General features: G+C 69.9%; 53 protein-coding genes, 1 other RNA gene and 1 pseudogene (1 of these 55 cut by a window edge). 43 read left to right on the plus strand and 12 right to left on the minus strand.

The window, feature by feature from the left end:
- Nucleotides 1–150: 150 nt before the first annotated feature.
- A pseudogene (locus SOM11_RS11920) lies at nt 151–2,361 on the plus strand (AAA family ATPase); the annotation flags it as partial.
- A gap of 143 nt (nt 2,362–2,504) precedes the next feature.
- On the opposite strand, the gene SOM11_RS11925 reads toward SOM11_RS11920, so the two are convergent.
- Entirely contained in the window at nt 2,505–3,086 is a 582-nt protein-coding gene (locus SOM11_RS11925) for a histidine phosphatase family protein (RefSeq protein ID WP_192058340.1), read from the minus strand.
- A 66-nt stretch (nt 3,087–3,152) separates the two neighbouring features.
- Complete coding sequence (locus SOM11_RS11930; protein WP_192058338.1) at nt 3,153–4,181, minus strand: TerC family protein; 1,029 nt, start codon at nt 4,179–4,181, stop codon at nt 3,153–3,155.
- Between the two features lie 208 nt (nt 4,182–4,389).
- Between SOM11_RS11930 and ftsY the strand changes: the two genes are divergently transcribed.
- Together ftsY and ffh are read left to right on the plus strand one after the other, a co-directional pair.
- Entirely contained in the window at nt 4,390–5,259 is an 870-nt protein-coding gene (ftsY, locus tag SOM11_RS11935; RefSeq protein ID WP_055796393.1) for a signal recognition particle-docking protein FtsY, read from the plus strand.
- Between the two features lie 71 nt (nt 5,260–5,330).
- Nucleotides 5,331–6,893, plus strand: coding sequence for a signal recognition particle protein (gene ffh, locus SOM11_RS11940; protein WP_192058336.1), 1,563 nt, complete (start codon nt 5,331–5,333; stop codon nt 6,891–6,893).
- Nucleotides 6,894–7,020: 127 nt separating this feature from the next.
- Here the strand turns inward: ffh and SOM11_RS11945 are convergent, their stop codons facing one another.
- Nucleotides 7,021–8,166 (minus strand): glutamate--cysteine ligase, encoded by a 1,146-nt coding sequence (locus SOM11_RS11945; RefSeq protein WP_243214622.1) that lies wholly within the window; start codon nt 8,164–8,166, stop codon nt 7,021–7,023.
- Nucleotides 8,167–8,467: 301 nt separating this feature from the next.
- On the opposite strand from SOM11_RS11945, the gene rpsP reads away from it, so the two are divergent.
- The 13 genes from rpsP (at nt 8,468) to SOM11_RS12010 (ending at nt 17,682) form a co-directional block, all read left to right on the plus strand.
- Nucleotides 8,468–8,884: a 30S ribosomal protein S16 gene (rpsP, locus tag SOM11_RS11950; RefSeq protein WP_192058332.1), complete on the plus strand. Its 417-nt coding sequence runs from the start codon at nt 8,468–8,470 to the stop codon at nt 8,882–8,884.
- Between the two features lie 3 nt (nt 8,885–8,887).
- Nucleotides 8,888–9,124: an RNA-binding protein gene (locus SOM11_RS11955; RefSeq protein WP_192058329.1), complete on the plus strand. Its 237-nt coding sequence runs from the start codon at nt 8,888–8,890 to the stop codon at nt 9,122–9,124.
- A 3-nt stretch (nt 9,125–9,127) separates the two neighbouring features.
- Nucleotides 9,128–9,706, plus strand: coding sequence for a ribosome maturation factor RimM (gene rimM, locus SOM11_RS11960; RefSeq protein ID WP_192058327.1), 579 nt, complete (start codon nt 9,128–9,130; stop codon nt 9,704–9,706).
- Nucleotides 9,707–9,708: 2 nt separating this feature from the next.
- A complete protein-coding gene (gene trmD / locus SOM11_RS11965; protein ID WP_320478152.1) occupies nt 9,709–10,401 on the plus strand; it encodes a tRNA (guanosine(37)-N1)-methyltransferase TrmD in 693 nt (230 codons plus the stop codon).
- 80 nt (nt 10,402–10,481) lie between these two features.
- Nucleotides 10,482–11,105 (plus strand): hypothetical protein, encoded by a 624-nt coding sequence (locus SOM11_RS11970; RefSeq protein WP_320478153.1) that lies wholly within the window; start codon nt 10,482–10,484, stop codon nt 11,103–11,105.
- 171 nt (nt 11,106–11,276) lie between these two features.
- A complete protein-coding gene (gene rplS / locus SOM11_RS11975) occupies nt 11,277–11,624 on the plus strand; it encodes a 50S ribosomal protein L19 (RefSeq protein ID WP_192058321.1) in 348 nt (115 codons plus the stop codon).
- Nucleotides 11,625–11,687: 63 nt separating this feature from the next.
- Nucleotides 11,688–12,449 (plus strand): signal peptidase I, encoded by a 762-nt coding sequence (lepB, locus tag SOM11_RS11980; RefSeq protein ID WP_192058318.1) that lies wholly within the window; start codon nt 11,688–11,690, stop codon nt 12,447–12,449.
- On the plus strand, nt 12,449–13,084 hold the full coding sequence (locus SOM11_RS11985) for a ribonuclease HII (RefSeq protein ID WP_320478154.1): 636 nt from the start codon (nt 12,449–12,451) through the stop codon (nt 13,082–13,084). The genes lepB and SOM11_RS11985 overlap by 1 nt, the downstream gene beginning before the upstream one ends.
- A gap of 58 nt (nt 13,085–13,142) precedes the next feature.
- Nucleotides 13,143–13,466 carry a DUF2469 family protein gene (locus tag SOM11_RS11990; RefSeq protein ID WP_055796429.1) on the plus strand — a complete coding sequence of 108 codons (324 nt, stop codon included), beginning with the start codon at nt 13,143–13,145 and terminating at the stop codon, nt 13,464–13,466.
- A gap of 115 nt (nt 13,467–13,581) precedes the next feature.
- Entirely contained in the window at nt 13,582–13,944 is a 363-nt protein-coding gene (locus SOM11_RS11995; protein ID WP_192058314.1) for a YraN family protein, read from the plus strand.
- Nucleotides 13,941–15,482 carry a YifB family Mg chelatase-like AAA ATPase gene (locus SOM11_RS12000; RefSeq protein ID WP_320478155.1) on the plus strand — a complete coding sequence of 514 codons (1,542 nt, stop codon included), beginning with the start codon at nt 13,941–13,943 and terminating at the stop codon, nt 15,480–15,482. Before SOM11_RS11995 ends, SOM11_RS12000 begins: the two co-directional genes overlap by 4 nt.
- On the plus strand, nt 15,479–16,717 hold the full coding sequence (gene dprA, locus SOM11_RS12005; RefSeq protein ID WP_320478156.1) for a DNA-processing protein DprA: 1,239 nt from the start codon (nt 15,479–15,481) through the stop codon (nt 16,715–16,717). The genes SOM11_RS12000 and dprA overlap by 4 nt, the downstream gene beginning before the upstream one ends.
- 53 nt (nt 16,718–16,770) lie before the next feature.
- Entirely contained in the window at nt 16,771–17,682 is a 912-nt protein-coding gene (locus SOM11_RS12010) for a tyrosine recombinase XerC (protein WP_243214614.1), read from the plus strand.
- Between the two features lie 14 nt (nt 17,683–17,696).
- Here the strand turns inward: SOM11_RS12010 and SOM11_RS12015 are convergent, their stop codons facing one another.
- Complete coding sequence (locus tag SOM11_RS12015; protein WP_320478157.1) at nt 17,697–18,323, minus strand: M23 family metallopeptidase; 627 nt, start codon at nt 18,321–18,323, stop codon at nt 17,697–17,699.
- Nucleotides 18,324–18,451: 128 nt separating this feature from the next.
- Here SOM11_RS12015 and SOM11_RS12020 point away from each other — a divergent pair, with 128 nt between their 5' ends.
- From SOM11_RS12020 to SOM11_RS12065, 10 genes are all read left to right on the plus strand, one after another.
- Complete coding sequence (locus SOM11_RS12020; protein ID WP_192058308.1) at nt 18,452–19,912, plus strand: sugar porter family MFS transporter; 1,461 nt, start codon at nt 18,452–18,454, stop codon at nt 19,910–19,912.
- 308 nt (nt 19,913–20,220) lie between these two features.
- The gene (gene rpsB / locus SOM11_RS12025; RefSeq protein ID WP_192058306.1) at nt 20,221–21,168 is read left to right on the plus strand and encodes a 30S ribosomal protein S2; all 948 of its coding nucleotides are present in this window, start codon (nt 20,221–20,223) and stop codon (nt 21,166–21,168) included.
- 39 nt (nt 21,169–21,207) lie between these two features.
- Entirely contained in the window at nt 21,208–22,035 is an 828-nt protein-coding gene (gene tsf / locus SOM11_RS12030; RefSeq protein ID WP_192058304.1) for a translation elongation factor Ts, read from the plus strand.
- 137 nt (nt 22,036–22,172) lie between these two features.
- The gene (gene pyrH / locus SOM11_RS12035) at nt 22,173–22,892 is read left to right on the plus strand and encodes a UMP kinase (RefSeq protein WP_192058301.1); all 720 of its coding nucleotides are present in this window, start codon (nt 22,173–22,175) and stop codon (nt 22,890–22,892) included.
- Between the two features lie 72 nt (nt 22,893–22,964).
- Nucleotides 22,965–23,483, plus strand: coding sequence for a ribosome recycling factor (gene frr, locus SOM11_RS12040; RefSeq protein ID WP_197981716.1), 519 nt, complete (start codon nt 22,965–22,967; stop codon nt 23,481–23,483).
- The gene (locus SOM11_RS12045; protein WP_192058297.1) at nt 23,484–24,482 is read left to right on the plus strand and encodes a phosphatidate cytidylyltransferase; all 999 of its coding nucleotides are present in this window, start codon (nt 23,484–23,486) and stop codon (nt 24,480–24,482) included.
- A 55-nt stretch (nt 24,483–24,537) separates the two neighbouring features.
- Nucleotides 24,538–25,101, plus strand: coding sequence for a DivIVA domain-containing protein (locus SOM11_RS12050; RefSeq protein ID WP_243214611.1), 564 nt, complete (start codon nt 24,538–24,540; stop codon nt 25,099–25,101).
- 255 nt (nt 25,102–25,356) lie between these two features.
- Nucleotides 25,357–26,034, plus strand: coding sequence for a lytic transglycosylase domain-containing protein (locus SOM11_RS12055; RefSeq protein WP_320478158.1), 678 nt, complete (start codon nt 25,357–25,359; stop codon nt 26,032–26,034).
- A 125-nt stretch (nt 26,035–26,159) separates the two neighbouring features.
- The gene (locus tag SOM11_RS12060) at nt 26,160–26,462 is read left to right on the plus strand and encodes a hypothetical protein (protein ID WP_320478159.1); all 303 of its coding nucleotides are present in this window, start codon (nt 26,160–26,162) and stop codon (nt 26,460–26,462) included.
- The gene (locus SOM11_RS12065; RefSeq protein WP_192058293.1) at nt 26,459–27,214 is read left to right on the plus strand and encodes an alpha/beta family hydrolase; all 756 of its coding nucleotides are present in this window, start codon (nt 26,459–26,461) and stop codon (nt 27,212–27,214) included. The genes SOM11_RS12060 and SOM11_RS12065 overlap by 4 nt, the downstream gene beginning before the upstream one ends.
- Nucleotides 27,215–27,290: 76 nt before the next feature.
- On the opposite strand, the gene SOM11_RS12070 is transcribed toward SOM11_RS12065, so the two are convergent.
- Nucleotides 27,291–28,349 carry an AI-2E family transporter gene (locus SOM11_RS12070; RefSeq protein ID WP_243214606.1) on the minus strand — a complete coding sequence of 353 codons (1,059 nt, stop codon included), beginning with the start codon at nt 28,347–28,349 and terminating at the stop codon, nt 27,291–27,293.
- A gap of 54 nt (nt 28,350–28,403) precedes the next feature.
- Complete coding sequence (locus SOM11_RS12075) at nt 28,404–30,254, minus strand: DivIVA domain-containing protein (RefSeq protein WP_320478160.1); 1,851 nt, start codon at nt 30,252–30,254, stop codon at nt 28,404–28,406.
- A 256-nt stretch (nt 30,255–30,510) separates the two neighbouring features.
- Between SOM11_RS12075 and SOM11_RS12080 the strand changes: the two genes are divergently transcribed.
- Entirely contained in the window at nt 30,511–32,286 is a 1,776-nt protein-coding gene (locus tag SOM11_RS12080; RefSeq protein ID WP_192058288.1) for a hypothetical protein, read from the plus strand.
- Nucleotides 32,283–33,278: a tetratricopeptide repeat protein gene (locus tag SOM11_RS12085; protein WP_320478161.1), complete on the plus strand. Its 996-nt coding sequence runs from the start codon at nt 32,283–32,285 to the stop codon at nt 33,276–33,278. Before SOM11_RS12080 ends, SOM11_RS12085 begins: the two co-directional genes overlap by 4 nt.
- Nucleotides 33,279–33,429: 151 nt before the next feature.
- Here the strand turns inward: SOM11_RS12085 and glgB are convergent, their stop codons facing one another.
- Nucleotides 33,430–35,625 carry a 1,4-alpha-glucan branching protein GlgB gene (gene glgB, locus SOM11_RS12090; protein ID WP_320478226.1) on the minus strand — a complete coding sequence of 732 codons (2,196 nt, stop codon included), beginning with the start codon at nt 35,623–35,625 and terminating at the stop codon, nt 33,430–33,432.
- Between the two features lie 104 nt (nt 35,626–35,729).
- A complete protein-coding gene (locus tag SOM11_RS12095) occupies nt 35,730–37,730 on the minus strand; it encodes a maltotransferase domain-containing protein (RefSeq protein ID WP_192058282.1) in 2,001 nt (666 codons plus the stop codon).
- Between the two features lie 378 nt (nt 37,731–38,108).
- Here SOM11_RS12095 and SOM11_RS12100 point away from each other — a divergent pair, with 378 nt between their 5' ends.
- Genes SOM11_RS12100 through SOM11_RS12120 form a run of 5 tightly spaced genes read left to right on the plus strand, consistent with a single transcriptional unit; the run spans nt 38,109 to nt 42,085 of the window.
- Nucleotides 38,109–38,684, plus strand: coding sequence for an alternate-type signal peptide domain-containing protein (locus SOM11_RS12100; RefSeq protein WP_320478162.1), 576 nt, complete (start codon nt 38,109–38,111; stop codon nt 38,682–38,684).
- 41 nt (nt 38,685–38,725) lie between these two features.
- Nucleotides 38,726–39,331 carry a TasA family protein gene (locus SOM11_RS12105; protein WP_320478163.1) on the plus strand — a complete coding sequence of 202 codons (606 nt, stop codon included), beginning with the start codon at nt 38,726–38,728 and terminating at the stop codon, nt 39,329–39,331.
- Complete coding sequence (locus SOM11_RS12110; RefSeq protein WP_320478164.1) at nt 39,328–40,263, plus strand: hypothetical protein; 936 nt, start codon at nt 39,328–39,330, stop codon at nt 40,261–40,263. Before SOM11_RS12105 ends, SOM11_RS12110 begins: the two co-directional genes overlap by 4 nt.
- Nucleotides 40,254–41,429, plus strand: coding sequence for a hypothetical protein (locus tag SOM11_RS12115; protein WP_320478165.1), 1,176 nt, complete (start codon nt 40,254–40,256; stop codon nt 41,427–41,429). Before SOM11_RS12110 ends, SOM11_RS12115 begins: the two co-directional genes overlap by 10 nt.
- Entirely contained in the window at nt 41,426–42,085 is a 660-nt protein-coding gene (locus SOM11_RS12120; RefSeq protein ID WP_320478166.1) for a signal peptidase I, read from the plus strand. Before SOM11_RS12115 ends, SOM11_RS12120 begins: the two co-directional genes overlap by 4 nt.
- Before the next feature lie 371 nt (nt 42,086–42,456).
- On the opposite strand, the gene SOM11_RS12125 is transcribed toward SOM11_RS12120, so the two are convergent.
- Together SOM11_RS12125 and glgX are read right to left on the minus strand one after the other, a co-directional pair.
- Entirely contained in the window at nt 42,457–43,143 is a 687-nt protein-coding gene (locus SOM11_RS12125) for a DUF1294 domain-containing protein (RefSeq protein ID WP_320478167.1), read from the minus strand.
- 10 nt (nt 43,144–43,153) lie between these two features.
- Entirely contained in the window at nt 43,154–45,181 is a 2,028-nt protein-coding gene (glgX, locus tag SOM11_RS12130; protein ID WP_320478168.1) for a glycogen debranching protein GlgX, read from the minus strand.
- A gap of 103 nt (nt 45,182–45,284) precedes the next feature.
- On the opposite strand from glgX, the gene SOM11_RS12135 reads away from it, so the two are divergent.
- From SOM11_RS12135 to SOM11_RS12180, 10 genes are all read left to right on the plus strand, one after another.
- The gene (locus SOM11_RS12135) at nt 45,285–46,451 is read left to right on the plus strand and encodes a cysteine desulfurase family protein (protein WP_320478169.1); all 1,167 of its coding nucleotides are present in this window, start codon (nt 45,285–45,287) and stop codon (nt 46,449–46,451) included.
- A 738-nt stretch (nt 46,452–47,189) separates the two neighbouring features.
- Nucleotides 47,190–48,098 carry a hypothetical protein gene (locus SOM11_RS12140; RefSeq protein ID WP_320478170.1) on the plus strand — a complete coding sequence of 303 codons (909 nt, stop codon included), beginning with the start codon at nt 47,190–47,192 and terminating at the stop codon, nt 48,096–48,098.
- 250 nt (nt 48,099–48,348) lie between these two features.
- Nucleotides 48,349–48,954, plus strand: coding sequence for a hypothetical protein (locus SOM11_RS12145; RefSeq protein WP_320478171.1), 606 nt, complete (start codon nt 48,349–48,351; stop codon nt 48,952–48,954).
- Between the two features lie 11 nt (nt 48,955–48,965).
- Complete coding sequence (gene prfB, locus SOM11_RS12150) at nt 48,966–50,072, plus strand: peptide chain release factor 2 (protein ID WP_320478172.1); 1,107 nt, start codon at nt 48,966–48,968, stop codon at nt 50,070–50,072.
- Nucleotides 50,073–50,206: 134 nt separating this feature from the next.
- On the plus strand, nt 50,207–50,950 hold the full coding sequence (gene ftsE / locus SOM11_RS12155; protein WP_192058259.1) for a cell division ATP-binding protein FtsE: 744 nt from the start codon (nt 50,207–50,209) through the stop codon (nt 50,948–50,950).
- A complete protein-coding gene (gene ftsX, locus SOM11_RS12160; RefSeq protein ID WP_320478173.1) occupies nt 50,947–51,861 on the plus strand; it encodes a permease-like cell division protein FtsX in 915 nt (304 codons plus the stop codon). Before ftsE ends, ftsX begins: the two co-directional genes overlap by 4 nt.
- A 148-nt stretch (nt 51,862–52,009) precedes the next feature.
- The gene (smpB, locus tag SOM11_RS12165) at nt 52,010–52,486 is read left to right on the plus strand and encodes an SsrA-binding protein SmpB (RefSeq protein WP_192058255.1); all 477 of its coding nucleotides are present in this window, start codon (nt 52,010–52,012) and stop codon (nt 52,484–52,486) included.
- A 96-nt stretch (nt 52,487–52,582) separates the two neighbouring features.
- Nucleotides 52,583–52,960: a transfer-messenger RNA gene (gene ssrA / locus SOM11_RS12170) on the plus strand.
- Nucleotides 52,961–53,112: 152 nt separating this feature from the next.
- Nucleotides 53,113–54,159, plus strand: a complete 1,047-nt coding sequence (locus SOM11_RS12175) for an LCP family protein (RefSeq protein ID WP_320478174.1) — start codon at nt 53,113–53,115, stop codon at nt 54,157–54,159.
- An 88-nt stretch (nt 54,160–54,247) separates the two neighbouring features.
- Nucleotides 54,248–55,501: a nucleotide sugar dehydrogenase gene (locus tag SOM11_RS12180; protein WP_320478175.1), complete on the plus strand. Its 1,254-nt coding sequence runs from the start codon at nt 54,248–54,250 to the stop codon at nt 55,499–55,501.
- Between the two features lie 56 nt (nt 55,502–55,557).
- Here the strand turns inward: SOM11_RS12180 and SOM11_RS12185 are convergent, their stop codons facing one another.
- Both SOM11_RS12185 and SOM11_RS12190 read right to left on the minus strand, forming a co-directional pair.
- Nucleotides 55,558–56,694 carry a glycosyltransferase family 4 protein gene (locus SOM11_RS12185; protein ID WP_320478176.1) on the minus strand — a complete coding sequence of 379 codons (1,137 nt, stop codon included), beginning with the start codon at nt 56,692–56,694 and terminating at the stop codon, nt 55,558–55,560.
- Nucleotides 56,695–56,720: 26 nt separating this feature from the next.
- Nucleotides 56,721–57,352, minus strand: the 3' portion of a protein-coding gene (locus SOM11_RS12190; RefSeq protein ID WP_320478177.1) for a hypothetical protein. Its footprint extends 427 nt past the window's final position; only the last 632 of its 1,059 coding nucleotides appear in the window; the start codon falls outside the window, past its right edge; its stop codon occupies nt 56,721–56,723.

Genomic DNA, 57,352 nt, shown 5'->3' on the forward strand with positions numbered 1-57,352 from the left:
CAAGCGCGTCATCGGGCTGCCGGGCGACACCGTCGCCTGCTGCAACGACTTCGGCCAGATGACCGTCAACGGCGTACCGCTCACCGAGCCGTACGTCCTCCTCCCGCCCGGCGGCCCGCCCAGGGGGAGGGGGCGGCCCTGGGCGAGCGCGTCGACGAGCTCCGCGACCGCCTGCACGCGGCCGAGCGCGAGCGCGACGCCCTGGCCGCCCGGCGCGGGGCCCTGTCGTTGGCGCTCGACCGCGCCGACGGGTCGAGCGCGCTCCTGGCGGCCGGGCGACCGGGCGTGCGTGGCCGGGTGGCCGATCACGTGCAGGTGCGCCCCGGGTTCGAGGCGGCCGTCGCCGCGGCCCTCGGCAGCGTGGTCGACTCCGTCCTGGCCGACGACTCGGCGTCGGCCTTCGACGCCATCGAGCACGCGACCGTCGGCGAGCTCGGCCGGGTCGAGGTCGTCGTCGCCGAGCCCGAACGCCGTCTGACCACGCTCGAGGTGGACCTGCCGCCGGGGGCCGTGAGCGCCGTCTCGGTCGTCACCGCGCCTCCTGGTGTCCTCGGTCTGCTGGCGAGCACCGTCGTCGCCGACGACCTCGACGTCGCCCGGGCGACCCGAGCGGCCCTCGCCGCGCACCCCGTGCCGGCGACCGTCATCACGCGGTCGGGCGAGGTGCTCACCGACTACGTGCTGCGGGGCGGTTCGGGCGCCGAGCGATCCCGGCTCGAACTGGTCGCCGAGCGCGACGCCGCGGCCGAGCGGCTCACCGCCGTCGAGGCGACGCTCGCCGACCTCGCGCCCGAGCACGACGAGGCGAGGCGCCGACTCGTCGAGGCGCGCGCGCTGGCCGCCGCGTCGGCTGCGCAGGCGAAGGCGCAGGAGGCGCGGGTCGTCGACCACGAGCAGCGTCTCGGTCGTCTGCGCGCCAGGGTCGACGCCGCCGAGGCCGAGGTCGAGCGCCTGCGGTCGGCACTGGTCGTCGCGAGCCGGTCCGCCGACGAGGCGGCCGTGATCGTCGACGAGGCGGCCGCCGCCGACGAGGTGCACCGCGCGAGGCCCCGACCGCTGCTCGACGTCTCGGCCCGCCAGGGTCTCCTCGACGAGGTCGAGGCCGCCCGTGCCGCCGAGCTCGAACGACGCGTCGTGCTCGAGACGGTGCGCGAGCGCGTGCGGGCCGAGGCCGCTCGCGCGGTCACGCTGCAGCGGCAGCTCGACGAGCAGCGCGAGGCGGCCGAACGGCAGGCGCGCCGCACGGTGATCCGTCAGCGTCAGATGGCGTCGACCTCGTCGGTGCTCACCGCGCTGCCGCCGACCGTCGACGCCGTGGCCCGGTCGCTCGACGAGGCGCGTCGCGAGCTGGCCGAGGCCGAACGCGCCCGCGCCGGCCGCAACGACGAGCTCGCCGCCCTCCGTCGCGACGCCCGGTCGGTCCGAGAGCGTCTCGATGCCGTCACCGAGAGCGTGCACGGCCTCGAGATGGAGCTGCACGAGAAGCGCCTGCACCTGTCGGGGCTGCTCGACCGAGCAGCCTCGGGGCTCGGCCTCGTCGAGGACGTCCTGATCGCCGAGTACGGCCCCGACGTGCCCGTGCCGGCCGAGGCGGCTCGCGCCGACGAGGCGCCCGCCGACGCGGCTCCCGGCGACGCTGCGCCCTCGGGCGGCGGCGTCGACGACGGGCCCGGGTTCGAGGGCAGCCCGTTCGACCGTGCCGAGCAGGAGGCGCGGCTGGCGAAGGCCGAGAAGAAGCTCGCCCGACTCGGTCGCGTCAACCCCCTGGCCCTCGAGGAGTTCGCGGCGCTCGAGCAGCGGCACGCGTTCCTGTCCGAGCAGCTGACCGATCTCACCCGCACCCGCGCCGATCTCCTCACGATCATCGACGACATCGACTCGACGATGCAGACGATCTTCGGCAGCGCCTTCGCCGACACGCAGGCGGCCTTCGACCGGGTGTTCCCGATCCTGTTCCCGGGAGGCACGGGGTCGCTGCAGCTCACCGACCCCGAGGACCTCCTCGCGACGGGCATCGAGGTGACGGTGCGACCCGCCGGCAAGAAGATCGAGCGTCTGTCGCTGCTCTCGGGCGGCGAGCGGTCGCTGGCCGCGGTCGCCCTGCTGATCGCCATCTTCAAGGCCCGACCGAGCCCGTTCTACATCATGGACGAGGTCGAGGCGGCCCTCGACGACGCGAACCTAGGCCGTCTGCTCGCCATCTTCGAGGACCTCCGCGAGAACAGCCAGCTCATCGTCATCACTCACCAGAAGCGCACGATGGAGATCGCGGACGCCCTCTACGGCGTCTCGATGCGGCAGGACGGCGTCAGCGCCGTCGTCGGTCAGCGCGTCGTGGCGGAGCGCTCGGCCGGCTCGTGACGGTCCGGTGGCTGCCCGCATCGACATGACGCATCCGGGGCGCTCCGGGCCTCAGGCGGCCTCCGACGGGTCGCATCGACCAGCCGAGGAGGCGCGACCGACCTGATCGCGCCTCCTCGGCTCGTGCTCTCGACTCGGCGTCGTCAGTCGATGTCGGTGTCGACGACCCCGCCGTTGATGCTCAGCACGTGCCAGGCGGTGCCATCCCACTCGACCGTGTTCGCGGCCGCGTTCTCGATGTGCCCGACCTCGCGGCCGAGGATCTCGGACAGCACGAAGCGGATGATCGTCCCGTGGCAGACGACGACGATGTGGGCGTCGTCGCCGTCGAGCGGGAGGCGCGTGTCGCGGATCGTCTCGAGGGCGCCGATGCCGCGGCGGGCGACCGACTCGCGGGGCTCGATGTCGGGGTAGTCGGCGTTGGGCTCGTCGGGGATGGGCGACTCGGGGGTGCGGCCCTCGTGAGACGCGTAGTCGCGTTCGATCAGCTCGTCGTACGCGTCGCCGAGCTCGATGCCCAGCTCGGAGGCGATGATGCGGGCGGTCTCTCGAGCACGACCGAGCGGCGACGACACGATGGCGCTCCACTCGACGCCGGCGAGCAGCCGCGCCGCCTCGTGCGCCTGCCCTCGTCCGGTCTCGTTCAGCGGGATGTCCGACGAACCCTGCAGCTTGTCGTTGAGGTTCCAGTCGGTCTGACCGTGGCGGATGAGTTCGAGGCGCATGGGGGAGTTCCGTTCCTGTGGATCCGTGTCGTGCGGTCGCGGGGCGCGACCGCACGACGGGTGGGGCTAGTGGTCGTCGTCGGTGCTGCTCGCGACGCCGGGACGGTCGGCCGAGGCCGCCGCCGTGCGGGCGTCACGTCGCGTCTTCGCGAGGCTCAGCACCGTGGCGACGGCGATCGTCAGCAGGATGAAGCCGAGCGAGAACCAGATGGGGATCTCGGGGATCCAGTCGATCGGCTCGCCGCCGTTGATGAACGGCACCTCGTTGACGTGCAGGGCGTGGAACAGCAGCTTGACGCCGATGAACGCGAGGATGACCGCGAGCCCCTGAGCGAGGTAGACGAGGCGCTCGAGCAGACCCGAGATCAGGAAGTACAGCTGACGGAGCCCCAGCAGCGAGAAGGCGTTCGCCGTGAAGACGATGTACGCCTCTTGTGTCAGACCGAAGATGGCCGGGATGGAGTCGAGCGCGAAGAGCACGTCGGTCAGGCCGATGGCGACCATCACCAGGAAGAGCGGGGTGAAGAGACGCTTGCCGTCGACCTTCGTGGTCAGCTTCTGACCGTCGTAGTCCTTCGAGGTGGGGATGATGCGGCGGAGCGTGCGGATCAGCTTGCTGTCGGCCTCGTCCTTGTCGTCGTGACCGCCGCGCACCTGGCTGTAGGCGAGCCAGAAGAGCAGCAGACCGAACAGGTAGAAGACCCACGAGAAGTTCTCGATGATGACGACGCCGGCGGCGATGAAGAGACCTCGCGAGAGCAGGGCGATCGCGATGCCGACGAGCAGGACCTTCTGCTGGTAGATCCGCGGCACGGCGAAGCTCGTCATGATGATCAGGAAGACGAAGAGGTTGTCGACCGAGAGGGCCTTCTCGGTGACGTAGCCGGCGAAGTACTCGCCGCCGAAGGTCCAGTTCGAGAAGACGCCGACGCCGACGCCGAACAGGATCGCGATGCCGATGTAGACACCCGACCAGATGGCCGACTCCTTGATGGTCGGCTCGTGGGGGGTCCGCACGTGACTGAAGAAGTCGAAGAAGAGCAGGCCGATGATGCCGGCGATGGTGATCGCCCAGGTGATGAAATGGACGTCCATGTTCGTACCTCCAGTACGCAGCGGGTACCGAAGGTCTCCTCCACTCGCGGGGCGTCCTCTCGAACGCTTGCGAACCGGTGCACCGGGTCGAGATCGGTCTCTTCCGTATTGACGACGCCACCGCGCGGGAGTACTCCCCTTCAACTCGCCGAGCTTACAGCCTCTGCACGGTCTGCACGTCCGCCGATGGCCGAATAAGCTGGCGCACATGGCTTCCCCCTGGTCCCTCTCCGGTGCACTCCGTGGCATGTTCGCGAAGAAGACGATCGACGAGACCACCTGGGACGACCTCGAGGAGGCCCTGATCGGGGCCGACTTCGGCCCCGACGTCACCGAGCAGGTCGTCGACGACCTCCGCGCGAAGGTGCAGCGCTACAGCACGACCGATCCGGCCGACCTGAAGCGCATGCTCCGCGAGGTGCTCGAAGAGCGTCTGTCGAAGCTCGACTCCACCCTCAAGCTGAGCAACCGACCGGCGGTCGTGCTGATGGTCGGGGTGAACGGGGTCGGCAAGACGACGACGATCGGCAAGTTCGCGAAGTTCCTCCGCAACTACGACCGGTCGGTGGTCGTCGGGGCGGCCGACACCTTCCGTGCGGCGGCCGTCGAGCAGGTCGCGACCTGGGCCGACCGGGCCGGGGCGCGCATCGTGCGCCCGCAGCAGCCCGGCCAGGACCCTGCCTCGGTGGCCTACCAGACGGTCGAGCTGGCCATGCGCGAGGGCATCGAGATCGTGCTGATCGACACCGCGGGGCGACTGCAGACGAAGTCCGGCCTGATGGACGAGCTCGGCAAGATCAAGCGCGTCGTCGAGAAGCAGACCGAGATCGCCGAGGTGCTGCTCGTGCTCGACGCGACGACCGGCCAGAACGGTCTCGCGCAGGCTCAGGCGTTCATCGAGCACGCGGGGGTGACCGGTCTCGTGCTGACGAAGCTCGACGGCTCGGCCCGCGGCGGGTTCGTCCTGGCCGTGCAGGAGCAGACCGGCATCCCCATCAAGCTGGTCGGTCAGGGCGAGGGCATCGGCGATCTGACCGGCTTCACCCCGCACGTCTTCGTCCAGAACCTCATCGCGTAGTCGCGGCCCGCCCCGCCCGGGCGGGGCGACTCGATCGCAGGAGGCGCGGCGTCGGTTAAGCTGTCGTCACCATGGCCACATTTGGAACGCTCTCCGACCGCCTCGCGGACACCTTCAAGAACCTCCGCAACAAGGGCAAGCTCAGCCCTGCCGACGTCGACAGCACCGTCCGGGAGATCCGGCGCGCACTGCTCGACGCCGACGTCGCCTTCGAGGTCGTCAAGGCGTTCACGACGACGGTGCGCGAGCGCGCCCTGGGCGACGAGGTCAGCAAGGCGCTGAACCCCGCCCAGCAGGTCGTGCAGATCGTCAACGAAGAGCTGGTCGAGATCCTCGGCGGCAAGCAGCGTCGTCTCGAGTTCGCGAAGAACCCGCCCACCGTGATCATGCTCGCCGGTCTCCAGGGCGCGGGCAAGACGACCCTCGCCGGCAAGCTGGCGAAGTGGCTCGCCAAAGACGGTCACACGCCGCTGCTCGTCGCGGCCGACCTCCAGCGACCCAACGCGGTGCAGCAGCTGCAGGTGGTCGGCGAGCAGGCCGGCGCCGCCGTCTTCGCCCCCGAGCCGGGCAACGGCGTGGGCGACCCCGTGAAGGTCGCCAAGCAGGCCATCAAGTTCGCGCGCGACAAGGTCTACGACACGGTCATCGTCGACACCGCCGGTCGACTCGGCGTCGACGCCGACATGATGAAGCAGGCCGCGAACATCCGGAAGGCCGTCGACCCCGACGAGGTGCTCTTCGTCATCGACGCGATGATCGGTCAAGACGCCGTGGCGACGGCGAAGGCCTTCCAGGAGGGGGTCGACTTCACCGGCGTCGTGCTGTCGAAGCTCGACGGCGACGCGCGCGGCGGTGCGGCGCTGAGCGTCGCGTCCGTCACCGGTCGGCCTATCATGTTCGCCTCGACCGGCGAGTCGCTCGACGACTTCGAGCCGTTCCACCCCGACCGCATGGCCAGCCGCATCCTCGACCTCGGCGACATCCTCTCGCTCATCGAGCAGGCTCAGCAGGCGTTCGACGAAGACGAGGCGATGGCGGTCGCGCAGAAGATCGCGACCGACTCGTTCACCCTCGACGACTTCCTCAAGCAGATGCAGCAGCTGCGCAAGATGGGGTCGATCAAGGGCATGCTCGGCATGCTGCCGGGTGCCAAGGGCATGCGCGAGCAGCTCGAGAACTTCGACGAGCGCGAGATCGTCCGCACCGAGGCGATCATCCAGTCGATGACCCCTCAAGAGCGTCAGCTGCCGAAGCTGCTGAACGGTTCGCGTCGTCTGCGCATCGCCAAGGGCTGCGGCATGACCGTGACCGACGTCAACCAGCTCGTGCAGCGCTTCGAGCAGGCGTCGAAGATGATGAAGACCGTGGCCAAGGGCGGAGTGCCCCAGGTCCCCGGCATGGGTCCGATCCCCGGCGCCTCGTACGCCGGCAAGCGGCCGGCGGCGAAGAAGAAGGGCTCGAAGGCGGGCAACCCGGCCAAGCGCGCCGCTCAGAACGCCGCTCTGGCCACCGGCAAGCCCGCGGCCTCGCCCGGTGCGGCCGGCTCGGGCTTCGGGCTCGGCGGCGGCAAGGGCGACAAGGCGCCGACCCCCGAAGAGCTCGCGTCGCTGCAGAAGATGCTCGGCCGCAGCTAGCCCGGCTGCAGCCAGCCCGATCGCAGCCGGCTCGGTCGCAGCCGGCTCGGTCGACCGTGTGCGATCGCACCGGGGGAGTCGCGTGCTGGAGCGACGTCCTCGGCGACCGGCACCGCGCCTCCTCGGCTCAGACCCGCGGGGTGACGCCCTCACGGAGCTCGCGCACCAACGACGACACGACCGGGCGGAGGTCGCCGCCGTGGCGGGCCGACACCGACAGCTGGCGCTGGTAGCTCGCACCGTGCTCGACGATCGTGTCGAGCGACCGCAGCTCGGCCAGGCAGCCGAGCCGTTCGGCCGTGGGCTCGAGCCGCACGACGAGGTCGCGGAGGTCGTCTGTGACGAGCCGCTCGTCGCCGTCCGAGTTCTGGATGACGATGGCGTCCATCCCGTACCGGGCCGCCCGCCACTTGTTCTCACGGACGAACCACGGCTGCATCTGCGGCGGTTCGTCGCCGTCGTCGAGCGACTGCGACATGTCGTCGACGAGGCACTGGACGAGCGCCGCGACCGCGCCGACCTCCTCGAAGGTGGCGATGCCGTCGAAGACCCGCGTCTCGAGGGTGCCCCACTTCGGTGACGGCCGGATGTCCCAGCGGAGCTCGCTGTGGTGGTCGATGACGCCGGTGTGCGTCATGTCGGCGACCATCTCCTCGTAGTTCGCCCAGGCGCCGAACTGCGGGGGCAGCCCGGCGGTCGGCAGCTGCTGGAACATGAGGGCGCGGTTCGAGGCGTACCCGGTCTCCTCGCCGACCCAGAACGGGCTCGACGCCGTCAGCGCCTGGAAGTGCGGGAGATACGTCAGGAGGCCGTTCAGGATCGGCAGGGCCTTGTCGCGGGAGTCGATGCCGACGTGGACGTGCACCCCCCAGATCATCATCTGGCGTCCCCACCAGCGGGTCCGGTCGATGAGGGTCGCGTAGCGCTCGTTGCCGGGCGTGACCTCCTGGTCGGAGTAGCGGCCGAAGGGGTGCGTCCCGGCGCACAGCAGGTCGGCGCCCAGGGTCTCGGCGGGGCGGTGGACGGCGTCGATGGTGGACCGGAGGTCGTCGACCGCGTCGGGCACCCGGTGGTGGACCCCGCTCACGACCTCGACGGTGTTGGTCAGCAGCTCGTGGGTCAATCGCACGGGGCCGCCGTCGTTCAGGTGCTCGAGGTCGGCGAGGATCGCGGGCGCGTGCGGGGCCAGATCGCCGGTCTCGCGGTCGACGAGGGCGAGCTCCCATTCGATGCCGAGCGTCGACCGCTCCGAGGTCGTGAAGTCGATCCGCATGCTCGAGGCCCTCCGTCGGTCCGCCGCGGGCGTCCGGTGTCGCGCGCGGCGTCCATCCTGCCAGCCGAGCCGGTCGGGAGACCGCAGGAGGCGCTCCGCCGTCACGCAGGGACTCGCCGTGAAACCCGATCACCGAGAATTGGTGGATCGCGTCGTTCTTCTGCAACAATGGTGGGTCGAGTCTCCGTCCGCCCGACCCTCTAATCAGGCGGCCGATCAGACCCCATCAGAGCTTTCGAGCCGAGTGTGCCCCCACGCTCACGGCTAGCAACTCGCCCACATCACATCACACAGGAGAATTGTGGCTGTCAAGATCCGTCTCAAGCGTATGGGCAAGATCCGTGCCCCCTACTACCGCATCGTCGTCGCCGACTCGCGCACCAAGCGCGACGGTCGCGTGATCGAGGAGATCGGCAAGTACCACCCCACCGAAGAGCCCTCGTTCATCGAGGTCGAGTCGGACCGCGCGCAGTACTGGCTCGGTGTCGGCGCACAGCCGACCGAGCAGGTCGCCGCGCTGCTGAAGCTCACGGGCGACTGGGGCAAGTTCCAGGGCGACGCCGACGCCGTCAGCACCGTCAAGACCAAGGCTCCGAAAGAGGCCTTCGTCGCCGACGAGAAGAAGAAGCCGGTCCTCGTCCCCAAGTCGGAGAAGCCCGCCAAGGCCGAGGCTCCGGCCGAGGCCCCTGCCGACGACGCCGAGACCACCGAGGCGTAGTAAGTGCTCGCACCTGCACTCGAACACCTCGTCCGGGGGATCGTCGATCACCCGGGCGAGGTGCAGGTCGTGGCCTCGACCTCGCCTCGCGGCGAGGTGCTCGAGGTGCACGTGCATCCCGACGACCTCGGTCGCGTGATCGGTCGCGCCGGTCGCACCGCGAAGGCTCTGCGCACGCTCGTCACGGCTCTGGCCGACGGCAAGCGCGTCCGGGTGGACGTCGTCGACGGTGACGTCTGAGCCGTGAGCACCGAAGAGACCACCCAGCTGAGGGTCGGGCGACTGACCAAGCCGCACGGCTTGAAGGGCGCCCTCAAGCTCGAGCTGTTCACCGACACCCCTGAGACGCGATTCGTGCCGGGTGCCGAGTTCACCCTCCAGGTCCCCGAGACCAGCGAATGGCACGGCAAGACCCTGACCCTCGCCGAACTGCGCTGGTACAACGGCCACCCTGTCGGGTTCTTCGAGGGTGTCGCCGACCGCACCGGCGCCGAGTCGCTGGTCAAGGCCATCCTCTGGGTCGACCAGGATCTCGCCCAGCTCCCCGAAGAAGACGACGCCTGGTACCACCACCAGCTGATCGGTCTCCGGGTCGAGCGCGACGGCGTCCAGGTCGGCACCGTGGCCCGCATCGACCACCTCCCCGCCCAAGACCTCCTGGCCGTCGCCACCCCGACGGGCGAGGTGCTCGTGCCGTTCGTCTCCGCTCTGGTGCCGTCGGTCGACATCGACGCCGGGGTGGTCGTCGTGACGCCTCCTGCGGGGCTCTTCGAAGAACTCGTCGACACCGACGGCGACACGCAGCCGACCGACGAGGTCTGACCGTGCGCATCGACATCGTGTCGATCTTCCCCGAGTTCTTCGGGGTGCTCGACATCTCGTTGCTCGGCAAGGCCCGTCAGCAGAAGCTGCTCGACGTGTCGGTGCACGATCTGCGCGATTTCGCGCACGATCGGCACCGCACCGTCGACGACACCCCCTACGGCGGGGGCGCCGGGATGGTCATGCGTCCCGAGCCCTGGGGCGAGGCGCTCGACCACGTCTTCGGCGACGACTCCACTCCCGAGACGACGACCATGATCGTCCCCTCCCCGGCGGGCACCCCGTTCACGCAGGCGGTGGCGAGAGAGCTGGCGCTCGAGCAGCACCTCGTCTTCACGTGCGGTCGCTACGAGGGCATCGACCAGCGGGTCGTCGACCACGCGGCGACCCGCGTCACCGTCCGCGAGATCAGTCTCGGCGACTACGTGCTGAACGGCGGCGAGGTCGCCGTCGTCGCGATGATCGAGGCCATCGGCCGTCTCGTCCCGGGCATGGTCGGCAACCCCGCCAGCCTGACGGAGGAGAGCCACGAGAACGGACTCCTCGAGTACCCCAGCTACACGAAGCCGTCGTCGTGGCGGGGTCTCGACGTGCCTCCGGTGCTCCTCAGCGGCAACCACGGGGCGATCGCCTCCTGGCGGCATGAGCAGCAGATCGAGCGGACCCGACGGGTCCGCCCCGATCTGATCGACTGACGCACGTCGGAGCGACTCGCGGGCGTCCGTCCGCCGACGCGATGCAGGAGTTCCCCACCCTGCTTCCGTACTCTGTCTGCATGACGGCACGCCGCGTCCTCTTCCGCCTCCTCTGGCCTCTGGTGTTCGCCCTGCCCCTCTGGGTCATGTTCGGTCGCGCCTTCTTCGGCGTGCCTCTCGGGCTCCAGTTCGTCGGCCAGGTCTTCCTGGTGCCCCTGCTCTTCGTGGGTCAGGTGGTCGCCGCTGGTCTCGTCGTGGCCCGGCGCAGCGTGCGGACCGGCCGTGCCGTCTCGTGGCTCGACGCCGGTCTGCTCGGCACCGCCTGGGTCGCACAGCTCGCGCTGGGGTTCTTCCTGGTCGACAGCTCGGCAGGGTCGCGGGCCGCGTCGGCGTTCACCGCGGTGGCGGGCGGCGGTCTCGATCTGTCGACCGCGCTCTTCGCTCTCTCGGCCGTCGTCACGATCGCGTCGGTGATCGCTCTCATCGCCTCCGGGGTCTGGCAGCTGCTGCGCGAGACCGGTGAGCGGGTGGCCGCGTCGATGGCCGACCTCGACCGCGTCGCCGGTCTCGGGGTCGCGCAGGCCGGGGCGGCCGGTGGACGCCCGTCGGACGCCGGCGGGATGAGCGGTCCGGCCCGCGGCGACGGCCCGGTGATCCGCATCGAACCCCGGGGCGAGGGCGACGCTCGCCGCTCCGACGCATGACCCGGCGGTAGCGGCTGGGCTCCGGCCTGTGGCACACTTGATGTTTGTGCCTGCGCACGACTCTGCCACAGGGGAGTCTGCCATCTCAGCGCACATCCTCTTCATCACGAATCGGTGGTCTCCCACCACGAACGGCAGTCGACCTGTGGCGGTTGCAGAGAGCGAACGACTATGCACATCCTCGACGCGGTTGACTCCGCCAGCCTCCGTACGGACGTCCCCGACTTCCGTGCCGGCGACACCGTCAAGGTGCACGTGAACATCATCGAAGGCACGCGCTCGCGTGTCCAGGTCTTCCAGGGTGTCGTCATCGGCAAGCAGAACGAGGGCGTCCGCGAGACCTTCACGGTCCGCAAGGTCAGCTTCCAGGTCGGTGTCGAGCGCACGTTCCCCGTCCACTCGCCGGTCATCGACCACATCGAGATCGTCAGCCGTGGCGATGTCCGTCGCGCCAAGCTCTACTACCTGCGTGAGCTGCGCGGCAAGAAGGCCAAGATCAAGGAGAAGCGCGACCGCTGATCGCCTCCTAGATCCCTCCCGAGCTCCCCGCCGTATACGATGGCGGGGAGCTCGGGCGGTTAAATGACAAACAAGACATCTTCACATCGGCACCGTCTGCGACCCACGCGAGACGACGACCGCCCTCGGGGCTTCGGCGTGTTCCTCCGCGACATCCTCGTGATCTTCCTCGCGGCGCTGCTGATCTCGTTCCTGGTCAAGACGTTCCTGATCCGCTCGTTCTACATCCCCTCCGGGTCGATGGAGAACACGCTGCAGATCGACGATCGCATCATCGTCAACGAGCTCGTCCCCGACGTCGTCGACGTCCAGCGCGGCGACGTCGTGGTGTTCACCGATCCGGGTGGCTGGCTCGACGGCACCGCCCCGGTCACGACGGGTTCGGGCAATCCGGTCGCCGACGGTCTCGCGTGGTTCCTCACCCAGGTCGGTCTGGGCACGCGAGACAGCAACGACCACCTCATCAAGCGCGTCATCGGGCTGCCGGGCGACACCGTCGCCTGCTGCAACGACTTCGGCCAGATGACCGTCAACGGCGTCCCGCTCACCGAGCCGTACGTCCTCCTCCCGCCCGGCGAGACGCGGGTATCGGGCGACGACTTCTCGGTGACGGTGCCGGCCGACTCGCTCTGGGTGATGGGCGACAACCGCTACAACTCGAAAGACAGCCGCTACAACGGTTCGACGCCGAGCGAGGGCTTCGTCCCGATGAGCGACGTCGTGGGGCGGGCCTTCGTCGTCAGCTGGCCGTACACCCGCTGGCAGTGGCTCGACGACCACCCCGAGGTGTTCCGCGGCATCGAGCGCGAGGGCGAGGGCGACTGATGGTCGTCGTCGATCCGACCCTCGACGTCGAGCGCGAGCTGCACGCCGCCGGCGCGGAGTGGGTCATCGGCTGCGACGAGGTGGGTCGGGGCGCGATCGCTGGGCCGGTGGCCGTCGGCCTGGGCGCCGTGCCCGTCGGGTGCATCGAGATGCCGACCGGCCTCCGCGACTCGAAGCTGCTCTCCGAGAAGCGCCGCGAAGCGCTCTACCCCGTGGCGACGGCCTGGGTGTCGCATCACGCGGTCGGGTTCGCCGAGGCCCACGAGGTCGACGAGATCGGCATCGTCGCCGCACTCGGCCTGGCGGGCCGGCGTGCCCTCACGGCGCTGCATCACCAGGGGGTGGGCATCATGCGCTCCGTGGTCGTCCTCGACGGCAACCACGACTACCTCTCGCCGCAGCTGGCGACCCCGCCGCGCATCACCACGCGCATCAAGGCCGATCGGGACTGCGCTTCCGTGGCCGCCGCGTCGGTCATCGCGAAGGTCGAACGCGACCGCCTGATGATCGAGGCCGACGTCCAGCACCCCGGTTACGGCTGGTCGGGCAACAAGGGGTACGGGTCGTCTTCGCACTTCGGCGCGCTGGCCGAGCTGGGGCCGTCGCCCCTGCATCGCCTGACCTGGCTGCACTGACGCTCGGGCGTCCGTCGTGCCCGACACCTTCTCGCGCTCCGCGTAGGATGTCTTCTCGATGGACGAAGACGAGTTCGAAGACTACGACCGCGAGGTCGAGCTCGCGCTGTACCGCGAGTACCGCGACGTGGTGTCGCAGTTCCGCTACGTCGTCGAGACGGAGCGACGGTTCTACCTGGCGAACGAGGTCGAACTCGTCCGCCGCGACACCGAGCACGACTTCTACTTCGAGCTGAGCATGACCGACGTCTGGGTATGGGACGTCTACCGGTCCGACCGCTTCGTGAAGTCGGTGCGTGTGCTGACCTTCAAAGACGTCAACGTCGAAGAGCTGACGGCCCGCGATCTCGAGCTGCCGAAAGAGCTCGCGCTCGACGAGTGAGACCCGTCCGCTGATCCCTCCACGGTCAGCCGGGGCACGCATCGCTCCACAGTCTGGTCCGCACGGCGCCTGAGCCGAGCTGTCCTCCGCGACGCTTCTCGTCGAGGAGGCCGACATGGCGAAGAAGGATGATCTGGGGCGGCGCGGCGAAGACGTGGCCGCCGAGTGGGTCGAGGCGCAGGGCATGCGCGTCGTCGACAAGAACTGGCGGTGCCGCGAGGGCGAGATCGATCTCGTGGCCCTCGACGGCGACGACGTGGTGGTGATCGAGGTGAAGACCCGGTCGGGCACGGGCTACGGCCACGCCCTCGAGTCGGTCACGGCGTCGAAGCTGGCACGGCTCCGGCGGTTGGCCGCGGCGTGGACGCGAGCGAATCCCGGGCGGGGCCGCGGCCTGCGGATCGACGTCGTCGGCATCACGATCGAGAGGTGCCAGGGCCACGAGCGCATCGACCACGTGCGTGGGGCGGGCGCATGAGCATCGGTCGCACGCGGGCGGTCTCGCTGCTGGGGCTCGAGGGCGCTCTGGTCGAGGTCGAGGCGGACATGGGGCAGGGGCTGCCGGCCTTCATGATCATCGGGTTGCCCGACACGTCGCTCGGCGAGGCGCGCGACCGGGTGCGGGCCGCCGCCACGAACACGGGCTGCGCTCTGCCGACCCGCAAGCTGACGGTCAACCTCTCGCCGGCGTCGCTGCCCAAACAGGGCTCGTCGTTCGATCTGGCGATCGCGATGGCGGCCCTCGCTGCGGCCGACCTCGTCTCGGCGGTGTCGGTCGGTCGCATCGTCCATCTCGGTGAGCTCGGTCTCGACGGCAGACTCCGACCCGTCGACGGCGTCCTGCCGGCGGTGCTGGCGGCGCGTCGGGCAGGGGCCGAGACGGTCATGGTGCCGAGCGACAACGCCGCGGAGGCCGGGCTCGTCCCGGGGATCCGCATCGTGCCGGCGGCGAGTCTCCGCGAGGCGGCCATCTGGCACGGCGCCGATCTGACCCCCGAGCCGGTGGAGGCGATCGTGCGACCGCGTCCGATCGGACTCGCGTCGGCCGTCGACGGCCCGCGACCCGACCTCGCCGACGTCGTCGGCAACTCCGACGCGGTGCAGGCGCTGATCGTGGCGGCGGCCGGTGGGCACCACCTCCTGATGGTGGGTCCGCCGGGGGCGGGCAAGACGATGCTGGCGGCGCGGCTGCCCGGCATCCTGCCCGATCTCGACCTCGACGCCGCGCTCGAGGTCGGCAGTGTGCGGTCGCTGGCCGGACGGCCCGTCGACGGCGCGCTCGACCGTCGTCCCCCCTTCGAGAGCCCGCACCACACCTGCAGCGCGGCGTCCCTCATCGGGGGCGGCAGCGGCATCATCCGCCCAGGCGCCGCCTCCCGTGCGACACGGGGCGTGCTGTTCCTCGACGAGGCACCCGAATTCTCGCGGACGGTGCTCGACTGCCTGCGTCAACCGCTCGAGTCGGGCGAGGCGGTGATCCACCGTGCTCGAGCCGTCGCGCGGTTCCCCGCGCGGTTCCAGCTGGTCGCGGCGGCCAATCCCTGCCCGTGCGGGCAGTACGGAGCACGAGACGGCCGCTGCGAGTGCTCGCCGCATCACCGTCGCAGGTATCTGGCGAAGCTGTCCGGTCCTCTCGTGGATCGCATCGATCTCCAGCTGAGGGTCGCCCGGATCGGCTCGGCGGCCTTCCGACTGTCCGAGCAGTCCGTCCGACCGTCGACGGCCGACGCGAGGCGACGAGTCGAGGAGGCGCGGGCGCGGACGGCCGACCGTCTCGCGTCGACCCCGTGGCGGCTGAACTCCGAGGTGCCCGGCGTCTGGCTGCGCGAGCGCGACAACCGCCTGCCGGTCGCCGTGAGTCTGCCCGCCGACCACGCCCTCGAGACCGGGGCGCTCACCATGCGCGGCTACGACCGGGTGCTCCGCGTGTCGTGGACCCTCGCCGACCTCGACGGCGTCGACCGGCCCGAACGGTCGCACGTGCTGGGCGCCCTCGCGCTCCGGAGATCGTCGTGAACGAGCTGCTGACGGCCTCGAGCTCGGATCTCGCCGCCGTCGTGGGGCCTCTCCGCCGTGACGGCGCACGGGCGGTGGAGGCCTTCGCCCTCGGCGCATGGTCGGCAGTCGTCGAGCCGGGCGATGCCGTGGGAGGTCTCGCTCGCCGCGTCCTCGGGGCGGCCGTCGCCCTGCGTGTCGTCCTCGAGTCGGTCGACCGACGCGTCTCCGAAGGCGATCCGTCCTTGCTCGGGCAGGCGCTTCGGCAGGCCGGAGTCGACCCGGAGGAGATCTCCGATCGGCGGATCGCCCGGGCGCTGTCGCGGTGGGAACCGCGCACCGACGACGTCCGCATCCGGTCGTCGTTCCGGGCGGCGACGGCCATCGGGCTGCGACTCGTCGTCCCCGGCGACGACGAATGGCCCGTGGTGCTCGACGATCTGGGCGACCATGCGCCGGCCGCGCTCTGGCTCCGAGGCTCGGCCGACCTGCCGACCGTGGCGTCGACGATCGCCGTCGTGGGGTGTCGGGCGTCGACCGCCTACGGCGAGCAGGTCGCGGCCGATCTCAGCAGCGCGCTCTGCGACCGGGGCTTCACGATCGTCTCCGGTGGCGCGTACGGCATCGACGGGATGGCGCACCGCGCGGCGCTGGTGTCGGAGGGGCCCACCGTCGCCGTCATGGCCGGGGGAGTGGACCGCTTCTATCCGAGCGGCCACGACACGCTGCTGAGGTCGGTGGTCGAGAAGGGGCTCCTCGTCTCCGAGTCGCCCTGCGGCAGCACGCCGAGCAAATGGCGGTTCCTGCAGCGGAACAGGCTGATCGCGACGCTGTCGGCCGTGTCCGTCGTGGTCGAGGCCGGTCGGCGGTCTGGGGCGCTGAACACCGCCGCACACGCCCAGGCCATCGGACGGCCGGTGGGGGCCGTGCCCGGTCCGATCACCTCGCCGTCGTCGGTGGGGTGCCACGCGCTGATCCGCTCGGGGCTCGGCGCCTGCATCACCTCCGTCGACGACGTCCTCGAGCTCGTGCCCGGGCGCGCCGTTCCGACGGGTGCCGCCCCCGATCCACGCGAGCACCCCGAGCGACTCCGCGTCCGTGACGCCTTGAGCACCCGCGTCGATCGCGGCACCGACGAGGTCGCGGTCGCGAGCGGCTTGTCGACGTATCGCGCACGCGAGGTCCTCGCCGAGCTCGAGCTCGACGGTCTCGTGGAGCGTGAGGCGGGAGGGTGGCGGCGACGGCGCCCGGGGTGAGCGAGGGCTGGGCGCGGGGCCGCCGCTGGCGACCGGGTGACTACTCTGGCGTGATGATCGACGTCGAGGCCTTCGTGGAGCACCTGCGGCACGGCCGCGGGCTCAGCGAGCACACGATCAGGTCGTATCGCTCCGATCTCGCCGACCTCGTGTCATTCGCCGCCGTCCACCTCGGTCGCGACCCGCGCGTCGCCGATCTCGACCTCGATCTGCTCCGGGAGTGGCTCTATCGGGCGACCCGCTCCGGTCTGGCACGGGCGACGCTCGCCCGTCGATCGGCCAGCGCCCGCGCCTTCACCCGCTGGTTGGAGGAGACCGGCCGCACGGCCGTCGACGTGGGGGTCCGGCTCCGGGCGCCGAAGGCCGAGAGCCGCCTGCCTCGGGTGCTCACCGAGCCCCAGATCGACGGCGTCCTGCGCTCGCTCGAGCTCCGCGCCGACACCGACGACCCCGGTGCCCGCCGCGACCTCGCGGTCGTCGAGCTGCTCTACGGGTCGGGTCTCCGGGTCTCCGAGCTCGTCGGCGCCGACCTCGCCGACGTCGACCTCGGTCGGCTCATGGTGCGGGTGACGGGCAAGGGGGCGAAGCAGCGCGTGGTGCCCTTCGGGGTGCCAGCGGCCGAGGCGCTCGGTCGGTACCTCGATCGGGCACGGCCCTCGCTCGTCGCGGCCGGCGGCGAGCCGGGCACGACCGCGTTCTTCGTCGGAGCGGAGGGGGGCCGCCTCGGCACGCGAGCCGTCCACCGACTGGTCGCGCGCCTCCTCGGCGACATCCCGGGTGCCGGCCCCGCCGGGCCGCACGCGCTGCGGCACACGGCGGCGACGCATCTGCTCGACGGGGGCGCCGACCTCCGGGCCGTGCAGGAGCTGCTCGGCCACGCCAGTCTCGGCACGACCCAGATCTACACGCACGTCTCGACGGAACGGCTCCGCGAGAGCTACCGCTCGGCGCACCCCCGGGCCTGACCGCCGGGCGCGCCTCACCCCACGGGGCGGGTCGGCAGCAGCACCGACGGGCGTCCGCCGCCGAGCAGCAGCAGCGGGGAGACGTACTCGCCGTCGCGACGGGCGCCGAGGTGCACGGCGTCGACGTCGGGGGAGTGGCCGGCGACGACGAGACCGACGACGTCGCCGCGGGTGACGGCGTCGCCGGCGGTCAGCTCCGTCGTGACCGGCTCGAAGCTGCTCAGCAGACCGTCGGAGTGCGTGATGGAGAGGACCGGCCGGTCGACCACCGTGCCCGCGAAGCGCACGACGCCGTCGTCGGGTGCCAGCACGGGTTCGCCGACGGCGGCCCCGATGTCGATGCCGCGGTGACCGGGTGACCACGCGTGCTCGGGTGCGACGAACGGGCGGACGACCGGGTGCGGTGGCGCCACCGGCCACGACCAGAGCACCGACCCGACGGTCACGACGGGTGCGCCGCCCACCGGGTCGCCCGCCGCGCCCGCCGTCCCGTCCGCACCCCCGGCCATCACGACGAGCAGCACCAGCAGCGACGCGCCCCCGAGCCTCGGACGCCACCCGACGACCAGGGACCCGACCCCGGCCCCCATCGAGGAGGCGCGGGCACGGTGGCGAGACGAGGCACGGTCGACGAGGCGCATCCGGAAATTCTGCCGAGCGTGCACCTCGCTCCGCCGAGGCGTATCGTTCATCGGTGCACGGACACCCGGTGCACGACGTTGTGGAGGAGTCGAGGCGCGCCCTCCTCCTCCGAGCAAGAAGGAGAACCGTGTCGAACTCGGCAGCAGATCCAGCGGAAGCCAAGAAGCTGAACAGGCGGGTGACGGCGCTCGCGGTGGCCGCGGCCGTCGGAGGCTTCCTCTTCGGATTCGACTCGTCCGTCATCAACGGCGCGGTGTCGTCGATCACCGACGAGTTCGGTCTGACCGAGTTCGCGTCAGGCTTCGCCGTCGCCTCGGCCCTGATCGGCTGCGCGATCGGCGCCTACGTCGCCGGTCGTCTCGCCGACAAGATGGGCCGCATCAAGGTCATGCTGATCGGCGCCGCGCTGTTCCTCGTCAGCTCGATCGGCGCGGCTGCCGCCTTCGCCGTCTGGGATCTCGTTCTCTGGCGCGTCATCGGCGGACTCGGCATCGGCATCGCCTCCGTCATCGCACCGGCCTACATCAGCGAGGTCTCGCCCAAGGCCATCCGCGGGCGACTCGCGTCGTTCCAGCAGCTGGCCATCACGCTCGGCATCTTCGTCGCCCTCCTCTCCGACCAGCTGTTCGCGGTCACCGCGGGCGGCGCGTCCGAGCCGTCGCTCTTCGGTCTCGCCGCCTGGCGCTGGATGTTCCTCGTCGGCGTCGTGCCGTCGGTCGTCTACGGCGTGCTGGCATGGCGTCTGCCCGAGTCGCCCCGTTACCTCGCGGGCGAAGGCCGGGAGGGCGAGGCCCGCAAGGTGCTCGAGAGCATCGTCCCGACCGAGACGGTCGACACGAGCCTGAAGGAGATCACCGACTCGATCAAGACCGAGGCGGACCTCGACACGAAGTCGTCCATCCGGGGCAAGCGCTTCGGCCTGCAGCCGATCGTCTGGGTCGGCATCATCCTCGCCGTCCTGCAGCAGTTCGTCGGCATCAACGTGATCTTCTACTACTCGACCACCCTCTGGCAGGCCGTCGGATTCCAGGAGGAGGACTCCTTCCTCATCTCCACGATCACCGCCGTCGTCAACGTGGCCGTGACCTTCGTGGCCATCGGCCTGGTCGACAAGGTCGGTCGTCGCCCGCTGCTGCTCACCGGCTCCGTCGGGATGTTCCTGAGCCTCGCCGTCACCGCGCTCGCATTCAGCCAGGCGACGACCACCGCCTCCGGCGACCCGTCGCTGCCGGGTGCCTGGGGCCCTGTCGCGCTCGTCGCGGCGAACCTCTTCGTGGTCTCGTTCGGTGCGACCTGGGGTCCGCTGATGTGGGTCCTCCTCGGCGAGATGTTCCCCAACAGCATCCGTGCCACAGCGCTCGGCGTCGGCAGCATGGCGAACTGGATCGCCAACTTCATCGTCACGGTGTCGTTCCCGAGCCTCGCCGCCCTCAGCCTCACGCTGTCGTACGGCATCTTCGCCTTCTTCGCCCTCGTCTCGTTCTTCTTCGTCTTCGCGAAGATCCCCGAGACCAAGGGCCGTTCCCTGGAGGAGATGGGCGTCTCGGCGCTCGACGGATCCATCGACGCCAAGCGCTCCAGGGCCTGACGTCCGACACGCCCCAGAACGCCCCGACCGGCTGCCGGTCGGGGCGTTCTCGCGTGGTGCTAACATGATCGATGCAGCCTGCTCAGCAGGCTGACTTCGCGTGCCCAGTGCGTCTTCGGACGCACCGATCGCGAGCCGGTCCGTCCGGTTCCGTTCGTCACCGGCCTCCATCTCCATTCGGTCCGACCGCATCCCAGGGTGCGAGCGGCGGAGGTGCGCCCGGGCACCAGGCAGCGACGACCGACCGGTCGTCCGACAACCGACAATCCGGTGCACCAGCGTGTGCGCCCAGAAACAGGAGAACGACCATGGCCGTCGTCACCATCCGCCAGCTGCTCGACAGCGGCGTCCACTTCGGACACCAGACCCGCCGCTGGAACCCGAAGGTGAAGCGATTCATCCTCGCCGAGCGCTCCGGCATCCACATCATCGACCTGCAGCAGTCGCTCGGCTACATCGACAGCGCGTACGACTTCGTCAAGGAGACCGTCGCCCACGGCGGCACCATCCTCTTCGTCGGCACCAAGAAGCAGGCTCAGGGTTCCATCGCCGAGCAGGCCAACCGTGTCGGCCAGCCCTTCGTGAACCAGCGCTGGCTGGGTGGTCTGCTGACCAACTTCCAGACCGTGTCGAAGCGCCTCGCCCGCATGAAGGAGCTCGAGGACATCGACTTCGACGACACCACCCAGGGCTTCACCAAGAAAGAGCTCCTGATCAAGAAGCGCGAGCTCGACAAGCTGCACAAGACGCTCGGTGGTATCCGCAACCTCACCAAGACGCCGTCGGCGCTCTGGATCGTCGACACCAAGAAAGAGCACCTCGCGATCGACGAGGCCAAGAAGCTCGGCATCCCGGTCATCGGCATCCTCGACACCAACTGCGACCCCGACGAGATCAACTTCCCGATCCCCGGCAACGACGACGCGATCCGCTCCGTCGGTCTGCTGACGCGCATCGTCGCCGACGCCGCCGCCGAGGGCCTCGTCCAGCGTCACCAGAAGCCCGAAGACGCCGACCAGCCCGTCGAGCCCCTCGCCGAGTGGGAGGCCGAGCTGCTCGCCCAGGGCGAGGCCAAGGCCGCCGACGCCGCGACCGAGGCGCCCGCCGCCGAGCCGCTCCCCACGGAGGAGAACGACGCCGACGCTCAGGTCGCCGCGAAGCCCCTGGGCGAGCCGGTCGCCGAGCCCGTCGCCGAGGCGACCGTCGAGACCGCTGCGGAGCCGGCCGACGCCGACGCCGCGGCCGACTCGAAGTAACGCACCTCCTCACTCCGACTCCACGAAAGGAAGTCAGACATGGCAAACTTCACCGCCGCTGACGTCAAGACCCTCCGTGACCGCCTCGGTGCGGGCATGATGGACAGCAAGAACGCTCTCGTCGAGGCCGACGGCGACATCGAGAAGGCCGTCGAGATCCTCCGCGTCAAGGGACTGAAGGGCGTCGCCAAGCGCGAGGGCCGTCAGACCACCGCGGGTCTCGTGGCCGCCAAGGCCTCCGCCGGCTACGCCACGATCATCGAGCTCGCCAGCGAGACCGACTTCGTCGCGAAGAACGAGAAGTTCATCGCCCTGGCCGACTCCGTGCTCGAGGCCGTCTCGGCCGCGGGTGCGGCGACCGCCGCAGAGGGCAACGCGGCCGCCATCGGCGGCCAGACCGTCGAGGCGTTCGTCAACGACGAGGCGGCTCTCATGGGCGAGAAGGTCGAGCTCCGCTCGGTCGCTCGCGTCGAGGGCTCCGAGTTCGCGATCTACCTGCACAAGACCTCCAAGGACCTGCCCCCGCAGGTCGGCGTGGTCGTGGGCTACACCGGTTCGGATGCTGAGACCGCCCGCTCGATCGCCCAGCACGTCGCCTTCGCTGCGCCGACGTACCTGTCGCGCGACGAGGTCCCCGCCGACGACGTCGCGAAAGAGCGCGCCATCGTCGAAGAGACCGCGAAGAACGAGGGCAAGCCCGAGGCAGCCCTGCCGAAGATCATCGAGGGTCGCCTGACCGGCTTCTTCAAGGAGATCGCACTGCTCGACCAGGCCTACGCGAAGGACAGCAAGCTGTCGGTCGCCAAGGTCGTCGAGCAGGCCGGCATCGAGATCCAGGGCTTCTCCCGGATCAAGGTCGGCGCCTAGCCACATACGCGATGGGGTCTGAGACGGTCATACGTCTCAGGCCCCATTTCCGTGTCCGCCGCCGATCCCGGTCCGGCGGACAGCGTCCAGCGCCGAGTCGCTAACCTGGCTACGGCCATGAACGAAGGAGACCCCACATGACATCAGACATCACCGGACGCCGACGGGTCCTCCTCAAACTCTCCGGCGAGGCCTTCGGCGGCGGCCAGCTGGGCGTCAACCCCGACGTGGTGGGCGCCATCGCCCGAGAGATCGCCGACGCCGCCCAGGACGTCGAGATCGCCGTGGTGGTCGGCGGCGGCAACTTCTTCCGTGGCGCCGAGCTGAGCCAGCGGGGCATGGACCGCGGCCGGGCCGACTACATGGGCATGCTGGGCACCGTGATGAACGCCCTCGCCCTGCAGGACTTCCTCGAGCAGGCGGGCGCGGCGACGCGCGTGCAGTCCGCCATCTCGATGACCCAGGTAGCCGAGCCGTACATCCCGCGTCGCGCCGAGCGCCACCTCGAGAAGGGCCGGGTCGTCATCTTCGGCGCCGGTGCGGGTCTGCCCTACTTCTCGACCGACACCGTCTCGGCCCAACGCGCCCTCGAGATCGGCGCCGACGAGGTGCTCGTCGCCAAGAACGGGGTCGACGGCGTCTACTCGGCCGACCCCCGCCACGACCCCTCGGCGGTCAAGCTCGAGACGCTGACCTACCAGGAGGCGCTGGTCAAGGGGCTCAAGGTCGTCGACTCGACCGCCTTCAGCCTCTGCATGGACAACGGCATGCCCATGCACGTGTTCGGCATGGAGGGCGGCGGCAACATCGCCCGGGCCATCCGTGGCGAGCGCATCGGAACCCTCGTCAGCAACTGACGACTAAGCTCGACAACGAATCAAGGGAGCATTGTGGCGATCAACGACGTACAGAACGAGACGCGCGAGAAGATGGAGCGGGCACTCGAGTCCGCCAAGACCGACTTCGGTCAGGTCCGCACCGGGCGCATCAACCCGGCGCTCTTCCAGAAGATCCCCGTCGACTACTACGGCACCCCGACCCCTCTGGCGCAGCTGGCATCCCTCCAGGTGCCGGAGGCGCGGACGATGATCGTGACCCCGTACGACAAGACGGCGCTCAAGGAGATCGAGAAGGCGATCGCGACCTTCCCGAACCTCGGCGCGAGCCCGACCAACGACGGCACGCTCGTCCGCGTCACGATCCCCGAGCTGACGCAGGAGCGCCGCAAGGAGTTCGTCAAGATCGTGCGCAGCAAGGGCGAGGACGCCAAGGTGCAGATCCGCAACATCCGACGCAAGTCGAAGGACGACCTCGACGCCCTCAAGTCCGAGGTCGGCGACGACGAGGTCGCTCGTGCCGAGAAAGACCTCGAGGCTCTGACCAAGGGGTACATCGACTCGATCGACGAGGCGTTGAAGAAGAAGGAAGCCGAGCTGCTCGAGGTCTAGATGAGCGACGCTCCTGACGGCCCTCGTCCTGACGATTCGGGGCCGACCCCCAAGACCACCCTCGGTAGCCGTCGGGCCGACTTCGACGCCAGGGCGCAGGCCGCTCGTCACGACCTCGAGAACCAGCTCCGCACGCGCCGCGCCGCGCTCGGTGCCCGCAACGAGAAGCTGACCGCCCGCACGGGGCGCAACCTCCCCGCGGCCATCGGCGTCGGCGTCGGTCTCGGCGGCGCCGTGCTCGTCAGCCTGATCTTCGAGCCGGCGTTCTTCATGATCGTGGCGGCGGCCCTCATCGGCTCGCTGTGCTTCGAGCTCGCGAGCGCACTCCGCTTCGCGGGTCGCGACGTACCGCGACTGCCGAGCGTCCTCGCCGGTGTCGCCATCGTCCCCGCCGCCTTCTACTTCGGTGCACAGGGGCAGTGGCTGGCTCTGGTGGGCGGCATCCTCGTGGTGTCGGCGTGGCGGCTCGTCGAACTGGTGCGTCCTTCACACCGGACCACCGCCTCCTCGGTGGCCCGCGACATCGGCGCCGGCGCGTTCGTGCAGATCTACTGCGCGTTCCTGGGCAGCTTCATGGCGCTGATGGCCGCTCAGCCGAACGGCGCCAACTGGACTCTCGCCGCGCTGATCATCGTGATCGCCGTCGACACGGGGGCCTACGCGACGGGCCTGTCGTTCGGCAAGCACCCGATGGCTCCGCGGATCAGCCCGAAGAAGACCTGGGAGGGCTTCGCCGGGTCGGTCGCCGCGAGTCTCATCGCGGCGGTCCTGCTGTCGTGGCTGATGCTCGACGAGGCCTGGTGGTTCGGTCTCATCCTCGGTGGCGTGATCATCGTGACGGCGACCATCGGCGATCTCTCCGAGTCGCTCATCAAGCGCGACCTGGGGATCAAGGACATCTCGACCTGGCTGCCGGGCCACGGCGGATTCCTCGACAGGCTCGACAGCACGCTGCCCTCGGCGGCCGCGGCTTACGCCCTGTACCTCATCGTCACCTGACGCACGGGGCATCCGCTCAGGCGGCCCCAGGGCGCCGGTGCGGCATGATGGTCTGGTGAAGACGACATTCCCGATGGCTCAGCACGGTCGACTCGGCTACGACGTGACCGAGGTCGAGTCGTTCCTGGAGAAGGCCCGCGCGGCGTACTCGGGCGCGGCGCCCACGCGCGCCACGCGGTCCACGTCGATCGACTCCGAGCAGATCCGTCGCACGGCCTTCACGATGGCCAAGGGCGGCTACTCCACGTCGCACGTCGATGCGGCCCTCGAACGCCTGGAAGACGCCTTCGCGAGTCGCGAGCGCGAACGATCGCTCGCCGGCGAGGGCGACGCCGCCTGGTTCGCGGGTGCGCGTTCGGCGGCGGAGGAGATCGTGGCGCGTCTCGATCGGCCGACGGGCCACCGGTTCGACCGGGTCGGCATCGTCACGCAGGGCTACCACCCCGCCGACGTCGACCGCTTCGTCCGCAGGCTGAAGGGGTACTTCGGCGACGGCGAGGCCCTGAGCATCGACGACGTCCGCGCCGTGGTCTTCCGTGCGAAGCGGGGCGGGTACCGAGAGGTCCAGGTCGACGTGCTGCTCGACGCCGTCGTCGACGTGATGCTCGCCGTCCGCTGAATCCACCCGTCGAACCTCCCTGTGCGCAGGCCTGCGCACGACGATCCGTCTTCCCCGTGCCCGCCGAGGGGATCGCCTCCCGCTGAGACACGCACGACGTCGTCCTGGCCAGTTCCCGGGACTTCGGTTATTCTTAGTCCACTTATGGGTAGGCACGCTGCAACTCCGACGACCGGCATCACTCCTCGAGAGCACCCGGCGCTCGTCGCGAGACCCATCGCGGCACGCCGTATGGTCCCCGCGTCGAGTCTGGCCGTGGCCGCTCCGACCCCTGCGCCTCGGCGCCGTCGGGGGCGGTACATCCTCCCGGCATGCGGCTTCGTCGCGTCGTTCGCATTCGTCTCGGCTTCGCTCGTGAACCCGATCTCCGGTGCCGAGGCGACCACCCGCGTCGTCGGCGGCGCCAGCGTGCTGGTCGCGCCCGGGCAGTCGTACTCCGTCATCGGCGCGTCGGCCTCCACGGCCGATCGAGACGGCTACGACGTCACCCTGCCGCCCCCTCCGCCCCCGCCCGAGCCCGAGCCGGTCGTGACCGAAGAGGCTGACGACTCCGTCGCCGCCGACGCCTCCACCGCGTCGACGTCGAAGTCCGCGAGTCCGGCTCCGGCCCCCGCTGCCGGTACCCCCGATCCCGGCAGCGCGAAGGCCATCGCCGCCGGCATGGTGTCCGCCCGTGGTTGGGGCACCGGCGAGTACGACTGCCTCGTCTCGTTGTGGAACAAAGAGTCGGGCTGGAACGTCTACGCCTCCAACGGCTCCAGCGGCGCCTACGGCATCCCGCAGTCGCTGCCCGGCAGCAAGATGGCGACGGCCGGCGCCGACTGGCAGACGAACCCCGCGACGCAGATCACCTGGGGTCTCAACTACATCTCGGGCGTCTACGGATCGCCCTGCGGCGCCTGGTCGCACTCGCAGGCCGTCAACTGGTACTGATCCCGTCCCCGTGCACCGGACGGGTCGTCCGGGGCACCAGGGCGGCACCGGCAGCGGCTCAGCCGCCGGAACCCGCAGCCGGACTCTGACGATGTCGACGGCGCCGCCGCGATACGGTGGTGGTCATGCCCCGAAGCAATCGACCGCGACGCCCTCGCGACACACGTCGACCTGACGAGCCCGCGAACGACATCACCAGGGCGATCCGGGGCGGCGCGGTGGTCGAGACCCGACACGGCAGGTCGTTCACCGTCCAGTCCATCGGTGCGTCGTCGTCCGTCAAAGAGTACGTCTGCCCCGGCTGCTCGCTGATCGTCGCCCCCGGCACGGCGCACGTCGTCGCCTGGCGTGCCGACGGGCTCTTCGGCGACGCCGACGACCTGGCGTCCCGTCGTCATTGGCACACCCACTGCTGGAGGATCTCGTGACCGACCCGACCCGTTCGACCGACGCGCCCGACCCGACCGGGTCCGTCGAGGTGCGGGGCGGCGTCCTGCTGCCCGCGCGCCGTCGCGACGTCGAACTCCGCACCGACGACGGTCTCCGCCTCGTCGGCGAGCTGTCCGTCCCCACCGACCGCCCACCGGTCGGCACGCTGATCGCCCTGCATCCGCTGCCGACGGCGGGCGGGTTCATGGACTCGCACGTGATCCGCAAGGCCGCCGCGCGCCTCCCCGCCCTGGCCGACCTCGCGGTGCTGCGCTTCAACTTCCGTGGCGTGTCATCGCCGAGGGGGCGGTCCGAGGGCGAGTTCGGCGAGGGGATCGCCGAGGCCGCCGATCTCGCGGCCGCAGTCGCGTTCGTGCACGACGAGGGTCTGCCCACGCCGTGGCTGGTCGGCTGGTCGTTCGGCACCGAGGTCGCCCTGAAGCACGGGCGCGGCGTCGAGACGGCGGGTCTGCTGCTGCTGTCACCGCCCCTCCATCGCACCACCGACGCCGAGCTCGCCGCCTGGAACGACGTCGCGACCCCGATCGTCGCCGTCGTGCCCGAGTTCGACGACTACCTCCGACCCGAGGAGGCGCGGCGCCGCTTCGCCGTCGTGCCCCGCGCCGAGGTCGTCGCCGTCGAGGGCGGCAAGCACCTCTGGGTCGGCGAGAAGCAGACCACACGCGTGCTGTCGGAGATCGTGCAACGGGTCGCCCCGCAGGCGCTGCCGCTGCCCGCCACCTGGCCCTGAGCCGCTGCCCGAGCGGACGTGACCGCAGAGCGCGTGCGACCGCACGGCGCCTGGAGCGGCAGCGGCTTCGCCAGGGTCAGAGCGTGTTCTGCCGGGGGACGAGCACCTCGCGGATGATGAGCAGCACCGACGCGGCGAAGGGGATCGCGATCAGGGCCCCGAGGACTCCGAGCAGCGTGCCGCCGACCAGCGCCGCGATGACGACGATCACCCCGGGCACCCTGACCGCACGGCGCATGATGCGCGGGCTGAGCAGGTACGCCTCGATCTGCATGTAGACGAGGTAGTAGACGGCGGCGGTGATCCACGTCGAGGGCGAGTCGGGCAGCAGGGCGACCTGGGCCAGCACGATGATCGCCGAGCCGCTGATGGTGCCGACCAGGGGGATGACCGACCCCACGAAGGCGATGGCCGCGAAGACCGCGGGCTGCTCGGCGCCGATGATGCTCAGGAAGATGAAGCTCAGGATGCCGTTGATCGCGGCGAGGGTGAACTGGCCGATCACGTAGCGACCGACGGAGTCGCCGATCTGCTCGGCGATGACGATGAACTTCGGGCGCTTCGAAGCCGGCACGAGCTGGTAGACCGCGCGCTTGACGCTGTTGATCGACGACGTGAAGTACAGCGTGAGGATCAGGACGACGATGGTCGCGAAGAGCCCGTTGCCGATCGCGACGCCGACCGCCAGGACCCCGCCGCCGATCGTGACCACGTTGTCGGGGTCGCCGAGGAACGCCACGACCGAGTCGAGGCCCTGCTGCACGTCGAAGACGTTCTGGGGCACCAGCTCTTGCAGGTTGTCGACGAACTGCTGCGTCGTGACGCTCTGCAGGTAGGTCACGAGGTTCGTGATCAGCGCCGTGGCCTGACTGACGATCACCGGGACGATGGCGAAGACGACGCCGACGACGGCGCCCAGCAGGGCGACCATGACGAGGGTGATCGCGAGGGTCCGAGGGACGCGCCGCTTCTCGAGCCACGACACGATCGGGTCGAGACCGAGGGCGATGAACAGCGCGGCGCCCACGTACGTGATGATCGTGGACAGCTCGCTGACGGCACCGCCGATCACCAGGGCGACGAGCACGCCGAGCCCGGCCAGGAGGCCCAGCCGGAACGGATTGTGGATCTTCACGCGGGCTTACTCCTCTTGGGCGGCGGAGTCGTTCAGCACGGGACCGCCGCGTGACTACTCTGGCGCAACCTTCGCGGCTTCGCTCAACATGGCGCGGAGGTTCTCGAGGTACGAGGCGACCGCGTCGCGCTCCTCCCGCAACTCCGAGAGCCGGCGCTCGGCGTCGGAGACGAGGTCGCGGGCCCTGTTCTCGGCCTCCGTCACGATGTCGCGACTGCGCACCTCGGCGTTGGTCAGCACCTCGTGAGCCGTCGAGTCGGCCTCGCTGCGCACCGTCTTGGCGTGGTCGTGAGACGAGCGCTCGAGCTCGTCGGCCTCGCGGCGCACGTCGACGGCGCGCTGCCGGGCCTCGTCGAGCTGCGAGTGAGCGTCGTCCAGGTAGTTCTGCGTCTCGGCGACGGCCGCCTGGTGTCGGGCGACGAGGTCGCGCTCGAGCTCGTCGAGTCGGGTCGTCCGTTCGAGCGCGAGAGCCGTCCGGGCCTCGTCCGTCTCGCGGGCGACGAGCGCCTCGGCGCGGTCGCGTTCGGCGGCGAGCCGGGCACGGGTCGTCTCCGCCTCGTTCTCGAGTCGTGCGCGCTGCGCCTCCTCGTCGTCGAACAGCCGCGCCTGGCTCTCGGCCACCTCGGCGTCGAGGTCGGCACGGGCGTTCGCCGTCTCGGCCTCGACCTGCGCCCGGTGCTCGGCGGCGTCGCGCTCGAGTCGCTCGGCCTGCTGCTGGACGTCGCGGGCCAGGCGCTCACGGGTCTCGACGGTGGTGCGCTCGATCTCGTCGCGGGTCGTGGTGCGGTCGAGCTCGATCTCGTCGCGGGCGGCTCGGGCCTCGCGCTCGAGCTCCGCACGGGCGGTCTCGATCTCGAGCTGGAGCCCGGCTCGCATCTCGAGGGCCTCGGTCGCCAAGGAGGCGCGGGTCGTCTCGACCTCGCGGCTCAGGTCGTCGCGGCCGGCGTCCACCTCGCGCTCGAGCGCCGCGCGCGTCTCGGAGACGTGGCGGGCCAGCTCGGCGCGCTGCTCGGCGATGTCCCGGTCGAGTTCGGCGCGACGGTTCGCGACGTCGTCGTCGAGGTCGGCGCGAGCGCCGGTGATCTCGCGCTCGAGATCGGCGCGACGGGTGGTCACCTCGACCTCGAGCTCGGCGCGGGTGGTCTCGTCGAGACGGGCCAGCTCGGCGCGGAGCGTGTCGCCCTCGCGGTCGAGGTCGGCGCGCTGGCGTTCGCTGTCGCTGATGAAGAGGGCGCGGGTCTCGGCCGTGGTGCGGGCCAGCTCGGCGGCGTCGGCACGGGCCTCGGCGACCTCGCGGCCGACGATGTCGCGCTGCTCGGCGACGTCCCGTTCGGCGTCGGCGCGGAGCGCGGCGGCCTCGTGGCGGGCGGTCGACACGTTCTCGGCGGCCTCGGTCGCCGCAGCGCCGCGCATGGCGGACGAGTCGCGCTGCGCCTCCTGGAGGAGCGAGCGGGCCTCGTTGCGGGCTCGGGCGACCATGCGGTCGGCGTCAGCACGGGACTCGTCGATCTGGGCGGCGGCGCGACCGCTGGCGTCGCCCAGCACGGCGTCGGCGCGCTCGGTGGCGTCGGCGACGAGTCGTTCGGCCTCGGTCGTCGACGAGCGTCGCAGCTCTTCGGCGTCGATGTCGGCCTGGCTGACGAGTCGGGTGGCCTGCTGCTCGGCGAGGCGGAGGGTCTGCTCGAGCTTGCTGCCGAGACCGGCGTAGGTCGGGGTGCCGGCCTCGTCGAGCTCGGACTGCAGCTCGTCGAGGCGACTCTGCAGGCGCTTGAGGTCGTCGACCGTCTCGGCGCGGTCGGTGTTCGACTTGATCAGCTCGCGCCGCAGGTCGCCCAGCGCGCGGTCGACCTCTTCTTTGCGGTACCCGCGGAGTTCCGTCCCGAATTCCGATTCGTCAGCGGCCACGGTGTCTCCTCTTGCTCGGCGGCGGGAACGAGATCGCTCGGCCCGGACCCGACGATTTTAGCGGGCGAGGGAGTGGTCGCCACCCGGCCTGAGAGGACTTCTCGTCGGTCACGCGCCTCCCAGGTCTTTTCGGATACGCTGAGCCGTCTTAAAATCTGCTGCCGCGCCCGGCCATCCGGCCAGGCCCGCGCCGGCGTGGCCGTCCCGAGCGGTTCGTCGCGACCCGACCGGGATGGTGGCACGGAGGGAGAGAAACGTGCGTTTCATCGTCGCAGTGTTCGTCGTCGTCCTGGCGGCGCTCATGGTGGCCCTGGGCTTCGCTCAGCGGACCGTCTTCGCGCCACCTCCCAGCGTCTCGTCGACGGTCTCGACGTCCGACTCCGAGGCCCGCATCACCGTCGTGCCCTCCGAGGCGCTGCACGGTCACGACGGCCGCCAGACGGTGAGCATCTCGGGTGCCGACACGGCCTTCGCCGCCACGGGCCGCACCTCCGACGTCCTCGGCTGGGTCGGCGACTCGGCCTACAACGAGGTGTCGTTCGACGAGACGAGCGGCGAACTCGTCAGCACGGTGGTCGACGGCGACACCGCCGACGTCCCGAGCCCCGCCGACTCCGACCTCTGGAACGCCGAGTACGCCGGGGCCGACCCGACCTTCTCCCTCGACGCCCCCGACGACGTCTCCCTCGTCGTCGTGTCCGACGGCGCCGCGCCGGCACCCGACACGATCCGGGTGACCTGGCCGCTCTCGACGGCGACGCCCATGGCCGGTCCGCTGATCGCCGGTGGTCTCCTCGTGCTGCTGATCGGCGTGCTGCTCTACATCTGGGCGATCGCCCACCACCGCCGCAACCGCGGTCCGCGCCGGCGCTCCGGTCAGGGCAAGCCCCTCCGTCCGACCCGTCGGACGCGGCGCGAACCGTCGAGCATCGGCGACGGCGGCGCGGGCGACCGTCGAGCGATCCGTCGTTCCGTGGCGATCGTGCCGGTCGTGCTGGTGGGGGCGTTGGCGCTCTCCGGCTGCACCCCCGACTACTGGCCGAGCGCCGTCGGGGGCACCGGGTCGGGTCCGTCCGCGACGCCCACCCCGACGAGCACCGGCGCCGCGTCCGACGACGAGCAGGACGACCTGCAGCCCCCGGTCGTCAGCGTGGCGCAGGCCGAGCGCATCGTCCAGCGCATCTCCGCCGTGGCCTCGCAGGCCGACGGGACCCTCGACGCCGAGCTCGCCGCCACCCGCTTCACCGGGCCGGCCCTGGCCCAGCGCGAGGCCAACTACGCCCTGCGCGACAAAGACGCGGCCGCCGCCGAGCCCATCGCCATCCCCGAGGGCGACGTCACCCTGACCCTGCCCCAGCAGGCCGACACCTGGCCCCGCAGCGTCTTCGCCATCGTCCAGTCCGACGACACGGCCGTGGCGCCCATCGCGCTCACCCTCGTGCAAGAGGAGGCGCGGGCCAACTACCAGGTCGAGTACCTGACCAGCCTCGAGGCCGGGGCCACGCCTCCCACGGTCGCGCCCGCCAGCATCGGCGCCGCCCGGCTCTCGCCCGACGTCAAGCTCCTGACCCTGCAGCCGGACCAGCTCGCCACCGCCTACGGCGACATCCTCGCCAACGGCGACGAGAGCGAGTACGCGCCGCTCTTCGAGCCGGAGGGCGACACCCTGCGCGAGAAGATCGGCAAGCCCTACAAAGACGCCAAACGTGAGGCCCTGCCCGAGACCGCGTCGATCGACTTCGCTTCGAACCCCGACGACGACCCGGCCGTCGCGTTCGCGACGAACGACGCCGGTGCCATCGTGTCCGTCGCCCTGAACGAGGTCGAGACCGTCAAGCCCACAGCCGAGGGGGCCGAGGTCAACCCGGCCGGTGCGGTCAAGACCCTCACCGGCATCGAGAAGACGACGAAGGGCATCGAGGCGACCTACGGCGTCGAGCTGCTCTTCTCCGTGCCCGCCGTGGGCAGCGATCAGAAGATCGTCCTCCTCGGATTCAGCCAGGCCCTCATCAGCGCTAAGGAGCTGCCATGACCAACGTCCCCCCTCTGCCCGCCGGTCTCCGCGGAGCCGTCGACCTGTCGTCGCTCGTCGAGCGGCCGTCCGCGGGCGGTGCCGGCCGACCGGCGCCCGCGACCGGGGGAGCACCCGGCGCCGGCGCCCCCGACGGCGGGGCCGCTGCCACCGTGGGCGTCCCGTCGCTCGTGATCGACGCGACCGACGAGACCTTCGCGCAGTTCCTCGAGCTGAGCAACACGGTGCCCGTCATCGTCGACCTCTGGGCCGAGTGGTGCGGGCCGTGCAAGCAGCTCTCGCCGGTGCTCGACAAGCTGGTGACCGAGTACGCCGGTCGTCTCGTGCTCGCCAAGGTCGACGTCGATGCGAACCCCCAGCTGACCCAGGCGTTCCAGGCGCAGTCCATCCCCGCGGTCGCCGCGGTGGTCGGCGGTCGACCCGTGCAGCTGTTCGTCGGGGCCCTCCCCGAGGCGCAGGTGCGCGACGCGTTCGAGCAGGTGCTCGAGCTCGCCGCTCAGAACGGCGTGACCGGCCGGGCGGTCGTCGACGGCGCCCCCGACGTGGAGGGCGAGGCGCCCGAGCCCGAGCCCGAGCCGCTGCCCCCGCACCACCAGGACGCCTACGACGCCATCGACCGCGGCGACTACGACGCGGCGATCGCGGCCTACAAGACGGCCATCGCACAGGACCCCCGCGACCAGCTGGCCGTCGCCGGTCTCGCACAGGTGTCGCTGATCGCCCGTCTGCAGGGGGTCACGCTGGCCGAGGTCCGCGAGGCGGCTGCGGCCGACCCGGCGGATCTCGACGCGCAGCTCGCCGTGGCCGATCTCGACGTGAGCGGCGGACATGTCGACGACGCGTTCGACCGGGTTCTCACGGTGTTCCCGACGCAGGACGCCGCGGGGCGTGATCGGGCCCGCGCGCGCCTCCTCGAGTACTTCGAGATCATCGGGGCCGACGACCCCCGGGTCGTCGCCGCACGCCGCCGCCTGACGATGCTGCTCTACTGAGCCGACCCCAGACGCCGACCCCAGACGCCGACCAGGGCGCCGGTGCCGTGAGAACGATGAAGGCCCCCGTCCGAGAACCGGACGGGGGCCTTCCGCTGTCGCGAGCGGTTCCGAGGAGGCGCGGGTCGTCACGACCCCGCCGCCTCGGGACTCAGGGGCGGCGCTTGAGCCAGAGCACCCCGAGCGGCGGCAGCAGGACGTCCGCCGAGGCGGGTCGCCCGGCCCAGGGACTGTCCGTCGCGACGACCGAGCCGTAGTTGCCGACCCCCGAGCCGCCGAACTCGACGGCGTCGGTGTTGAGCACCTCGTGCCAGGTGCCCGCCTCGGGGAACCCGAAGCGCATCTGCACGGGCTGACCCGACCAGTTGGCGAGCACGGCCACGCTCTCGCCGTCGCCGGACTTCCGCATGAAGGCGACGACGCTCTGCTGCGCCGCGCCTCCGTCGATCCACTCGAAGCCCTCGGTGTCGAAGTCGTGCGCCCAGAGCGCCTTCTCGGCGCGGTACACGCTGTTCAGCTTCGAGACGAGGTCGAAGATCTGCTGGTGCTCGTGGCGGTCGAGCACCGACCAGTCGAGACCGGCCTCCTGGCTCCATTCGGTGGGCTGGCCGTACTCGGAGCCCATGAAGAGCAGCTGCTTGCCGGGGTGGCCCCACATGTAGGCGAGGTAGGCGCGCAGGTTGGCGCGCTTCTGCCAGTCGTCGCCGGGCATCTTCTCGATGAGCGAGCCCTTGCCGTAGACGACCTCGTCGTGCGAGATCGGCAGCATGAAGTTCTCGCTCCAGGCGTAGTGGAACGAGAAGGTGATCTCGCCGTGGTGGTACGAGCGGTGGATCGGGTCCTTCTCGACGTAGTCGAGGGTGTCGTGCATCCAGCCCATGTTCCACTTCAGGCCGAAGCCGAGGCCGCCCTCGCTGGTCGGACGCGAGACGCCGGGCCAGCTGGTGCTCTCCTCCGCGATCATCACGATGCCGGGGTGGCGCTTGTACGCGGTGGCGTTCGCCTCCTGCAGGAACGAGATCGCCTCGGTGGCCTCGCGGCCGCCGTGGTCGTTGGGCAGCCACTCGCCGTCGTTGCGGCTGTAGTCGAGGTACAGCATCGAGGCGACGGCGTCGACGCGCAGTCCGTCGATGTGGAACTCCTCGAGCCAGTACAGGGCGTTCGCGACCAGGAAGTTGCGCACCTGCGAGTCGCCGAAGTTGAAGACGAGGGTGCCCCAGTCGGGCTGCTCGCCGCGACGCGGGTCGGAGTGCTCGTAGACGGCGCGCCCGTCGAAGTTGCCCAGGGCCCATTCGTCTTTCGGGAAGTGCCCGGGCACCCAGTCCATGATCACGCCGATGCCCGCCTGGTGCAGGCGGTCGATCAGGTAGCGCAGGTCGTCGGGCGAGCCGTAGGTGCTCTGCGCCGCGTAGTAACCGGTCACCTGGTAGCCCCACGAGCCGCCGAACGGGTGCTGCGCGAGCGGCATGAACTCGACGTGCGTGAAGCCGAGGGCCGTGACGTAGTCGACCAGCGGGTCGGCCAGCTCGCGGTAGCCGAGCCCCGGGCGCCACGAGCCGACGTGCATCTCGTAGACGCTCATCGGGCCGGCGTGCTGGTCGCTCGCGGCGCGCTTCTCGAGCCACGCGTCGTCCGACCAGGTGTGCTCCGAGCGGGTGATGAGGGAGGCGGTGGCCGGGGGGACCTCCGACCGGCGCGCCATCGGGTCGGCGCGTTCGACCCAGACGCCGTCGGGCGTGAGGATCTCGTACTTGTACGCGCCCTCGGTCACACCGGGCACGAAGATCTCCCACACGCCGTTGCCGTCGAGGCGACGCAGAGCGTGCAGCGCGCCGTACCAGCCGTTGAGCTCGCCGATCACACGGACGGCGTGCGCGTGCGGGGCCCAGACGGCGAACGAGGTGCCGGTGACGCCGTCGTGCTCGCGGACGTGCGAGCCGAGCACGTTCCAGAGCTGCTCGTGGCGGCCCTCGCCGAACAGGTAGAGGTCGAGCTCGGAGACCGTGGGGGAGAAGCGGTACGGATCGTCGGCGACCCAGGGCGCGCCTCCTTCGTAGCTCGCCTCGATCTCGTAGCCGCCGAGCGGCGCGTCGGCGACGCCCTGCCAGAGTCCGTGGCCCACGTGCTCGAGGGTCACGACCTCCGAGGAGGCGCCGGTCACCGTGACCGTGGCGGCCAGCGGTCGGACTACGCGAACGACGGTCACCCCGTCGCGGGTGTGCTCGCCGAGCAGCGCGTGCGGGTGGCCGTGACGACCCTCCGCGGCGGCCGCGACCTCGGCGTCGTCGAGGTCGGGTGCGGTCGGCGCCACGGTGGGCTGCTCGACGGGCTCCTGCGCGGCGGACATCTGCTCGGCGGGTGTCTGCTCGACGGTCAGGTCGACCGGGACGTCGGCGGGCGTCGGGTCCTCCGCGGGCGCGGGGGTGAAGGGGGAGGTCATCTCGGGTGCTCCTACGGTGCGCGGTTGAGGTCGACGGTCAAGACGTGCACGGGCTCGACGAAGGCGTCGAGGCGGACGTAGTTGTCGTCGCCCCACGTCCACGACTGGCCGGTGATCAGGTCTCGGACCGTGTACGTGCCGCCGGGGGTCAGGCCGAACTTCGTCACGTCGAGGTGCACGGTGGTCTCGCGGGCCGAGTGCGGGTCGACGTTGGCGACGACGATCACGGCGTCGGCGCGACCGCTGCGGGTGTGGGCGCGTGACAGGTACTTCGAGTAGACGAGCACGGCGTCGTCGTCGCTCGAGTGGACCTCGAGGTTGCGCAGCTGACGCAGCGCGGGGTGCGATGCGCGGATGCGGTTCAGCTGGGTGAGGTACGGCGCGATCGAGGCGCCGGCCGCCTCGGCGGCGGCCCAGTCACGCGGCTTGAACTCGTACTTCTCGTTGTCGATGTTCTCTTCGCTGCCGGGGCGCGCGACGTCCTCGATCAGCTCGTAGCCCGAGTAGACGCCCCAGGTCGGCGACGCCGTCGCGGCGATCGCCGCACGGATCTTGTACGCCGACGGGCCGCCGTACTGCAGGTACGGGGTGAGGATGTCGTGGGTGTTGACGAAGAGGTTGGGCCGGAGCCAGCCGCTCGTCTCCTTCGACAGCTCGGTGAGGTACTCCTCGAGCTCCCACTTCTCGTTGCGCCAGGTGAAGTACGTGTACGACTGGTGGAATCCGACCTGGGCGAGCGCCTGCATCATGGCGGGCTTGGTGAACGCCTCCGACAGGAACACCACCTCGGGGTTCGTGCCGCGGATCTCGTGCAGCAGCCACTCCCAGAAGCGGACCGGCTTCGTGTGCGGGTTGTCGACGCGGAAGATGGTGACGCCGAGGTCGATCCAGTAGCGCACGATGCGGAGCACCTCGCGACTGAGACCGTCGTAGTCGTTGTCGAAGTTCAGGGGGTAGATGTCCTGGTACTTCTTCGGCGGGTTCTCGGCGTACGCGATCGTGCCGTCGGGCAGGGTCGTGAACCACTCGGGGTGCTCGGCGACCCAGGGGTGGTCGGGCGAGCACTGCAGCGCGAGGTCGAGGGCGAGCTCGAGGCCGCTGTTCTTCGCGGCCTCGACGAACCAGCGGAAGTCGGCGACCGTGCCGAGCTCGGGGTGGATGGCGTCGTGCCCGCCGTCGGGCGAGCCGATGGCGTAGGGCGATCCCGGGTCGTCGGGCCCGGCCGTCAGGGTGTTGTTCGGCCCCTTGCGGAACGTGGTGCCGATGGGGTGCACGGGCGGGATGTACACGACGTCGAAGCCCATGCGGCTGATCGCGGGCAGTCGGCGGGCCGCCGTGCGGAACGTGCCGCTCTTCCAGCTGCCGTCCTCCTGCTTCTTCGCGCCCTCGCTGCGGGGGAAGAACTCGTACCAGCTGCCGAGCCCGGCCCGGCTCCGCTCGACGCGCAGGGTCTCGGTGCCGCTGCGGGTGCGGAGGCTGGCGAGCGGCTTGCTCGCGAAGACGGCGGCCAGGCGCGGGTCGGTGGCGACCCGGAGGCGCGCGCCGGCCGAGAGGGAGGGGTTGCCGAGGGCCGTGGCCGCGTCGCGGACGAGGACCGTCTCGGGGTAGTCGTCGATCGCCGCGGTCAGCAGCTCGCTGCCCAGCGCGAAGGTGACGTCGACGTCGATCTCGGCGGGGATCTTGATCTCGGCCGTGTGCAGCCAGGTGGCCCAGTCGTCGGTGTAGGCCTCGACCTGCCAGGTCCAGTCGCCTTCGATCTCCAGCTGGACCTCGGTCGTCCAGCGATCGGTGCCGGGGATGCCCGCGGTGAGCGGGTGCCTCGTCGTCGCACCGTTCGGATCGACCAGGAGGAGGTCGGCACCGATCAGATCGTGGCCTTCGCGGAACACGGTGGCGCCGAACGGCACCACCTCGCCCGAGAAGGCCTTCGTCGGGAACACCCGGTCAGGGGTGGTCGGGGTCAGTGCCGTGACGGGGATCCGTCCGACCTTGGGCTCGTATGCAGTCGACACGCCAGCGACGCTACCCGGTCTGAGGCGGGGTCGGCCCTGGTGATGGGCGGCGTCCCCCGAGATCACCTGAAGAGGACCTTTCGGGGTACAGAATCATGTCCGCACCGGTGGGGACAGACCGCCGCGTTCGTTTTGCCCCCCGTTCTGGGTCAGTGCATATGCATAAATCGCCGTGTCCGCACTTTGGGGGACCGCTAGTGTCGTACGAGTCAGCACGGCCTGCCCGCCCGGTCATCCCACCGAGAGCCCGGCGCCGCCGACACAGACTCCGGTCGTCACCGACCGGTTCCCCCTCTCACCCGCCCCGCTGGGCGCGTCCTCCCGACGGACGCCGCCAGCGGTGCTCGTCGCGCCCTCCCGAGGGCTGATCGGATCGTCATGAACAAGCTCGTCAAAGGCTCCATCGCCGCTGCCGCCGGTATCGCCCTCCTCCTCGGCGGCGCGGGCACCTTCGCGCTGTGGAACGCCAACACCGAGGTCGCCGCGGCGAGCGTCACCTCGGGCACGCTGGCGCTGACGCCGAGCGGGACGGGCACCTGGACGGACATCACGAACGGCCGGAACGCCGCGATCTCCGACGTGTCGCAGTTCAAGATCGTCCCCGGCAACAAGCTCCGCTTCACGCAGACCATGAAGATCGACGCGTCGGGCAACGACCTCGTCGCCGACCTCACCTACTCGGCCGCCTCCATCACCGGTTCGCTCAAGAACGTCGCCGTGACCACCATGGGCGTCTCGAGCGCCGCCGGCTCGTCGACCCTGCCCGCCGGCGTCACCGCCGACACCGCGACCGCCGGCAGCTTCGTCGTCCGCCCCGTCGCGGCCGGCAGCACCACCGCCGTCGTCACCTTCGTCGTCGAGCTGCCGCAGGCCACCGACGGCGCCGCGAGCATGAACGGCACCCTCGACCTGAGCAAGCTGACCTTCACGCTCAAGCAGCGCGCCATCGCCTGATCCCCGACGATCACGACCACCACCGAGACGGGAGCCGCGCGATGAGCCGACACGGGACGACGCAGCGTCGTCACCGCGCCGAGCCCGTCCGCGGCGCCCGCGGCCTCGGTGGTCTCGTGCGTCCGCTGTGGTCCGCGACCGGGATCGTCGTCATCGGACTGCTGGCGATCGTCGCGACCGCCGGCGGCACCTACGCCCTCTTCGGCACCTCGGCCACCACGTCGGCGTCGGTCGTGACCTCCGGCTCGGCCGGGGTCGCGGTGACCAGCGTGTCGGCCCTCGACGTCGCGAAGCTCGGCCCCGGGCGCTCCGTGTCGGGCACCTTCATCGCCAGGAACACGGGCACCGTCCCCCTCGCCCTGCGTCTCACGGGCACCGCGCCGACGTCGACCGACGCCGCGGTGGTCGGCGAGCTGCGCGCCACCGCCGCCGTGCTGCGGAGCGGCACCGCGTGCACGATCACGACGGCCGGCACCTCGGCCCGTGCGGCGAGCCTCGACACGGGCTCGTCCTGGACGACGCTGCCCGCCGGTCAGTCCCTCACGGGGTGCCTCGTCCTCACCCTCGACTCCGACGCTCCCGCCACCGTCCAGTCGAAGAGCGCTCCCGTCGGCTTCGTGCTGGCCGGTACGCAGGTCGCTCCGTGACCGGCCGTCGCGCTCAGCGCCGCCGTCGGCCCGTCGCCGCCGGTCGGCGTCTAGCGCTCGCCGTCGTGGCCGGCGTCGTCATCGGCTCGACCCTCGCCGCCGGGGGCGCCGCCGTCGCCCTCTGGTCGACGAGCGCGCCGGTCTCCACGAGAGCCGCGACGGGCGCCGTGGCTCTCAGCACGACCGACCCGACCTCGCTGCAGCGCGACTACACGGCGTCGGTTCCGGCGATCACGGGAACCTGGTCGCTCACGAACACCGGCTCTGTCGACGCCGACTACTCGACCACGGGGTCGCTCGCCTCGGGCAGCTCCGCCGACCTCGCCGCCTCCGTCTCCGTCGTCGCCTGGCCCGTGCCCCGCGGCTCGACCGCGGGCGCCTCGTGCACGGCGTCCGCCGCGGTCGGGTCGGGGTCGGTCTCGGGGACCTGGTCCGCGCCTCCTCGTCTGACGGGCTCGCTCGCCGCCGGCGCCTCGGCCGCCTGGTGCATCCGCTCGTCCACGTCGACGACCTCGCCCCTCGGTCGCGTCACCCCGGTGCTGCGGGCGACCCTCGCCACCGGTTCGTGGACCGCCTCCCCGCAGCAGCGGAGCTTCGTGCAGAACAACACGGTCGCGCCCCGCAAGACGGCGACCTGCTCGACCACCGACATCTACTACGCCCGCCTGCACTTCGACCCGTCCGATCGCCCTCTCGAGACGACGTACGGCTCGTTCGTCGGCTCGACCCGGGTCGGCACGGCGACCGAGACCGGGCACTACCCCGAGTTCGGCTTCACCCGCGAGACGCTGCCGAAGGACCCGTACGGCGACGGGCCGATCACCGTCGACATCCGCGTCGTCGTGAACGGTGCGCCGGGGGCGATCGCGGCCACCGGCGTGGTCGTGGGCGGTTACGACCCGAACGGCCTGAGGAACATCCAGTGCCCGTGATCGGGCGGCCCGCGCTCCGCAGGGCGACGGTCGGGGCGGCCCTGCTGGTGTCGCTCGCCGTCGCCGGCGCCGTCGCGCTGCCGTCTCTCGCCGCGGCACGCGCCACCGGGGCGGCATCCGCCTCGAGCACGGCCTCCGCGCCGCGGCTGATGGTGAGCGACGACGGGCGGCTCTGGCAGGCCCGTCTCGACTCCGGGCTGTTCGCCGACGGCCTGCCGCTCGTGCCCGGCGGCTCGACCTCGGGCACCTTCTGGGTCAAGAACACGACCTCGGAGCCGGCCATGCTCGGGGCCCGCATCGTCGGGATCACCTCCTCGACGACCGAGTTCGCCCAGGACGTGTCCGTGACGGCGTGGGCCTCGGGGCTCGACGACGGCGATGCGCTCGGCGGCGAGACGTTCGGCGGCGAGGCGGAGCCGGACGGCGTCGCGCTCGACGGCTCGCCGTCCGTGCTGCCGCTGGTCGAGGAGGCGCCCGTCGCCGATGCCGCGCCCGTCGCGCAGGCCGTGCCGCTCGTCACCCTCGACTCCCCGTCGTGCTCGGTGGTCATGCCCTCGACCCTGCTGCCGGCCGGTGAGGAGGCGCCGATCACCGTGGCCCTGCGGCTCGCGGCGGACGCATCCGAGGCATCGGCGGCGCAGTCCGTCGGAGTCACCGTGCTCGTCACGCTCACCGGTCAGGGCGGCGAGACGCTGGATCCGTGCGTCTCGACCGGCGGTTCGGAGACCGGATCGGGCGCCGGGCCGGCAGGCGACCGGGCGGACGACCAGGAGGCGCGCTTCGCTGCGACCGGCGGCTCGACGTCAGCCGGATCCGCATCGTCGGGCTCCGTGACGAGTGCCGTGAGACCGGCGACCGGGGCGGTCTCGATCGAGGCCTCCTCCGGCGGAGAGGGCGTCGACGGCGGTGCGACGGCGGACGACGGCTCGGATGCCGTCGTGGGAGAGATCCCGTTCGTCAGCGTCCCGCTGCCGGGGGAGTGGCTGCCGATCGCCGTGGGCGTGCTGGCCCTGCTCGGCGGCGGGTACGTCGCCCTCGGGCGGCGTCGCCGCGACCGCGGCGACGCGGACGACGCCGGCGACCGGGCCGACTCGGGCGAGCACCTCGTCGAGGCGCCGAGCCTGCTCGTCGGAGGGCCCCGCATGACCGACCGGAGGCGTCTGTGACCGCGCGCCGCGCCTCCTCGGCGGAACGGGGGCTGCTGCACAGCATCGGCGTCGGGCTCAGCGCGGGGCTGCTGCTGGTGGTCGTCGCGCTCGCGGTGCTGCTCGTCATCGTGCCCAAGGCGACCGGTTCGACGCCTCTGACCGTGCTGACCAGCTCGATGGAGCCGAGCCTCCCGCCGGGGACGCTGCTCGTCGTCCGCCCGACGGCCACCGAGGATGTGCGGGTCGGCGATGTCATGACGTATCAGATCGAGTCCGGTCGGCCCGAGGTGATCAGCCACCGGGTGATCGAGATCGTGTCGGCGTCGGACGGCACCACGTCGTTCGTGACGAAGGGCGACAACAACTCCGCCGCCGACGAGAAGGCCGTGCTGCCCGTGCAGGTGCGCGGCACCCTCTGGTACAGCGTCCCGTGGCTCGGCTTCGTGAACCAGGCCGTCAACGGTCAGGCGCGGGCCTGGATCGTGCCCTTGCTGGCGGTCGCCCTCTTCGGCTACGCCGGGTACATGATCACCTCGGGTCTCGTCGCGCATCGCGCGGAGCGGCGGCGCGGGCGGGGTCGCGGGAGACGGTCGGCCGGCCGGTCCGACAACGCGTCCGAGGGTGCGTCCGAGGGGCGGTCCGCAGGGTCCTCCGAGGGTCGATCCGAGAGCTGATCCGACGGTCGATCGATGGTCGTCCGATGGTCGAGTCGGGGTCGTGCCACCGGTCGTCCGAGCTGTCTCGGGGTGACCCCCGGATTGGGGTGCGGGTACGCGACCGGACGCGCTTGTCGGCCGTTTGGGGGACCGCTACAGTCGGGGACGACGACGCGGCCTGCCCGCCCGGGGCGATATCCGCCCCGAGAGCCCGGCGCCCGTCGATCGGCGGTGTCGCACTGCTGACACCCCGCCGGATGCAACGACGGCCCGGACCCGAGGCCGTCGCGTGCGACGACGAACACGACGAGCGACGGCGCGCGCCCGGACCCGGCCCGAACCGGTCCGGTCGCCGCCGGTGCCCGTGCGTGCGGTGCTCCCGACCCGGCTCAGGCGCTCGCTGCGAAGGCTGCGGCGACGGCCGCCACGGCGACGAGGTTCAGGGCGACGGTCGCGGCGAACACGCGCCGGAACGCGGGCTTGCCCGTCTTGTGCCGCAGCAGCTGCTGTGCGACGACGGCGGCCGGCCAGCCGCCGAGCAGACCGCAGAGCAGCAGGCTCCGCTCGGGGATCCGTCGGAGCCCCAGTCGGGCGGCCCGTTTGTCGACGGCGTAGGCGACGGCGGTCGCGAGGTTCAGCAGTGCGACGGCCCCGACGACGGCGAGCCGACCCGCCAGCACGGGCGGATCGAGCGACCACACGCCGGCTGTCCCGGCCTGAGACCCGGTGGACCACACGCTGGCGATCGGCGACAGGGCGACGACGGTCAGGGCGAGCGCGACGACGACGGCCCCGGCGACGGCGAGACGACCCCGCGAGGAGGGGCGCGCGGGTCGGGCGCGCGGCGCCGACCAGGTCGTGCCCGAGGGAGCAACTCTCACCGCCTCGGGCCCGCGGTCGCCGTGGCGGTCGACCGTGTACGCGTACCGCTCGCCGACGCGCGGTCGCGCCGATCCGCCGCTGAAGGCCGTGATGTGGACGAAGACCCGGCCCCGGCCCGCGTCCGGGGTGAGGAACCCGAAGCCGCGGTCGTCGTTCCAGCTGCTCAGCGTGCCCTCGATGCGACGTTCCGACACGGCCGTCGCCCTAGCCGACGCGGTACACGACGACCGTCGGGCCCGAGATCGACACCGTCTCGCCCGGTCGGCCGGCGTCGGGCAGTCGACGGTCGTCGCTCGACCAGAGGGGCTCGTAGCCCTCGACGCCGTCGACGGTCGGCAGGGTCACCTCGATGATCGTCTCGGCGCCGTGCACGATGACGAGCACGCTGTTCGGCGCCTCGTGCTCCGGGGTCGAGGTGGCCAGGTACTGGAGCGTGCGCACCGCCGCGTCGTTCCACTCGCCGGGCTGCATCTCGGCGCCCGAGGCCGAATGCCACGACATCTGGGTGGCGCTCAGGGTGCAGGCTCCGTCGACGCCGAACCGGACGGGCCGCAGCGCGGGGTTCTCGGCCCGCAGCCGGGCGAGCGCGGCGACGTCGTCGCGGAGCGCCACCTGCCACGGTTCGTCCGACCAGTCGACCCAGGTCAGCTCGCTGTCGATGCAGTAGCCGTTGTTGTTGCCGTGCTGGGTGCGCCCGCGCTCGTCGCCCGCCGTCAGCATCGGGATGCCCGCCGAGACGAAGAGCGTCGCGAGCAGGTTCCGCATCGAACGCCGGCGGGCGTCCGAGATCCACGGGTTGTCGCTGTGGCCCTCGATGCCGTGGTTGAACGACCGGTTGTCGTCGGTGCCGTCGCGGTTCCCCTCTCCGTTGGTCAGGTTGTGCTTCGCGTCGTACGACACGAGGTCGAGCAGCGTGAATCCGTCGTGCGCCGTGACGAAGCCGACCCCGGCGAGCGGCCCCCGCTCGTGGGCGAAGATGTTGCTCGAGCCGCTGAGCTTCGAGGCGAAGCTGCCGAGACCCGACGGCGGCAGGCCGTTCGCCCGCGCGGCCGCGACGTCGGTCAGCCAGAACTCGCGGGTGCGGTTGCGGAACCGGTCGTTCCACTCGATCCAGCCGTGGGGGAACGCGCCCGTCTGCCAGCCGCCCATCCCGACGTCCCACGGCTCGGCGATCATCTTCACGCCCTCGAGCGCCGGGTCGGAGACGATCGCCGCGAGGAGGGGGTGCTCGGGATCGAAGACGTGGTCGGCGCCGCGGCCGAGGGTCGCCGCCAGGTCGAAGCGGAAGCCGTCGATCTGCACCTCGTTCGCCCAGTAGCGCAGCGAGTCGAGCACCAGACGCGACGCGGCCGGGGTGCTCGTGTCGATCGAGTTGCCGCAGCCGGTGACGTCGACGGGTCGGCCGTCGGCGTCGTGCCTGTAATAACCGGACCCGTCGAGCCCGCGGAGGCTCGTGATCGGCCCGTCGTCCGCCCCCTCCTCGGCCGTGTGGTTGTAGACGACGTCGAGGTAGACCTCGATGCCCGCCTCGTGCAGCAGCCGCACCATGCCCTTGAACTCGCGGAGGACGGCGGAGGCGCCGGCCAGCTGGGCGTCGCGACTCGCGTACGCCGTGTGGGGAGCGAAGTACGACAGGGTGTTGTAGCCCCAGTAGTTCTCGATGCCCTGGGCGACGAGACGCTGCTCGTCGACGTGCTGGTGCACCGGGAGCAGCTGCACGGCGGTGACGCCGATCGACTTCAGGTACTCGATCGTCGGCTCGGCGGCGAGCCCCGCGTAGCTGCCGCGCAGCTCTTCGGGGACGAACGGCGCCAGGCGGGTCAGCCCCCGCACGTGCGCCTCGTAGACGACCACCCGGTCGAGGGGCGTGCGCGGCTTGGCGACGCCGCCCCAGTCGAACGACTCGTCGACGACGGCCGACTGCCAGCCGCCGCGCCCCGTGCGGCCGAGCCCGCGGGCGTACGGGTCGAGCAGCTCGAGCGACGGGTCGAAGGCGTGGCCGCCGCCCGAGGGGCCGTCGGCGTGGAGCCAGTATCGGCGGCCGGGCGTGAGAGAGGGGTCGGTCGCGCTCCACACGTCACCGTCGCCTCGGGTCAGCGGCACGACGCGGTCGTGCGGCGCGTCGTCGATCACGAGGTCGATGCGGGTGGCCGAGGCGGACCACACCCGGAGGGTCGGCCCCTCGGGGCCCTGGGTCAGGCCGAGGTCGCGCAGGGGGTCGATGTCGGACACGGCACTTACAGTAGATGACGGGTCGGCACCGGCTCGACCCGCGCCTCCTGCCTGCGCCCTCCCGCGCCGGCCCTCGCCCGCCCTCGATGCTCGAAGAACCGACATGACCGTCTACCTCGACCACGCCGCCACCACGCCGATGCACCCGGCCGCCATCGCGGCGTACACCGAGGCTCTCAGCGCGGTCGGCAACCCCTCGTCGATCCACAGCGCGGGCCAGAACGCCAAGCGCGTGCTCGAAGAGGCCCGCGAGCGCGTCGCGGCGACCCTCGGCTGCGAACCCATCGAGGTCGTCTTCACCTCGGGCGGCACCGAGTCGGTCAACCTCGCCGTCAAGGGCCTCTGGTGGGCGCGGCAGTCCGATCGACCCCGCCCGCGCCTCCTCGTCGCCGCCGGCGAGCACCATGCGACCGTCGACACCGTCGAATGGCTCGAGCGCTACGAGGGCGCCGTCGTCACGTGGATCCCGCTCGACGCCGTCGGCCGGGTGCGCCTCGACGCGCTCGCCGAGGCGCTCGACGCCCACGACGACGTGGCGCTCGTCAGCCTGCTCTGGGCCAACAACGAGGTCGGCACGATGCAGCCGGTGTCCGAGGTGGTGGCGCTCGCCGGGGCGCACGGGGTGCCGGTGCACTCCGACGCGGTGGCCGCGTACGGGCAGGTGCCGATCGACTTCGGCGCGTCGGGGCTCGCCGCACTCAGCGTCAGCGCCCACAAGATCGGCGGCCCGATCGGCATCGGCGCGCTCGTGCTGTCGCGGGCGGCGACGGTCGTCCCGCTGATCCACGGCGGCGGGCAGCAGCGGCAGGTGCGATCGGGCACACAGGACGCCCCGGCGGCCGTGGCCTTCGCCGTCGCGGCCGAACAGCCGCATGTCGACTACGCGCCGCTGCGCGACCGGCTGATCGACGGGGTGCGTGCGGCGGTGCCGGGGGCGGTGCTGCGCGGCGATCCCGTCGACCGGCTGCCCGGCAACGCGCACTTCACGTTCGAGGGGTGCGAGGGCGACTCGCTGCTGTTCCTGCTCGACGCCGCGGGGGTGAGCGTGTCGACCGGGTCGGCGTGCCAGGCGGGGATCCCCGAGCCGTCGCACGTGCTGCTGGCGATGGGGTTGAGCGACGACGAGGCACGCGGCGCCCTGCGCATGACCGTGGGGCACACGTCGACCGCTGCCGACGTCGACGCTCTGCTCGCGGCGCTGCCGGACGCGGTCGCGCGGGCCGGACGTGCCGGCTACGCCGACCGCGCGCCCGCCCTCGGCGCACGGTAGCGCTGCGCGCTGCGCTGCGCTCCGCGCTTGCTCCATCGAAATGACGCGAAGCGGGCCTCTCACGGCTCGAAGGGCGCGTTTCGCGTCACTTCGACGTGGTGTGCGGGGTGCGCGGTACGGCGTCGCCGCGCCCCGTTTTCATCGAGGTGACGCGAAGCGGGCCTTCTGCGGCTCGGAAGGCGCGTTTCGAGTCACATGGACGTAGCGCGCGGGGTGCGCGCAGTGCTGCGTCGCCGCGCCCCGTTCATCGAGGTGACGCGAAGGGGGCCTTCTGCGGTGCGGAGGGCGCGTTTCGAGTCACATGGACGTAGCGCGCGGGGTGCACGGTGCGGCGTCGCCGCGCCCCGTTTATCGAGGTGACGCGAAGGGGGCCTTCCGCGAAGCGTAGGGCGCGTTTCGAGTCACATGGATGTAGCGCGAGGGTGCACGCAGTGCCGCATCGCCGCGGGTTCCGTCGAGGTGACGCGAAGCGGGCCTTCTGCGGTGCGGAGGGCGCGTTTCGGGTCACCTCGACGTGGTGTGCGGGGTTAGCGGTACGGCTTCGCCGCGCCCCGTTCATCGAGGTGACGCAAAGCGGGGCCTGTGCGGCTCGGAGGGCCCGCTTCGCGTCACTTCGATGCGGCGGGGGCGGCGCGGGCAGCCGACGCGCGTCCTCCACAGGGGGCGCGATGCTCGGGCCATCCACAGCACCGGGCCCCACCCCCCGAGACGCCGCGGGGCGGGAGCGAGCATGGCCCCATGCACCCACGTCCTCTGCCTCCGCCACTGGCCCGGGGCCCGTTCTCGACGGCGACGGCGCTGTCGCACGGCGTCGCGCCCCACCGCCTCCGGGCCCACGATCTCCGCTCGCCCTTCCACGGTGTCCGGTCGCCGTCGCAGGCCGAGGGGCTGGTCGGCCGGTGTCGCGAGTTCGCACCCCTGCTGCGCCTCGACGAGTACTTCGCCCACGAAACGGCGCTCGCGCTCGCCGGGCTGCCGACTCCCCGCCGCTCCGAGCCCGGGCCTCTGCACATCGGCACGACTCGATCCCGCCAGCGTCGTCGGGCCGGTGTCGTCGGCCACCGCCTCGTCCCCGCCACGCTCCACGACATCGGCGGTCTCCCGGTGGCCGACCCGGTCGAAGCGCTCGTGCAGGCGGCGAACGACATGGGCCTCGACGACCTGGTCCGTCTCGGAGACGCGATGGCCGGGTCGTGGTCGAACCACGCGTTCGCGCGTGAGCTCCCCGTCACGACTCTGCAGGCGGCGGCGTCGGTGCGGGGTCGCCCTGGCATCCGGCGGCTCAGGGAGGCGCTCGAGCTCGTGCGGCCGGGGGTCGACTCGCCGCAGGAGACGGACCTCCGGCTGCTGATCGTGCGGGCGGGGCTGCCCGAGCCCGAGGTCAACGTCAAGCGGTACGCGGCGGACGGGTCGTATCTCGGCAAGCCCGATCTCAGCTACGGGTGGTGCCGGCTCGCACTCGAGTATCAGGGCGATCACCATCGCACCGATCTGGAGACATGGCGTTACGACCTGGCCCGCCGCGAGCGCTTCGAGGACGAGGGCTGGCGCGTCGTGCTGGTCAGTCGTGACGACCTGTACGGCGCGGCCGCGGCCGTCCTCACGGCCCGGATCCGTCGATACCTCGCTCGCTGCGAATCGAGGTGACCCGTCGGAACCCCTGCGGGGCGTCGGATGGCCCGGTTGGGTCACTTCGATGGTGCAGCGGAGCGGTGCGGCGCGTATTGCGGCTACCTCGCTTGCTGCGAACCGAGGTGACCCGTCGGGACCCCCGCGGGGCGTCGGATGGCCCGGTCGGGTCACTTCGGTGCGGGGGTGGCTCGCCGCGGAGCGCGCGGGGCGCGCGGCGCGCGGCGCGCGAGAGCGCGCGCACGCGCAGGGCGGGCAGACTGGGGCGATGCAGCTCTATTCGGCGTCGACGGCGGTCCGTGCGCGTCAGATCACCTCCGACGTCGTGGCGCTCGCGCTCCTGGTCGCGGCGGTCGTGGCCGGTCTCACGGCGGCGGCGTTCGTCCGCACGTTCGCCGAGCTGGGGCGTCGGGTCGAAGACGCGGGGCTGGGGTTCCAGCAGTCGATGGGCGACGCGGCCGAGTCCATCTCGGGTCTGCCGCTCGTGGGCGAGGCCGCGGGGCGCCCGTTCATCGGTGCGAGCGACGCGGCGTCGACGCTGGTGGCTGCAGGGCGGGACCAGCAGGAGGCGGTGGGCACCGCCTCCCTCGTGGTCGGCCTCCTGGTCGCGGGTCTGCCCGTCGTGGTGATCCTGCTGACGTGGCTGAGGCGACGGATCGCGTTCGTGCGCCGCGCCTCCTCGGTGTCGGCCCTGCTGCGCAGCCCCGGCGGCGACGACCTGCTCGCCCTGCGGGCGCTGTCGACGCTCGACGCGCGCGAACTCGCGGCCATGACCCCGGACCCGGTCGCCGCCTGGCGGGCCGGCGACGCCGACACGGTGAGGCGACTGGCCGACCTGGCCCTGCGAGACGCGGGTGTCGGCCGCGCCCGGTAAGCTCGGTCACCATGATCGCACTGGATTTCTCTGAGCAGATTGCCGCCCTCCGGGCCACGTTCGAAGACATCCGCGCGGTGATCGGGCAAGACCGTCTGGTGGCCGAGATCGCCGAGCTCAGCGAGAAGGCGTCCGCCCCCGACCTGTGGGACGACACGGAGAACGCGCAGAAGGTCACGAGCGCGCTCAGCCACCGGCAGGCCGAGCTCGAGAAGCTCGAGACGACCGAGCAGCGCCTCGACGACCTCGGGGTGCTGGTCGAGATGGCCAACGACGGCGACGATCAAGAGAGCGCCGACGAAGCGCAGGTCGAGCTCAAGGCCCTGCAGAAGATGATGGACACCCTCGAGGTGCAGACCCTGCTCGACGGCGAGTACGACCCGCGGCCCGCCGTCATCACGATCCGCGCCGGCGCCGGCGGGGTCGACGCCGCCGACTTCGCCGAGATGCTGCTGCGCATGTACCTCCGCTACGCCGAGAAGCACGGCATGTCGGCGACCGTGATGGACACCAGCTACGCCGAAGAGGCCGGCATCAAGAGCGCCACCTTCGAGATCGACGCGCCCTACGCCTTCGGCACCCTCAGCGTCGAGGCGGGCACGCACCGGCTCGTCCGCATGAGCCCGTTCGGGGCCGCGGGCAAGCGTCAGACGAGCTTCGCCGCGGTCGAGGTCATCCCTCTGATGGAGGAGACCGAGTCGATCGAGATCCCCGAGAACGACATCCGCGTCGACGTCTTCCGGTCGTCCGGGCCCGGTGGTCAGTCCGTCAACACGACCGACTCGGCCGTCCGCCTGACGCACATCCCCACGGGCACCGTCGTGTCGATGCAGAACGAGAAGAGCCAGATCCAGAACCGGGCCGCCGCCATGCGCGTGCTGCAGTCCCGTCTCCTGCTCCTGCAGAAGGAGGCGGAGAACGCGAGGAAGAAAGAGCTCGCCGGCAACATCACCGCCAGCTGGGGCGACCAGATCCGCAGCTACGTGCTCGCGCCGTACCAGATGGTCAAAGACCTGCGCAGCGAGCACGAGGTCAACAACCCGTCGAACGTCTTCGACGGCGACCTCGACGGCTTCATCTCGGCGGGCATCCGCTGGCGCAAGCGCGACGACTCCTGACGCACGCTCCTGAGCCGCCGCCGCTGCCCGCCGACCGGCACCGCGCCTCCTCGGCATCCCAGGGGATTCATAGCCCCCAGGCGTGCGCGTCGCTGCGGTGATCACCGGGGCTGGCGCTTAGGGTAGCCACCGTCATGATTCGGTTTGATGAAGTCACCAAGGTCTACGTCGGCAATCCCCGACCGGCGCTCAACGCGGTCACCCTCGAGATCCTCAAGGGCGAGTTCGTGTTCCTGGTCGGGGCCAGCGGCTCCGGCAAGTCGAGCTTCCTCCGGCTCGTGCTGAAGGAGGAGAAGCCGTCGGCGGGGCAGATCCACGTGCTCGGGCAGCGTCTCAGCACGCTCTCGAGCCGCAAGGTGCCGTACTTCCGTCGCAACATCGGCGTGGTCTTCCAGGACTTCCGGCTGCTGCCGCAGAAGAACGTGTTCGACAACGTCGCGTTCAGCCTGCAGGTGATCGGCAAGAGCAAGGGCTTCATCCAGGAGGCCGTCCCCGACGTGCTGAAGATGGTCGGTCTGGTCGGCAAGCAGCACCGTCTGCCGCACGAGCTCTCGGGTGGCGAGCAGCAGCGCGTCGCCATCGCCCGCGCGATCGTCAACAAGCCCGCCGTCCTCCTCGCCGACGAGCCGACCGGTAACCTCGACCCCTCGACCAGCGCCGGCATCATGACGCTGCTCGAGCGGATCAACTCCGGCGGCACCACCGTCATCATGGCCACCCACGACGCCGGCATCGTCGACCAGATGCAGCGCCGCGTCATCGAGCTCAGCGCCGGCAACATCCTGCGCGACGAGCGCGAGGGCGGCTACCAGACGCAGGCGGTGCCCATCCAAGCCATCGGGGTCGAAGACCTGAGCCTGAGAGGGGCCGACGAATGAGACTCGGACTCGTCCTCAGCGAAGTCGGCAGCGGCCTGCGGCGCAACGTCTCCATGGTCGTCGCCGTGGTGCTCGTGACCTTCATCTCGCTGACCTTCGTCGGCACGGCGGCACTGCTGCAGATGCAGATCAATCAGATGAAGGGCTACTGGTACGACAAGGCCCAGGTGGCCGTGTACCTCTGCACCGACACCGACACGACCGGCAACTGCACGGGTGCGAAGGCCACGCAAGACCAGATCGACGCGGTGCAGGCGCAGCTCGACTCCGAGGTGCTGCAGCCGTTCGTCGACCGTTCGTACTTCGAGACGCAGCAAGACGCCTACGACCGCTTCACGACGCAGTTCGCCGACAGCCCTGCGACCGAGTTCGTGCAGCCGTCGTACCTGAACGAGACCTTCTGGGTCAACCTGAAGGACCCGACCCAGTCGGACGTCCTCACCGAGAGCCTCTCGAGTCTCGCCGGGGTGCAGAGCGTCGTCGACCAGCGGGCCTACCTCGACCCGATCTTCTCGGTGCTGAACGCCGCCAGCTACACGGCCATCGGCATCGCCGTGCTGATGCTGATCGCGGCCGTCCTGCTGATCGCGACGACCATCCGGCTGAGCGCCTTCAGCAGGCGGCGAGAGCTCGGCATCATGCGGCTGGTGGGTGCGTCGAACACGTTCATCCAGACGCCGTTCATCCTCGAGGGGGTGATCGCCGCGCTGATCGGATCCCTGCTCGCGGGCGGTGCGATCGTCGCGATCGTCAACTTCTTCGTCAAGGGCTATCTGGCGGTGAACTTCGTGGGCACCCCGTTCGTCGGCCTGCGCGACACCGCACTGGTCGTCCCGCTGGTCATCCTGGTCGGCATCGTGCTCGCGGGCCTCTCGGCCAACATCGCCATCCGCCGGTACCTCAAGGTCTGATCCGCTAGCGGAGCCCCAGAAGCAGATGCCTGCAGGAGGCGCGGTGCCGGTCCGACCGGCACCGCGCCTCCTGCCGTCGCAACCGCAGGTATACTGACAGGCTGCCTGCTACCGGCAGAACCATCATCCGAACGACCAGGAGGCACCTGTGGCGAAAGAACGCGGCGAGAAGGTCGTGGCCACCAACCGCCGCGCGCGCCACGACTACACCATCGAAGACACCTACGAGGCCGGCATCGTGCTGAGCGGCACCGAGGTGAAGTCGCTCCGTCAGGGTAGGGCGTCGCTGGTCGACGGCTACGCGTTCGTCGACGCCAACGAGGCCTGGCTCGACGCGGTGCACATCCCCGAGTACACCGAGGGCACCTGGAACAATCACGCGCCGCGGCGCAAGCGCAAGCTGCTGCTGCACCGCCAGGAGATCGACAAGATCGGCCAGAAGACCAAGGAGGGCGGCTTCACGATCGTGCCGCTCAAGATCTACTTCAGCGACGGCCGGGCCAAGGTCGAGATCGCCGTGGCCAAGGGAAAGCGCGAGTACGACAAGCGGCAGACGCTGCGCGAGCGCACGGCGACGCGTGAGGCGCAGGCCGCGATCTCGGCGCGCAAGCACCTGGGGGAGTAGCCGAGGAGGTACGGCGTGCCTTACACTGGAAGGCCGCAGAACACCGCGGTCGGCTCCATCACGACAACTCCACAGAGTGTGACAACGGCCCCTCATGGGGATGATCGGTTTCGACATCGCCTGTGTGCGAACGAGAAGCGGGCCGAGGATCCAGGGTTATCTCGTAAACGATCTCTGGAAAACAATAAGTGCCAATAACAAGCGCACTGACTTCGCTCTCGCTGCGTAAGCAGTAGAGCCACATGGAGTCCGTCAGTCTGGTGACCGCCTTCTAATCAGAGCCTGACGTCATCTAGAGGGCTAGCTGCGTGACTACGCCTGAGGGTCACGCGGGACTTGCACTCGGGCTGGGCCCGTCGACCTAGAAGCCAGTAGCAAAGGTCGGGGCCGAGCAGAACGTCTCATCTGGCTACGCCCGTAGAATGCGTGCAATCTCAGCGATGGACGGGGGTTCAATTCCCCCCATCTCCACCATCGGCCGCTGTCACACTCCGTCGGATCACGAACGCCCCGCCTGACTCAGGCGGGGCGTTCGTCGTCTCGTCTTCGAAGATCAGTCGCCCTCACGTTATAGTCGTGAGAGCTCGGGCCGAGATCCGTGACCACGAGCCAGGGGAGCCGTAAGTATGAGCGACATCTTCACGCTGACGTCGAACGACGAGAACGATCCCGCTCCCGTCGGCAAGCGCAAGCGTCGGCTGTCGAAGGTCGCGGTCTTCTTCATCGTGGTCGCGGCGGTGCTCGTCGCGGCTCTCGTGGCCGTCGGTGTCGTCGGTGGCGTCTACGCCTCCCGCCTCGCCGACTCGTTCAACGACAACGCGACGAAGATCCCCCAGGCGTTCCCGGAGGAGTCCACGCGCCCCGAGGCGACGACCGACGGCGCCATGAACATCCTGCTGATGGGTTCGGACTCCCGGGCAGACGCCGCGACGATCGACGACGCCTCGGCGTCCGACCAGCGCACCGACTCGATGATGCTCGTGCACGTCGACGCCGACCGCGAGAACATCTACGTGATGTCGATCATGCGCGACCTCTACGTCGACATCCCCGGCTACGGCCAGAACAAGATCAACGCAGCCTTCGCCTACGGCGGCTCGCCCCTGACCGTGCAGACGGTGGAGCAGCTGCTGGGTGTACGAATCGATCACGTCGCCATCATCGACTTCGAGGGCTTCAAGGGCATGACCACGGCTCTCGGCGGAGTCGATGTGGTCTCGCCTCAGGCCTTCACCACGAAGGCTGGCTTCTCCTATCCAGCGGGAGCCACACGGCTAGAGGGTGATGCAGCGTTGGCGTTCGTGCGCGAGCGCTACGCATTCGCCGACGCGGACTTCACTCGAGTGAAGAACCAGCAGGCGTTCGTCCGAGGTCTCGCCGACACCATCCTGAACCGGTCGACGTTGACCGACCCGGGCAAGATCTCGGACTTCGTCGAGGCGATGTCGCCTTATCTCACCGTCGACCAGGAGTTCGACGTCGGAACGATCGCGTCGCTCGGTGTCAGCCTGCGCTCGATGGATCGATCGGGAATGCACTTCTTCACCGTCCCCACGGCCGGTACCGGCTCCGTCGGAGGTCAGTCGATCGTCAACGTCGACCAGGCCGGCCTCGACGCCGTCAAGACCGCTTTGGCGACTGACTCGCTCGCCGAGCTGCCGGCCGCGCAGTAGCAGCGACCTCGTTCTCCAATCCCCTCTTCACCACAACCCAGATAATCCGTGCCGCCGCAACGCGGCCATCTCTACAGAGAGCAATAACATGAAGACAGTCGTCGTCGGTCAGGGTTACGTCGGATTGCCAGTCGCTATGAGGGCGGTCGAGGTCGGTCACGACGTCGTCGGAATCGATCTCGATACGAACCGTATCGGTCTGCTGCAGGCGGGCACGTCGTACGTAGACGACATCTCGGATGCGACTCTCGCCTCCGCGACCGAGGGCGGTCGTTATATCGCCACGACGGAGTATGTCGACGTCGAGGGGTTCGACATCGCGGTCATCACCGTGCCCACCCCGCTCCGTGATTCGCTTCCCGACCTCAGCTTCATCGAGCAGTCGGCCGCGTCGTTGGCTCCGTACATCCGTCCTGGCGCCACCGTCGTTCTCGAATCGACGACCTATCCGGGCACCACAGTGGAGCTTCTCGTTCCTATTCTCGAAAGCGGCTCGGGCCTGACCGCAGGTACCGATTTCTTCGTGGGCTACAGCCCTGAGCGCATCGACCCCGGTAACAAGGTCTGGGGTTTCAAGGAGACTCCTAAGGTGGTCTCGGGCATCAACCCGGCGTCGCTGGAGAGCGTCCAGGCGTTCTACGACGAGCTGGTGGACACGACCGTTCCCGTGTCGGGCACCAAAGAGGCAGAACTGACCAAACTGCTCGAGAACACTTTCAGGCACGTGAACATCGCCTTGGTCAACGAGTTGGCCATTTTCGCCCACCAGCTGGGCGTCGACGTCTGGGAGAGCATCGAAGCCGCTTCGTCCAAGCCCTTCGGCTTCATGAAGTTCACGCCGGGTCCTGGCGTCGGTGGTCACTGCCTGCCCGTTGACCCCAGCTATCTGTCGTGGCAGGTGCGCAAGCAGCTCGGAAAGAGCTTCCGATTCGTCGAACTGGCGAATGACGTCAACGATCACATGCCTGACTACGTGGTTCAGCGTGCAATCACCATGCTCAACGACCGCTCTAAGTCGGTTCGCGGCGCCCGCATCTCGCTCATCGGCTTGGCGTACAAGCCCAACACGGGCGACATCCGCGAGGCGCCATCCGCTCGCGTCATCGAGCTGCTCAGCGAATTGGGTGCTGAACTGACTGGTCTTGACTCCCATGTCGAACCTCACCGGTGGCCTGCCAGCGTCCAGCGTGCAGCAGACCTCAGGAGTGCGATCAGCCACAGCGACTTGGTTATCGTATTGACCAATCACGCCGACGTTGACCTGGAAGGACTGGTCACGTCAGACGCGACCGTATTTGATGCCAGGCACGTCGTCGCCGGTCCGAACATCGAAACCTTGTAGGCAGAGGTTTCAATACCTCTCTTGTAACGCGACGACTTCAGGGTCTAAGTGTTGCCTTAGCTCAGATCGTCCATCAGCCCTAGAAAGTGCTGGCCCGAACTGCGTTGCCACGTGTCGTAGACATTAGCTGCCCCTTGCCGCATCGCACCGAGGTTGGAACGCGGTTGGGTGGCGAGTGAAAGAATCAGTTGGGCCCAAGTCTCTGCGGTGTTGTTGACAAGAATTTGGCCTGCTTTTTTGGACGCAATCTCGTGTGACCATGGAGTCGTGTCGGGTACGAGAACCGGACAACCAACTGATAATGCCTCGACAATGACGTGCCCGAAATTTTCTCCGGCGGTCGGAAGGGCGAGAAAGCTGGATTCAGACATCGCCCGGACGATGTCACCGTGTTCCGTGCTGCCATGAAAACTTACATTGTGGATCTGATCTGCAGCTAGCTGTCGGCACTTCTGGCTGTAGGCTGCGTCCTCCTCGGCGCCGTAGATGCTCAGGTTGACCGGTGTGTCGACGGCACGTAGAGCCTCAAGCAATATGGCTAGTCCTTTGTGCTCGACGACACGCCCGACGAAAATTAACGCGAAATCAGACGGGGGGAGTGATGGTGCGGCTGCATCGGGGAGAAGAGTGTCGTTGCGTCGGACGATGATCCTGCAATCCAGTCCCAGTGTTTGCCGTATGTCTTGGGCTTCCAGTTCGGAAGAGGCGTGAAACACTACCGCCTTGTGTAGCCCCAAGCGACGGTAGATGCTTATAAAACGCTGCTTTCGACCTGAACGCCTTCTCAGTGCGCCGGCACCCATTTCGCCGCGCGTTGCAATCACGACGGTGCTTTCGCCACAGCGGAGGCGCTGAATAATTTGCGGCACCAGTGAGAACTTAATATTAAAGAAGCTGTTCAGGTACAATATATCTGCCCGAAGACGGCTAATTTTGCTCCACATCCTAACGAGCGATAGGACCTTACTGGTCTGCGCGTAGAAAACCTGCGCATTACCCCGTGCGATCCAGGTATCGCTGGGGATGCCGAGTGACTCTTTCGCGCCCAGATCTCTATCTGACGTCACGACGAACGGCGACCAGGAAGCTGGCGCCTTAGCGACGAATGCCGACAGGGATCTAATGGGACCGCCCCCATCTTTGGCCGGAGGATAAAACGGGGCGTAGATAAGTACGCGCTTGATCGAACTCATTGACTTAGATGCGCCTTTATTCTTCATTATTGTCGCAGTTTGATTTGGTAATCAATATTGGTCTGGTTCGTACGTGTTTTGCGTCCGGTCGAGTCGGATTTCTCCCGATTGGCAACGACGATCCAGAAGAACATAAATATAGCAAGGAGTGGACTGACCGGTGATAAGAGCCATCCCTCGAATACGCTGTGGACGATAGCCGCAATGGCGACGGTCACGGTTTTATATCCACTTTTCAACCCTTGAATTAGAAGAATAATCCACATCGATATAACGGCGACCAAGCCGAATATGCCTGCCTGAGCAAGTGCGCGGAATGGACTACTCGCGATGATCGATGACTCATTCCCGACACCGATACCGATCAGGGGGCTCGTCTCAAATGCGCGAAGCGCAGTGGCCGTAGAGTCAGAACGCGAGTCATTCATCCGCAGAAGGTTCGCAAATGGATCAAGAAGAGACGGGTTCAGTAAAAGCACCACCCCGAGAACTAGAACACCGGAAACCGCAATAATAATCGAGCGAGCAAAACCTCGGCGAAGAACAAGAAGCAAAACAACAATGGCCAGAGCTAATGAACTAGCGCGACTGGCCGACAAGACAAGAATAATGCCGGATAGTAATAGTAGGGCCACGCGCCAGCGCGGCGAATCGACTA

The sequence above is a fragment of the Frigoribacterium sp. CFBP9029 genome (assembly GCF_034045305.1).
In the GTDB taxonomy this organism is placed as follows: domain Bacteria; phylum Actinomycetota; class Actinomycetes; order Actinomycetales; family Microbacteriaceae; genus Frigoribacterium.

Bases quoted from the DNA above. Each gene is read 5' to 3' on its own strand.
- glgB (WP_320478226.1), bottom strand. From the start codon at position 35,625: ATGTCCGCCGCGCAGGAGCCCGTCGAGCAGCCCACCGTGGCGCCGACC.
- SOM11_RS11990 (WP_055796429.1), top strand. From the start codon at position 13,143: ATGGACGAAGACGAGTTCGAAGACTACGACCGCGAGGTCGAGCTCGCG.
- SOM11_RS12135 (WP_320478169.1), top strand. From the start codon at position 45,285: ATGACCGTCTACCTCGACCACGCCGCCACCACGCCGATGCACCCGGCC.
- ftsY (WP_055796393.1), top strand. From the start codon at position 4,390: ATGGCTTCCCCCTGGTCCCTCTCCGGTGCACTCCGTGGCATGTTCGCG.
- SOM11_RS11970 (WP_320478153.1), top strand. From the start codon at position 10,482: ATGACGGCACGCCGCGTCCTCTTCCGCCTCCTCTGGCCTCTGGTGTTC.
- pyrH (WP_192058301.1), top strand. From the start codon at position 22,173: ATGACATCAGACATCACCGGACGCCGACGGGTCCTCCTCAAACTCTCC.
- SOM11_RS12140 (WP_320478170.1), top strand. From the start codon at position 47,190: ATGCACCCACGTCCTCTGCCTCCGCCACTGGCCCGGGGCCCGTTCTCG.
- SOM11_RS12175 (WP_320478174.1), top strand. From the start codon at position 53,113: ATGAGCGACATCTTCACGCTGACGTCGAACGACGAGAACGATCCCGCT.
- SOM11_RS12010 (WP_243214614.1), top strand. From the start codon at position 16,771: ATGATCGACGTCGAGGCCTTCGTGGAGCACCTGCGGCACGGCCGCGGG.
- SOM11_RS12105 (WP_320478163.1), top strand. From the start codon at position 38,726: ATGAGCCGACACGGGACGACGCAGCGTCGTCACCGCGCCGAGCCCGTC.
- SOM11_RS12100 (WP_320478162.1), top strand. From the start codon at position 38,109: ATGAACAAGCTCGTCAAAGGCTCCATCGCCGCTGCCGCCGGTATCGCC.
- SOM11_RS12185 (WP_320478176.1), bottom strand. From the start codon at position 56,694: ATGAGTTCGATCAAGCGCGTACTTATCTACGCCCCGTTTTATCCTCCG.
- SOM11_RS12060 (WP_320478159.1), top strand. From the start codon at position 26,160: ATGCCCCGAAGCAATCGACCGCGACGCCCTCGCGACACACGTCGACCT.
- ftsE (WP_192058259.1), top strand. From the start codon at position 50,207: ATGATTCGGTTTGATGAAGTCACCAAGGTCTACGTCGGCAATCCCCGA.
- prfB (WP_320478172.1), top strand. From the start codon at position 48,966: ATGATCGCACTGGATTTCTCTGAGCAGATTGCCGCCCTCCGGGCCACG.
- SOM11_RS11995 (WP_192058314.1), top strand. From the start codon at position 13,582: ATGGCGAAGAAGGATGATCTGGGGCGGCGCGGCGAAGACGTGGCCGCC.
- SOM11_RS12045 (WP_192058297.1), top strand. From the start codon at position 23,484: ATGAGCGACGCTCCTGACGGCCCTCGTCCTGACGATTCGGGGCCGACC.
- lepB (WP_192058318.1), top strand. From the start codon at position 11,688: ATGACAAACAAGACATCTTCACATCGGCACCGTCTGCGACCCACGCGA.
- ftsX (WP_320478173.1), top strand. From the start codon at position 50,947: ATGAGACTCGGACTCGTCCTCAGCGAAGTCGGCAGCGGCCTGCGGCGC.
- SOM11_RS11945 (WP_243214622.1), bottom strand. From the start codon at position 8,166: ATGCGGATCGACTTCACGACCTCGGAGCGGTCGACGCTCGGCATCGAA.
- rplS (WP_192058321.1), top strand. From the start codon at position 11,277: ATGCACATCCTCGACGCGGTTGACTCCGCCAGCCTCCGTACGGACGTC.
- SOM11_RS11925 (WP_192058340.1), bottom strand. From the start codon at position 3,086: ATGCGCCTCGAACTCATCCGCCACGGTCAGACCGACTGGAACCTCAAC.
- SOM11_RS12015 (WP_320478157.1), bottom strand. From the start codon at position 18,323: ATGCGCCTCGTCGACCGTGCCTCGTCTCGCCACCGTGCCCGCGCCTCC.
- SOM11_RS11930 (WP_192058338.1), bottom strand. From the start codon at position 4,181: ATGGACGTCCATTTCATCACCTGGGCGATCACCATCGCCGGCATCATC.
- SOM11_RS12180 (WP_320478175.1), top strand. From the start codon at position 54,248: ATGAAGACAGTCGTCGTCGGTCAGGGTTACGTCGGATTGCCAGTCGCT.
- rpsB (WP_192058306.1), top strand. From the start codon at position 20,221: ATGGCCGTCGTCACCATCCGCCAGCTGCTCGACAGCGGCGTCCACTTC.
- frr (WP_197981716.1), top strand. From the start codon at position 22,965: ATGGAGCGGGCACTCGAGTCCGCCAAGACCGACTTCGGTCAGGTCCGC.
- tsf (WP_192058304.1), top strand. From the start codon at position 21,208: ATGGCAAACTTCACCGCCGCTGACGTCAAGACCCTCCGTGACCGCCTC.
- SOM11_RS12085 (WP_320478161.1), top strand. From the start codon at position 32,283: ATGACCAACGTCCCCCCTCTGCCCGCCGGTCTCCGCGGAGCCGTCGAC.
- ffh (WP_192058336.1), top strand. From the start codon at position 5,331: ATGGCCACATTTGGAACGCTCTCCGACCGCCTCGCGGACACCTTCAAG.
- SOM11_RS12000 (WP_320478155.1), top strand. From the start codon at position 13,941: ATGAGCATCGGTCGCACGCGGGCGGTCTCGCTGCTGGGGCTCGAGGGC.
- SOM11_RS11985 (WP_320478154.1), top strand. From the start codon at position 12,449: ATGGTCGTCGTCGATCCGACCCTCGACGTCGAGCGCGAGCTGCACGCC.
- SOM11_RS12145 (WP_320478171.1), top strand. From the start codon at position 48,349: ATGCAGCTCTATTCGGCGTCGACGGCGGTCCGTGCGCGTCAGATCACC.